At 65.3% G+C, this 55,922-nt stretch carries 57 protein-coding genes, 4 tRNA genes and 2 riboswitches (1 of these 63 only partly in view); of the genes, 25 read left to right on the forward strand and 36 right to left on the reverse strand.

From position 1 onward, the window contains the following. Nucleotides 1–54, reverse strand: partial view of an FABP family protein gene (locus CH285_RS02435; RefSeq protein WP_027495859.1) — the beginning only. The gene continues 612 nt to the left of window position 1, outside the view; 54 of the gene's 666 nt are visible here — the first part of the coding sequence; it begins with the start codon at nt 52–54; its stop codon lies off the left edge, out of view. Nucleotides 55–430: 376 nt separating this feature from the next. On the opposite strand from CH285_RS02435, the gene CH285_RS02440 reads away from it, so the two are divergent. Next, nucleotides 431–1,960, forward strand: coding sequence for a cutinase family protein (locus tag CH285_RS02440; protein ID WP_094644439.1), 1,530 nt, complete (start codon nt 431–433; stop codon nt 1,958–1,960). A gap of 67 nt (nt 1,961–2,027) precedes the next feature. On the opposite strand, the gene CH285_RS02445 is transcribed toward CH285_RS02440, so the two are convergent. The 5 genes from CH285_RS02445 to CH285_RS02465 all read right to left on the reverse strand — a co-directional run bounded on the left by CH285_RS02445 (nt 2,028) and on the right by CH285_RS02465 (nt 5,134). Next, on the reverse strand, nt 2,028–2,333 hold the full coding sequence (locus CH285_RS02445; RefSeq protein WP_008719402.1) for a DUF1416 domain-containing protein: 306 nt from the start codon (nt 2,331–2,333) through the stop codon (nt 2,028–2,030). Between the two features lies 1 nt (nt 2,334). Then, the gene (locus CH285_RS02450) at nt 2,335–3,171 is read right to left on the reverse strand and encodes a sulfurtransferase (RefSeq protein ID WP_027495862.1); all 837 of its coding nucleotides are present in this window, start codon (nt 3,169–3,171) and stop codon (nt 2,335–2,337) included. 42 nt (nt 3,172–3,213) lie between these two features. Next, nucleotides 3,214–3,690 carry a DUF4395 domain-containing protein gene (locus CH285_RS02455; RefSeq protein ID WP_027495863.1) on the reverse strand — a complete coding sequence of 159 codons (477 nt, stop codon included), beginning with the start codon at nt 3,688–3,690 and terminating at the stop codon, nt 3,214–3,216. 254 nt (nt 3,691–3,944) lie between these two features. Then, nucleotides 3,945–4,358, reverse strand: a complete 414-nt coding sequence (locus CH285_RS02460; RefSeq protein WP_094644440.1) for a thioredoxin family protein — start codon at nt 4,356–4,358, stop codon at nt 3,945–3,947. Continuing rightward, complete coding sequence (locus tag CH285_RS02465) at nt 4,355–5,134, reverse strand: LmeA family phospholipid-binding protein (RefSeq protein ID WP_027495865.1); 780 nt, start codon at nt 5,132–5,134, stop codon at nt 4,355–4,357. Before CH285_RS02465 ends, CH285_RS02460 begins: the two co-directional genes overlap by 4 nt. Nucleotides 5,135–5,264: 130 nt before the next feature. Here CH285_RS02465 and CH285_RS02470 point away from each other — a divergent pair, with 130 nt between their 5' ends. The 6 genes from CH285_RS02470 to pstB all read left to right on the forward strand — a co-directional run bounded on the left by CH285_RS02470 (nt 5,265) and on the right by pstB (nt 11,112). After that, nucleotides 5,265–6,023, forward strand: coding sequence for a winged helix-turn-helix transcriptional regulator (locus CH285_RS02470; RefSeq protein WP_027495866.1), 759 nt, complete (start codon nt 5,265–5,267; stop codon nt 6,021–6,023). Beyond that, complete coding sequence (gene mshD / locus CH285_RS02475) at nt 6,024–6,962, forward strand: mycothiol synthase (RefSeq protein WP_094644441.1); 939 nt, start codon at nt 6,024–6,026, stop codon at nt 6,960–6,962. A 199-nt stretch (nt 6,963–7,161) separates the two neighbouring features. Beyond that, nucleotides 7,162–8,262 carry a phosphate ABC transporter substrate-binding protein PstS gene (gene pstS / locus CH285_RS02480; RefSeq protein ID WP_094644442.1) on the forward strand — a complete coding sequence of 367 codons (1,101 nt, stop codon included), beginning with the start codon at nt 7,162–7,164 and terminating at the stop codon, nt 8,260–8,262. An 87-nt stretch (nt 8,263–8,349) separates the two neighbouring features. Beyond that, on the forward strand, nt 8,350–9,387 hold the full coding sequence (gene pstC / locus CH285_RS02485; protein ID WP_027495869.1) for a phosphate ABC transporter permease subunit PstC: 1,038 nt from the start codon (nt 8,350–8,352) through the stop codon (nt 9,385–9,387). Nucleotides 9,388–9,390: 3 nt separating this feature from the next. Further along, nucleotides 9,391–10,299 (forward strand): phosphate ABC transporter permease PstA, encoded by a 909-nt coding sequence (gene pstA / locus CH285_RS02490; protein ID WP_027495870.1) that lies wholly within the window; start codon nt 9,391–9,393, stop codon nt 10,297–10,299. A gap of 36 nt (nt 10,300–10,335) precedes the next feature. Then, the gene (gene pstB / locus CH285_RS02495; protein ID WP_027495871.1) at nt 10,336–11,112 is read left to right on the forward strand and encodes a phosphate ABC transporter ATP-binding protein PstB; all 777 of its coding nucleotides are present in this window, start codon (nt 10,336–10,338) and stop codon (nt 11,110–11,112) included. A 128-nt stretch (nt 11,113–11,240) separates the two neighbouring features. Here the strand turns inward: pstB and phoU are convergent, their stop codons facing one another. The 6 genes from phoU to CH285_RS02525 form a co-directional block, all read right to left on the reverse strand. Beyond that, a complete protein-coding gene (gene phoU, locus CH285_RS02500) occupies nt 11,241–11,915 on the reverse strand; it encodes a phosphate signaling complex protein PhoU (protein WP_027495872.1) in 675 nt (224 codons plus the stop codon). Nucleotides 11,916–11,981: 66 nt separating this feature from the next. Then, complete coding sequence (locus CH285_RS02505) at nt 11,982–13,958, reverse strand: LCP family protein (protein WP_032390728.1); 1,977 nt, start codon at nt 13,956–13,958, stop codon at nt 11,982–11,984. A gap of 119 nt (nt 13,959–14,077) precedes the next feature. Further along, nucleotides 14,078–15,217, reverse strand: coding sequence for a tRNA dihydrouridine synthase DusB (gene dusB, locus CH285_RS02510; RefSeq protein WP_032367515.1), 1,140 nt, complete (start codon nt 15,215–15,217; stop codon nt 14,078–14,080). 94 nt (nt 15,218–15,311) lie between these two features. After that, nucleotides 15,312–16,268: an acyl-ACP desaturase gene (locus CH285_RS02515; protein WP_094660247.1), complete on the reverse strand. Its 957-nt coding sequence runs from the start codon at nt 16,266–16,268 to the stop codon at nt 15,312–15,314. 235 nt (nt 16,269–16,503) lie between these two features. Next, a tRNA-Lys gene (locus CH285_RS02520) sits at nt 16,504–16,579 on the reverse strand. 68 nt (nt 16,580–16,647) lie between these two features. Then, nucleotides 16,648–17,871, reverse strand: coding sequence for a lipase family protein (locus CH285_RS02525; RefSeq protein WP_255032200.1), 1,224 nt, complete (start codon nt 17,869–17,871; stop codon nt 16,648–16,650). Between the two features lie 622 nt (nt 17,872–18,493). Between CH285_RS02525 and CH285_RS02535 the strand changes: the two genes are divergently transcribed. The 6 genes from CH285_RS02535 (at nt 18,494) to CH285_RS02560 (ending at nt 20,733) form a co-directional block, all read left to right on the forward strand. Then, the gene (locus CH285_RS02535) at nt 18,494–19,162 is read left to right on the forward strand and encodes a TetR/AcrR family transcriptional regulator (RefSeq protein ID WP_027495877.1); all 669 of its coding nucleotides are present in this window, start codon (nt 18,494–18,496) and stop codon (nt 19,160–19,162) included. A 79-nt stretch (nt 19,163–19,241) separates the two neighbouring features. After that, a tRNA-Glu gene (locus CH285_RS02540) sits at nt 19,242–19,314 on the forward strand. 123 nt (nt 19,315–19,437) lie between these two features. Then, nucleotides 19,438–19,511: transfer RNA gene (locus CH285_RS02545), tRNA-Asp, on the forward strand. Between the two features lie 56 nt (nt 19,512–19,567). Further along, nucleotides 19,568–19,644, forward strand: a tRNA-Phe gene (locus CH285_RS02550). A gap of 118 nt (nt 19,645–19,762) precedes the next feature. Continuing rightward, nucleotides 19,763–20,335: a DUF6584 family protein gene (locus CH285_RS02555; RefSeq protein ID WP_032371325.1), complete on the forward strand. Its 573-nt coding sequence runs from the start codon at nt 19,763–19,765 to the stop codon at nt 20,333–20,335. Nucleotides 20,336–20,436: 101 nt separating this feature from the next. Further along, on the forward strand, nt 20,437–20,733 hold the full coding sequence (locus CH285_RS02560) for a hypothetical protein (protein ID WP_032365867.1): 297 nt from the start codon (nt 20,437–20,439) through the stop codon (nt 20,731–20,733). Nucleotides 20,734–20,745: 12 nt separating this feature from the next. Here CH285_RS02560 and CH285_RS02565 read toward each other — a convergent pair whose 3' ends face one another. Together CH285_RS02565 and CH285_RS02570 are read right to left on the reverse strand one after the other, a co-directional pair. Continuing rightward, entirely contained in the window at nt 20,746–21,045 is a 300-nt protein-coding gene (locus tag CH285_RS02565; RefSeq protein WP_045842143.1) for an ANTAR domain-containing protein, read from the reverse strand. 88 nt (nt 21,046–21,133) lie between these two features. Beyond that, nucleotides 21,134–21,718 (reverse strand): helix-turn-helix domain-containing protein, encoded by a 585-nt coding sequence (locus CH285_RS02570; protein WP_027495879.1) that lies wholly within the window; start codon nt 21,716–21,718, stop codon nt 21,134–21,136. Nucleotides 21,719–21,830: 112 nt separating this feature from the next. Here CH285_RS02570 and CH285_RS02575 point away from each other — a divergent pair, with 112 nt between their 5' ends. Beyond that, the gene (locus tag CH285_RS02575; RefSeq protein ID WP_230593516.1) at nt 21,831–22,955 is read left to right on the forward strand and encodes a hypothetical protein; all 1,125 of its coding nucleotides are present in this window, start codon (nt 21,831–21,833) and stop codon (nt 22,953–22,955) included. On the opposite strand, the gene CH285_RS02580 is transcribed toward CH285_RS02575, so the two are convergent. The 6 genes from CH285_RS02580 to metE form a co-directional block, all read right to left on the reverse strand. Next, nucleotides 22,885–23,799, reverse strand: a complete 915-nt coding sequence (locus tag CH285_RS02580) for a pseudouridine synthase (RefSeq protein ID WP_032390751.1) — start codon at nt 23,797–23,799, stop codon at nt 22,885–22,887. The two genes, CH285_RS02575 and CH285_RS02580, sit on opposite strands and share 71 nt — an antisense overlap. Nucleotides 23,800–23,891: 92 nt before the next feature. Beyond that, nucleotides 23,892–24,887 carry an NADP-dependent oxidoreductase gene (locus CH285_RS02585; RefSeq protein WP_032371322.1) on the reverse strand — a complete coding sequence of 332 codons (996 nt, stop codon included), beginning with the start codon at nt 24,885–24,887 and terminating at the stop codon, nt 23,892–23,894. 11 nt (nt 24,888–24,898) lie between these two features. Beyond that, nucleotides 24,899–25,324, reverse strand: coding sequence for an organic hydroperoxide resistance protein (locus CH285_RS02590; protein WP_027495882.1), 426 nt, complete (start codon nt 25,322–25,324; stop codon nt 24,899–24,901). Continuing rightward, nucleotides 25,321–25,779, reverse strand: coding sequence for a MarR family winged helix-turn-helix transcriptional regulator (locus CH285_RS02595; protein ID WP_094644446.1), 459 nt, complete (start codon nt 25,777–25,779; stop codon nt 25,321–25,323). The genes CH285_RS02590 and CH285_RS02595 overlap by 4 nt, the downstream gene beginning before the upstream one ends. Before the next feature lie 132 nt (nt 25,780–25,911). After that, nucleotides 25,912–26,964: an ABC transporter substrate-binding protein gene (locus CH285_RS02600; RefSeq protein ID WP_094644447.1), complete on the reverse strand. Its 1,053-nt coding sequence runs from the start codon at nt 26,962–26,964 to the stop codon at nt 25,912–25,914. A 100-nt stretch (nt 26,965–27,064) separates the two neighbouring features. Further along, nucleotides 27,065–29,332, reverse strand: a complete 2,268-nt coding sequence (gene metE / locus CH285_RS02605; RefSeq protein ID WP_094644448.1) for a 5-methyltetrahydropteroyltriglutamate--homocysteine S-methyltransferase — start codon at nt 29,330–29,332, stop codon at nt 27,065–27,067. Nucleotides 29,333–29,462: 130 nt separating this feature from the next. Beyond that, nucleotides 29,463–29,672, reverse strand: a riboswitch (cobalamin riboswitch). 238 nt (nt 29,673–29,910) lie between these two features. Between metE and CH285_RS02610 the strand changes: the two genes are divergently transcribed. Next, complete coding sequence (locus CH285_RS02610; RefSeq protein ID WP_032365876.1) at nt 29,911–31,002, forward strand: 3-deoxy-7-phosphoheptulonate synthase; 1,092 nt, start codon at nt 29,911–29,913, stop codon at nt 31,000–31,002. An 11-nt stretch (nt 31,003–31,013) separates the two neighbouring features. Here CH285_RS02610 and CH285_RS02615 read toward each other — a convergent pair whose 3' ends face one another. Further along, a complete protein-coding gene (locus CH285_RS02615; RefSeq protein ID WP_027495887.1) occupies nt 31,014–31,634 on the reverse strand; it encodes an alpha-ketoglutarate-dependent dioxygenase AlkB in 621 nt (206 codons plus the stop codon). A gap of 58 nt (nt 31,635–31,692) precedes the next feature. On the opposite strand from CH285_RS02615, the gene CH285_RS02620 reads away from it, so the two are divergent. Then, entirely contained in the window at nt 31,693–32,118 is a 426-nt protein-coding gene (locus tag CH285_RS02620; protein ID WP_032371318.1) for a VOC family protein, read from the forward strand. Between the two features lie 16 nt (nt 32,119–32,134). Here the strand turns inward: CH285_RS02620 and CH285_RS02625 are convergent, their stop codons facing one another. Further along, entirely contained in the window at nt 32,135–33,154 is a 1,020-nt protein-coding gene (locus tag CH285_RS02625) for an AraC family transcriptional regulator (protein WP_027495889.1), read from the reverse strand. Further along, nucleotides 33,151–34,323, reverse strand: coding sequence for a pyridoxal phosphate-dependent aminotransferase (locus CH285_RS02630; RefSeq protein ID WP_032407724.1), 1,173 nt, complete (start codon nt 34,321–34,323; stop codon nt 33,151–33,153). The genes CH285_RS02625 and CH285_RS02630 overlap by 4 nt, the downstream gene beginning before the upstream one ends. 62 nt (nt 34,324–34,385) lie before the next feature. Here CH285_RS02630 and CH285_RS02635 point away from each other — a divergent pair, with 62 nt between their 5' ends. Then, entirely contained in the window at nt 34,386–35,372 is a 987-nt protein-coding gene (locus CH285_RS02635) for an LLM class F420-dependent oxidoreductase (protein WP_027495891.1), read from the forward strand. Here the strand turns inward: CH285_RS02635 and CH285_RS02640 are convergent. From CH285_RS02640 to CH285_RS02650, 3 genes are all read right to left on the reverse strand, one after another. Further along, on the reverse strand, nt 35,353–36,078 hold the full coding sequence (locus tag CH285_RS02640; RefSeq protein ID WP_169879424.1) for a DUF3239 domain-containing protein: 726 nt from the start codon (nt 36,076–36,078) through the stop codon (nt 35,353–35,355). The two genes, CH285_RS02635 and CH285_RS02640, sit on opposite strands and share 20 nt — an antisense overlap. A 40-nt stretch (nt 36,079–36,118) precedes the next feature. Continuing rightward, nucleotides 36,119–37,774, reverse strand: coding sequence for a DNA repair helicase XPB (locus CH285_RS02645; protein WP_027495892.1), 1,656 nt, complete (start codon nt 37,772–37,774; stop codon nt 36,119–36,121). An 89-nt stretch (nt 37,775–37,863) separates the two neighbouring features. Then, a complete protein-coding gene (locus CH285_RS02650; protein WP_094698363.1) occupies nt 37,864–40,155 on the reverse strand; it encodes a helicase-associated domain-containing protein in 2,292 nt (763 codons plus the stop codon). A 61-nt stretch (nt 40,156–40,216) separates the two neighbouring features. Here CH285_RS02650 and CH285_RS02655 point away from each other — a divergent pair, with 61 nt between their 5' ends. Continuing rightward, a complete protein-coding gene (locus tag CH285_RS02655; protein WP_008719333.1) occupies nt 40,217–40,405 on the forward strand; it encodes a hypothetical protein in 189 nt (62 codons plus the stop codon). A gap of 79 nt (nt 40,406–40,484) precedes the next feature. Here the strand turns inward: CH285_RS02655 and CH285_RS02660 are convergent, their stop codons facing one another. The 3 genes from CH285_RS02660 to CH285_RS02670 all read right to left on the reverse strand — a co-directional run bounded on the left by CH285_RS02660 (nt 40,485) and on the right by CH285_RS02670 (nt 42,180). Then, nucleotides 40,485–41,096, reverse strand: coding sequence for a transglycosylase family protein (locus CH285_RS02660; RefSeq protein WP_027495894.1), 612 nt, complete (start codon nt 41,094–41,096; stop codon nt 40,485–40,487). Nucleotides 41,097–41,104: 8 nt separating this feature from the next. Beyond that, a riboswitch (cyclic di-AMP (ydaO/yuaA leader) is annotated at nt 41,105–41,313 on the reverse strand. A 270-nt stretch (nt 41,314–41,583) separates the two neighbouring features. Continuing rightward, nucleotides 41,584–41,958, reverse strand: coding sequence for a YccF domain-containing protein (locus CH285_RS02665; protein ID WP_027495895.1), 375 nt, complete (start codon nt 41,956–41,958; stop codon nt 41,584–41,586). Between the two features lie 3 nt (nt 41,959–41,961). Further along, complete coding sequence (locus tag CH285_RS02670; RefSeq protein ID WP_027495896.1) at nt 41,962–42,180, reverse strand: hypothetical protein; 219 nt, start codon at nt 42,178–42,180, stop codon at nt 41,962–41,964. A 190-nt stretch (nt 42,181–42,370) separates the two neighbouring features. Between CH285_RS02670 and CH285_RS02675 the strand changes: the two genes are divergently transcribed. Then, nucleotides 42,371–42,787, forward strand: a complete 417-nt coding sequence (locus tag CH285_RS02675; RefSeq protein WP_167327283.1) for a cold-shock protein — start codon at nt 42,371–42,373, stop codon at nt 42,785–42,787. A 4-nt stretch (nt 42,788–42,791) separates the two neighbouring features. On the opposite strand, the gene CH285_RS02680 is transcribed toward CH285_RS02675, so the two are convergent. The 3 genes from CH285_RS02680 to CH285_RS02690 are packed head-to-tail and all read right to left on the reverse strand — an operon-like array spanning nt 42,792 to nt 45,872. Beyond that, the gene (locus CH285_RS02680; RefSeq protein ID WP_027495898.1) at nt 42,792–43,304 is read right to left on the reverse strand and encodes a DUF2771 domain-containing protein; all 513 of its coding nucleotides are present in this window, start codon (nt 43,302–43,304) and stop codon (nt 42,792–42,794) included. Beyond that, entirely contained in the window at nt 43,301–45,019 is a 1,719-nt protein-coding gene (locus tag CH285_RS02685; RefSeq protein ID WP_176458419.1) for an MFS transporter, read from the reverse strand. Before CH285_RS02685 ends, CH285_RS02680 begins: the two co-directional genes overlap by 4 nt. A gap of 4 nt (nt 45,020–45,023) precedes the next feature. Continuing rightward, nucleotides 45,024–45,872 (reverse strand): glutaminyl-peptide cyclotransferase, encoded by an 849-nt coding sequence (locus tag CH285_RS02690; protein WP_373454714.1) that lies wholly within the window; start codon nt 45,870–45,872, stop codon nt 45,024–45,026. Between the two features lie 41 nt (nt 45,873–45,913). On the opposite strand from CH285_RS02690, the gene CH285_RS02695 reads away from it, so the two are divergent. The 3 genes from CH285_RS02695 to CH285_RS02705 are packed head-to-tail and all read left to right on the forward strand — an operon-like array spanning nt 45,914 to nt 50,344. After that, a complete protein-coding gene (locus CH285_RS02695; protein ID WP_094644450.1) occupies nt 45,914–47,080 on the forward strand; it encodes a DUF3027 domain-containing protein in 1,167 nt (388 codons plus the stop codon). Further along, nucleotides 47,077–49,803, forward strand: a complete 2,727-nt coding sequence (locus CH285_RS02700) for a sacsin N-terminal ATP-binding-like domain-containing protein (RefSeq protein ID WP_094698365.1) — start codon at nt 47,077–47,079, stop codon at nt 49,801–49,803. The genes CH285_RS02695 and CH285_RS02700 overlap by 4 nt, the downstream gene beginning before the upstream one ends. Continuing rightward, nucleotides 49,793–50,344 carry a phosphatase PAP2 family protein gene (locus CH285_RS02705; RefSeq protein WP_027495902.1) on the forward strand — a complete coding sequence of 184 codons (552 nt, stop codon included), beginning with the start codon at nt 49,793–49,795 and terminating at the stop codon, nt 50,342–50,344. Before CH285_RS02700 ends, CH285_RS02705 begins: the two co-directional genes overlap by 11 nt. On the opposite strand, the gene CH285_RS27720 is transcribed toward CH285_RS02705, so the two are convergent. Beyond that, nucleotides 50,313–50,456: a hypothetical protein gene (locus CH285_RS27720; RefSeq protein ID WP_167327272.1), complete on the reverse strand. Its 144-nt coding sequence runs from the start codon at nt 50,454–50,456 to the stop codon at nt 50,313–50,315. The genes CH285_RS02705 and CH285_RS27720 overlap by 32 nt on opposite strands. Before the next feature lie 141 nt (nt 50,457–50,597). Then, nucleotides 50,598–50,837: a DUF2530 domain-containing protein gene (locus CH285_RS02710; RefSeq protein WP_027495903.1), complete on the reverse strand. Its 240-nt coding sequence runs from the start codon at nt 50,835–50,837 to the stop codon at nt 50,598–50,600. A 59-nt stretch (nt 50,838–50,896) separates the two neighbouring features. On the opposite strand from CH285_RS02710, the gene CH285_RS02715 reads away from it, so the two are divergent. Genes CH285_RS02715 through CH285_RS02725 form a run of 3 tightly spaced genes read left to right on the forward strand, consistent with a single transcriptional unit; the run spans nt 50,897 to nt 54,158 of the window. After that, nucleotides 50,897–52,348: an NCS2 family permease gene (locus CH285_RS02715; RefSeq protein ID WP_027495904.1), complete on the forward strand. Its 1,452-nt coding sequence runs from the start codon at nt 50,897–50,899 to the stop codon at nt 52,346–52,348. 52 nt (nt 52,349–52,400) lie between these two features. Next, nucleotides 52,401–52,829: a MarR family winged helix-turn-helix transcriptional regulator gene (locus CH285_RS02720; protein ID WP_027495905.1), complete on the forward strand. Its 429-nt coding sequence runs from the start codon at nt 52,401–52,403 to the stop codon at nt 52,827–52,829. Between the two features lie 57 nt (nt 52,830–52,886). After that, nucleotides 52,887–54,158: an MFS transporter gene (locus CH285_RS02725; RefSeq protein WP_094644452.1), complete on the forward strand. Its 1,272-nt coding sequence runs from the start codon at nt 52,887–52,889 to the stop codon at nt 54,156–54,158. Between the two features lie 6 nt (nt 54,159–54,164). Here CH285_RS02725 and CH285_RS02730 read toward each other — a convergent pair whose 3' ends face one another. Further along, nucleotides 54,165–54,770 (reverse strand): response regulator transcription factor, encoded by a 606-nt coding sequence (locus CH285_RS02730; RefSeq protein WP_027495906.1) that lies wholly within the window; start codon nt 54,768–54,770, stop codon nt 54,165–54,167. Then, a complete protein-coding gene (locus CH285_RS02735; RefSeq protein ID WP_048319339.1) occupies nt 54,767–55,903 on the reverse strand; it encodes a sensor histidine kinase in 1,137 nt (378 codons plus the stop codon). Before CH285_RS02735 ends, CH285_RS02730 begins: the two co-directional genes overlap by 4 nt. Between the last annotated feature and the right edge of the window lie 19 nt (nt 55,904–55,922).

A 55,922-nucleotide genomic window follows, 5' to 3' on the forward strand; every position in this document is an offset into this window, starting at 1 on the left:
AGCCGAAATGGCTTGGTCACCGCTGGTGATAGGGGTGCCCAGTCCGTCGTCGATGCTGTCGGGGTTGCCCGCGCCCGGTTCCGTCACGACTCGTCGTTGACCAGTCGGTAGACGACATAGAGCGAGAACGCGATGATGGCTACTGCCGCAAGCGCCAGCAATACCTCGAAGAAGATGACCACGGAACCGAGTTTAACCCGCGGCGAGACCGGTCGATGACAACGGTCCGTTTCCGCGCTGTGGCATTGGTGACACACCATCATTTTTGCGGCCCACAGTGCCCTGGATCACTCGTAGTGATGGCGAAACCGACGCGAGCAGGTACCTTCTTCCCGGGGGCGTCGGGCTCTCGACTTCGAGAGCGCCGACGAATTCACTATGTGTGTCGTCAAGGCTGTTGTCTTGTAAGGCTGGGGAGGTCTCTGCAGAAATGCTGCGTCGTAAGCGTGTTCTGACATCGTCGTTCGGTTCCGTATTGGTTCGATCGGCGGTTGTCACAGTGGCGTTGGCCCTTGCAGCTCCCGCTGCTGCGCTGGCCGCGCCCGACTCGGGATCGTCCGATTCGGGTTCGGCAGAGTCGGGATCGGCCGACTTCGGTTCGTCTCAGGGCCCGAATATCGATCCGAACAACTACGCGCAGGACTGCCCGGACGTACTGCTGTTGGCGGTGTCCGGAGCCACCGACTCGGACTCCGATCGCAATCCGCTCAACGAAGAAGCGCAGACGATCGCGTCGAACTGGGTCGGCAACGTCACCGTTCCGGTCGGTGAGGCGAACGCGGACAGCCCCGGCACCGTCGGCTGGCTCTACGTCCCGTATTCCTCCACCTACGGTTTCGACGTACTCGACAACGTGCCGACCTACCAGGAGTCGATCGCCGACGGCATCGCGTCGACCAATCGGTTGATGGACGAGTACAAGACCAAGTGCGGTGAGAAGACCAAGTTCGCGCTGCTCGGGTACAGCGTCGGCGGCGAAATTCTCGATCGCGTGACGATGGAACTCGGCCACCGTGATCCCAATGCTCTCGTCACGTCCGACGACGTCGTCGGTGTCGTCATGGTGGGGTCGCCCTACCGCCCGGCCGGCGTGCCGAACTTCGGTGACGAGGTTGGCCAGTCCCTCGGCGGCTTCATGGATCAGTCGCCGCGGGACTACGGGTCGATGACGGACAAGGTCACCTGGTCGTGTCGGCCCTACGATCTCGCCTGCGACTCGCCGGACAAGATCGAACTGCTGCAGCTGGCGCTCGGTGTACTCGGTCAGATGCGGTTGACGCTGCTCAACCCGGTGCAGACCGTCTCCGACTTCGGTCGGACGGTCGCCTCCATTGCCACCCGCGCGATCATCGATATCGCCACGAACAAGTCGTGGCTCGAGTCGGACGAGACGCTCCTGCAGGTTCTCGTCAAAGTCTCCGACCGGCAGTATCAGGTGGACGACGCGAAGGCTGCAGCAGCGCTGTCGCCCGACCAACTACTCGCCGATCTCAACTGGGCTCTCGGTCCGGGTGCCGAAACGGTGAAGGCGAAGCTGCGCGCCGAGGGCGAGGGCCTGGTGGAGAACAACAAGGGCATCGTCGACGTCGTGCTCGGCCCCTACTTGGCGATCGGCTTTCTGCAGCACCTGTCCTACTGGTACAACGACCCCAACGACGGGGTCGAGTGGGAAAGCGAAAAGATGGTCGCGTGGGTGACCGATCTCGCCCGAACCGAACGCGAGAAGAAGAACGCGCCTCCCGCGGTCGACCTGGCCACCCCCGAGACCCAGGCACCCCAGACCCAGGCACCCGAGACGCCCGCGCCCGCCCAGGAATCCCGGGTGCTGCCGGAGCCGGGGACGCAGACTCGCGTCAGCGACCTCGGAGCCTTCCTCGAATCCCAGGGCATCCCGGTACCTCCCGGCATGTTCCCGCCGCAGTACTCCACGGTCCCCGAGCCGGCGCGAGCGGTCGGCTAGAGCAACGAAAAGAACCCCGCCCCTGGTTGCCAGGTGCGGGGTTCTTCTATGTGATCGGTTCGGTGACTCAGACTCCGACGGTGACGTCGGCCGAGTGCACGCCCGCGCCCTCGGGCGTGATGACGGTGTCGCCGTTGCCCGATGCGGACAACGCCCGCAGCGTCCACTGTCCGGGGGCAGCGAAGAAGCGGAAATCGCCGGTTCCCGACGCGACGACCTCGGCGGTGAATTCGCCGGTGCCGTCGAGGAGACGGACGAATGCGCCCGCTACCGGCTCACCGTCGCCGGCGAGGACACGGCCGGTGATCACCGTTTCCTTCTCGACGTCGACGCCTGCGGGGATGGTCTGACCCTGCACGGGTGCTCCACACATATCAGTGAACCTCCAATTCGATGGGTGCTCCGACGAGGGAGCCGTATTCGACCCAGCTGCCGTCGTAGTTCTTGACGTCTTCCTTGCCGAGGAGTTCCTTGAGCACGAACCAGGTGTGGCTCGAGCGCTCACCGATGCGGCAGTAGGCGATGGTGGCCTTGCTGTCGTCGTAGCCCTTCGTCTTGTACAGCTCTTCGAGTGCCTCGTCGGACTTGAACGTGCCGTCCTCGTTGGCGGTGGTGCTCCACGGGATGTTGATCGCGGACGGGACGTGGCCACGCTGCTGAGCCTGCTCCTGCGGGAGGTGTGCCGGCGCAAGGATCTTGCCGGAGAACTCGTCGGGGGAGCGCACGTCGATCAGGTTCTTGTTGCCGATGGCGTCGATGACCTCGTCGCGGAACGCGCGGATCGACAGATCCGGTGCCTCGGCGCGGTACTGCGTGTTCTCCCGGCTGACGACGTCCTTCGACAGCGGGCGGCCGTCGAGCTCCCACTTCTTGCGGCCGCCGTCGATCAGCTTGACGTCCTTGTGGCCGTACAGCTTGAAGTACCAGTAGGCGTAGGCGGCGAACCAGTTGTTGTTTCCGCCGTAGAGCACGACGGTGTCGTCGTTGCTGATGCCCTTGGCCGAGAGCAAGCCGGAGAACTGCTCCTGATCGAGGAAGTCGCGGCGAACCGGGTCCTGCAGGTCCTTGCGCCAGTCGAGCTTGACCGCACCTTCGATGTGTCCGCCGTCGTAGGCGCTGGCGTCTTCGTCGACCTCGACGAAGACGATCTTCGGTGCGTTCAGGTTCTGCTCGGCCCAGTCGGCAGAGACCAGGACGTCGGAGCGAGCCATGGTGTTCCTTTCGGTCTTTCTTGTCGGATCAGGGGGTAGTTGTCACGCTGCGGTGCGCGAGTTGCCGCGCAATCGAGCTGCGAGGGGGTAGATCATGCAGCCCAGGCACACTGCGAACGCTGCGTTGAGAAACGCCGCGAAGAGCGCGAAGCCTGTCGCTACGGTGCCGACGACGGGAGCGCCGAGAGCGAATCCGAGGACTCCGACGGCGGCGAACACGAAGCCCACCAGTTGGGCGAACTTCAACGGGGCCACCGGCTCACGTTCTGTGGTCGGTGAGCGCCGCGGCGCGACGAATGTCGCGTAGATCGTGCCGTACGGACTGTGCTTGGGTCCGCGGACGGCTCCGATTCCGAACACGATCGCCTGGAGCCCCAGCAGGATTGCCGCTGCGGGAACCGAGACCGTGCTCGCGAGGAGGACGACGACCAGAACTGCGGTGGTGATCCACGCGGCGAAGCGCGGACCACGGACGTCGACCTGGTCGATCGTGGTGGTGTGGGTGTCGGATGTCGACATCGAGAGGTACTCCTGTGCGAGGCCGGGGCACGGCTTGTCGCCGGTGCTCGGATGTGGATTTCGATCATCGGGCCGACATCACGCATGGGCGTGGCGGCAGACGGAAATCAGCAGCAGCGACAGCAACAACCGCCCAGTCGGCACAGATCAACCGTGCGTCGACTGGTGAGCATGAGCTCGCGGCGGGAGAACACGAAGTGCATCCTACCCGTTACCAGGGGCGCGTCGTACCGCCCACCTGAGTAGCTCTTGCCCTACAGCGCGTCGAGAGTCTCGCGCAGGGCTGCGGCCGACGGCACGCCGGCAATTCTCGAACGCCGACGCAGTTCTCCGTCGAGGACGAAGGTCGTCGGCAGCGAGAGCACTCCGAGTTCACGGGCGAGAACAGGCTGAGCATCGATGTCGAGTTCGACTTCGCGTGCGTCGGTGCGGTCGGCGAGAACCTGATGCACCACACGACGCACGGCAGCGCACGGACCACACCAGTCCGCCGAGAAGTGCAAAATCGTCGGAGTTCCCGAGGTGACGCCCGCATCGACGAGCAGCGGGAGAAGGTCGTCGGAATCGGTGGACGCGATGGTGCGTACGGCACCGGAACGACGACGCAGAATCAGTCCGACAGCAACGGCAAGGACCGCCACGACAACCAGAACTGTGATCCCTGTCATGGCTTTTCGATCTCGTTGAGGTCGATGTTCACGTTCTCTCCCGACCCTTCGACGACGATCTGTGAACCCTCCGCGTAGACGTCCGTCGGCAGCAGTCCGAACGGCAGGCTCTGGCGTTCGATGGTCTTGGTGAACAGGCCGAGAACGGTGGGCTTGGCGAAATCGGGAATCGTGAAGTCGGCCTGCCCCTCCGGTCCGAAGTAGAAGTCCGATGCCACGATGGCGACACTGTCACCTTCGAGCAGAAGGTCGGCCTGCACGCTGACGGTGGTCTGCAGCGGTCCCACCGGAACCGTTCCCGTCAGTACGACGCCACCGGCGGTGGTCTTGCCCGACCCGCCGGAGCCGCCCGTGCCGTCGGACTTGTCGGCCGGAGGTGCGGAAACCTGCAGGTCGACGATGCCGAGGAACCGTCCGAGATCGGTTGCCTCGATGCGGACGCGGCCGTCGAGCTCGTCCACCGGGATGTCGCGGACGTTGTTGTCGATCAGGTCGGACAGGGCGATGTGGACGCCGCGCAGATTGGCTTCGATGGTCGTCGAGCCGACGTATTCGGTCGGGACGTCCTGGGCCCGGATCTCGATGTTCTGATAGCGGCCGTCGGCGGCCTGGGTGAGGAACGGAAAACCGTGCACGATCACCTGGGGGTCCGAGGTGAGTTCGCCGCCGTCGCGGATGGCGCGCGAGACGCGATATTCGGAGTAGGCCGCGGCCCCGAAATCGACGACGAGCGCGAGGGCCAACAGGCTGACGAGTCCGATGAGAAGTGTGCGCACCGGTCCATTGTGACCGAAGCATCGCGTACTGCCCGCTTCGACCGGTTGTACGGACAAGCTAGTCTGTGTCCTTGACGATCACTCGATTCCAGCGTCGGCTGGACCGGCCAGCGGTAAGAACGGAGACGCAGTGGAGCTCCTGTTACTGACCTCCGATCCCAATCCGGAGGGCGTACTCCCGTCTCTCGCGTTGCTGGCTCACCACATCCGGCCGGTGCCGACCGAGGTGTCTTCTCTTCTCGAAGCCGGTTCCGCCGACATCGCGCTGGTGGATGCACGTACCGATCTGGCTGCTGCTCGCGGTCTGTGTCGGCTGCTCGGTAGTACCGGCTCGGCCATTCCCGTGGTCGCGGTCCTGACCGAAGGCGGCCTGGTCGCAGTCAATTCCGACTGGGGGCTCGACGACATCCTGCTGCCCGGCACAGGTCCCGCGGAACTGGACGCTCGGCTACGTCTGTTGGTCGGCCGGAGCGGCGGGGTTGCGAGTCCCGAGACGTCGGGCAAGATCACGCTCGGTGAGTTGGTCATCGACGAGGGCACGTACACCGCCCGGTTGCGCGGTCGCCCACTCGATCTGACCTACAAGGAATTCGAGTTGCTGAAGTACCTGGCTCAACATGCGGGCCGCGTCTTCACGCGTGCCCAGTTGCTGCAGGAAGTATGGGGCTACGACTTCTTCGGTGGCACTCGCACCGTCGACGTCCATGTTCGACGCCTCCGCGCCAAGCTCGGTACCGAGTACGAGTCGCTGATCGGAACGGTGCGGAACGTGGGCTACAAGGCCGTGCGTCCGTCGCGTAACTCCAAGGGCGGTACGGCTCCGGACGCCATGGCCGGCGATTCCGACGATGCGGATTTCGAGTTCGAGCAAGAGAGTACGCTCTCGTAGATGAATTCGGATACTGCGTTCGACGTCCACCCCCTCGACGGCGACGCACCGTCCTCGCGCGTCAGCGACGAGATTCACCGGATCCTTTCGCGTGCAACCGAAGTCGACGGTACTGCGCCGCTCTCGGAGCAGGCCGTCAAGGCCGTCGACGCGGGTGAGGGCGTCGTTCGATTCGTTGCCACCGACGCAGATCGAGTCGTCGGGTACGTCGGCGCCGCCGACGGTATGGCCGAGGCAGTGGTCGATCCGGAGTATCGCGGTCGCGGCATAGGTCGGCGATTGGTCAGCAGCGCACTCGATCTCGGCTCCGGCACGCGGATCTGGGCGCACGGAAATCTGCCCGCAGCACAGTCCGTGGCGCGTGCGCTCGGGCTGACGGTGGCCCGGGAACTGCTGCAGATGCGACGGGCCGCGGCAGAGCCCGAACTGCCCGATGTGGTTGTACCACAAGGTATTTCGCTGCGAACCTATCGCGGGCACCAGGACGATGCCGAATTGTTGAGGGTGAACAACGCGGCGTTCTCCTGGCATCCCGAGCAGGGCGGCTGGACCGACCGCGACATCGCGTCGCGGCGAGACGAGCCGTGGTTCGATCCGGCGGGTCTCTTCCTGGCCTTCGAAGAAGGCAGCGACCACCTGCTCGGATTCCACTGGACGAAAGTTCACGCCGCTGAGGATCGGGTCGTTCCGCAGGCTCCACTCCCTGGGGGCAACGACCCGGCCATCGGTGAGGTGTACGTGGTCGGTATCGATCCGCAGTCGCAGGGTCGCGGTCTCGGACGGGTACTGACACTGGCCGGGCTGCATTATCTGCGCGGTCGCGAACTGGACCAGATCATGCTGTACGTCGAGGCCGACAACACCGCGGCGGTGCACACGTACACCAAGCTCGGGTTCGCGAATTACCACGTCGACGCCGCGTACGCGCGGACCGCGTAATCGGACATTTCCAGCACGGTGTTCATCTTCCGTTCACCCACGCGGGGGTAAACGTCTACCACCTGCCTTTACCTTTCTCTCTGGGCGGCAACCTACGCTGCCTGGTGCGAGGGTTCTTTTGAGCCGGCACCTTCACAGTCGCAGCGCGAACCTCGAGTTCGCGCCGCGATCACGGCCCAAGATTCCTCGGAGGAAACAGGTGAACCTCAAGCGCAACGGTGCTCTCATGAGTGCAGTGGCAGTCAGTGCCATGTTGCTGGCCGCATGCGGTAGCGACGCGAACGTCGCCACCACGGACGGTGCATCGCAGTCCTCGGCTTCGTGCGAAGGCAAGTCCCCGTTGACCGGTGAAGGCTCGTCCGCACAGCAGAACGCCATGTCCAACTTCACCTCGATCTACTCCGGCGTCTGCGCGGGCAAGGCCGTCGAGTACACCACCAGTGGTTCGGGCAACGGCCGCACGCAGTTCGTCGCGGGCCTCGTCGACTTCGCCGGCTCCGACTCGTCCATCAAGGACGACCAGGCCGCACAGGCCGCCGTGCGCTGCGCCAACAACCCGGCGTGGAACCTGCCGCTGGTCTTCGGCCCGGTCGCAGTGGCCTACAACGTCGACGGTGTCGACAACCTGGTGCTGAACCCCGACGTCATCGCACAGATCTTCACCGGCAAGATCACCACCTGGAACGACCCGGCCATCGCCGCACTCAACGAGGGCGCAACGCTCCCGTCGACCGCGATCACCCCGGTCTACCGCTCCGACTCGTCGGGCACCAGCGACAACTTCCAGCGCTTCCTCGCCGCATCCGCTCCCGAGGCATGGACGCTGAACCACAGCTCCGATTGGGCCGGCGGCGTCGGCGAAGGTGCCAACGGATCCTCGGGCGTCGCCCAGGCCGTCGCCGCCACCCCCGGTGCCATCACCTACGTCGAGAAGGGCTTCGCCGACCAGGAGTCGCTGGGCAAGGCCGCCGTCGATTTCGGTAACGGACCGGTCGAGCTGAGCAGCGAGACCGCAGGCAAGGCAATCGACGCCGCGAAGTTCAAGGGCGAGGGCAACGACCTCGTCATCGACATCGACGGCCTCTACGCCAGCGACGAAGCGGACACCTACCCGCTGGTCCTCGCGACCTACGAGATCGTCTGCTCGAAGGGCTACGACGCCGACACCACGGCAGCAGTCAAGTCCTTCCTGCTCAGTGCAGCCAACGAGGGCCAGCAGGGCCTCGAAGAAGCCGGCTACGTGCCGCTGCCCGACGCATTCAAGGAACGCCTGGTCACCGCCATCGAAGCGATCGCCTGATCCTCGATAAACCCGGTTTCGCCTTCGGCTCGCGGTGACGCGGGCCGAAGGCGGACCACCCTGCATCGACACGAGACAGTGAGCGGTATGAGCGACACCCACTCGATCACCGGCATCCCCTCAGCGGCTACCGTGCCTACCACAGGTGCCGCCCACGAACCGGAAGAACCACAATTGTCAGACTCGAAAACATCGGGGACGGTCACCCGTCCCGGTGACAGGATCTTCTCCGGCCTGGCCAAGGGCTCGGGCATCTTCATCATCGCCCTGATCGCTGCGGTCGGCATCTTCCTGCTCTGGCGAGCGATTCCCTCACTGTCCAACAACACGGTCAACTTCCTGACCTACAACGGCGCGTGGGACACCTCGAACACCTCGGCAATGGTGTTCGGTGTACTCGACCTGTTTCTGGTCACCGTCACCGTGTCGTTGTTCGCTCTGATCCTGGCGATGCCCGTCGCGCTCGGTATCGCGATCTACCTGACGAACTACGCACCCAAGCGTGTTGCCGGACCGCTCGGCTACGTCATCGACCTCCTCGCGGCCGTCCCGTCGATCGTCTTCGGCCTCTGGGGCCTGTACGTCCTGGCCCCGGCGATCAGCCCGTTCGCCGAATGGCTGAACTCGTCGCTGAGCTGGTTCCCGCTGTTCAGCACCGGCTCGGTATCGATCGCAGGCGGCGGCACCATCTTCACCGGCGGCATCGTGCTCGCCGTGATGATCCTGCCGATCATTGCCGCCGTGACCCGAGAGGTGTTCGTTCAGACGCCCAAGGGCCAGGTCGAGGCGGCCCTCGCGCTCGGAGCCACTCGCTGGGAAGTTGTCCGCACCACGGTCATTCCGTTCGGGAAGTCCGGCTTCGTCAGCGGTTCGATGCTCGGCCTCGGACGCGCACTCGGTGAGACCATCGCGCTCTACATCATCATTCGCAGCACCCAGGCGACCTTCGGCGGAACGTTGTTCGACGGCGGTTCCACATTCGCGACCAAGATCGCGCTGGCAGCAGGCGAGTTCAACAACCCGCTGCAGGCCGGTGCCTACATCGCCGCCGGTCTGGTGCTGTTCGTCCTGACCTTCGTCGTCAACGCCGGTGCCCGCGCCGCCATCGCCGGAAAGAAGGACTGACCCATGACCGCAACCATGGACAAGCCCGTCAAGGAGCCCACGTTCCAGGGCGTCAGCGCCCGGCGCAAGGCGTCGAACCTCGCGGCGACGATTCTCGTCAGCCTGTCGGTGCTCGTCGCCCTCGTACCCCTGATCTGGGTGCTCTACACCGTGATCTCACGTGGACTGTCCGCTGTGGTCGCACCGGCCTGGTGGCAGAACTCGCAGGCCGGAATCACCCAGTTCATCGCCGGCGGTGGTGCGTACCACGCGATCGTGGGAACCCTCCTGCAAGGACTGTTCTGCGCCGTCATCTCCATCCCGATCGGCATCTTCGTCGCCATCTACCTCGTCGAGTACGGCGCAGGTACCAAACTGGCCAAGGTCACGACGTTCATGGTCGACATCCTCACCGGTGTTCCGTCGATCGTCGCGGCCCTGTTCATCTACGCGCTGTGGATCGCCACCTTCGGGTTCCAGCGCTCCGGTGTCGCCGTTGCCTTCGCCCTCGTGCTGCTGATGATTCCGGTCATCGTGCGGTCGGCCGAGGAGATGCTGCGCATCGTTCCGCAGGACCTGCGCGAGGCGTCCTACGCACTGGGCGTGCCGAAGTGGAAGACCATCGCCAAGATCGTCATCCCCACCGCGCTTTCCGGCATCGTCACCGGCATCATGCTGGCGCTGGCCCGAGTCATGGGTGAGACGGCTCCGGTGCTGATCCTGGTCGGCTCGGCCACCGCTATCAACTTCAACATTTTCGAGGGGCCGCAGACGTCACTGCCGCTCATGATGGTCGACCTGCAGAAAGCAGGAACCGGCGTGCTCACCGCGGAGCGCATGTGGGGAGCAGCCCTGACGCTGATCCTGATCGTCGCAATACTCAACATCGGCGCGAAGTTGGTCTCGAAGTTCTTCTCGCCCAAGAACTTCTGACCCACCCGACTCCAGAGAATCCTAAGGAATCAGAACATGGCAAAGCGTCTCGATCTCAAGGACGTCAACATCTACTACGGCAAATTCCATGCCGTCTCCGACGTCACTCTGGCAGTCCCGCCGCGCAGCGTCACCGCGTTCATCGGACCGTCCGGCTGCGGTAAGTCGACCGTCCTGCGTTCGCTCAACCGTATGCACGAGGTCACGCCCGGCGCTCGCGTCGAAGGTTCGGTGCTGCTCGACGGCGAGGACATCTACGGCAGTGGCGTCGACCCCGTCGGTGTGCGACGCACCATCGGCATGGTCTTCCAGCGACCCAACCCGTTCCCGACCATGTCGATCAAGGACAACGTCGTCGCCGGGCTGAAGCTGCAGGGTGGCCGCGGCAAGAAGGAACTCGACGAGATCGCTGAGCGCTCGCTCAAGGGTGCCAACCTGTGGACCGAGGTCAAGGATCGCCTCGACAAGCCCGGTGGCGGACTCTCCGGTGGTCAGCAGCAGCGTCTGTGCATCGCCCGCGCCATTGCCGTCTCTCCCGACGTGTTGCTGATGGACGAGCCGTGCTCGGCCCTGGACCCCATCTCGACACTGGCGATCGAGGACCTGATTCAGGAACTCAAGCAGGACTTCACAATCGTCATCGTCACGCACAACATGCAGCAGGCCGCGCGCGTGAGCGATCAGACCGGCTTCTTCAACCTCGAGGCAACGGGCAAGCCCGGCAAGCTGATCGAGATCGACGACACCGAGAAGATCTTCTCCAATCCGACGCAGAAGGCCACGGAGGACTACATCTCCGGCCGCTTCGGATAACCGCACACCGCACAGAGAACCCCCGCCGAGCGAAAGCTCGACGGGGGTTCTTCTTTGTGCGCCTGCCCTGGGGTCGAGATCGAGTAGCGTTGTCGCGCAGCGCTACTCGACCTCGAACGAAGTGGGTGCTACGAGCTGGGAATGTTCTGCTGGTGGAGGTCGGCGGGAAGCTGGCCGGTGACGAGGAAGATGACTCGGCGGCCGACCTCGACGGCGTGATCGGCGAAGCGTTCGTAGAAGCGGCCCAGCAGGGTCACGTCCACTGCGGCGGCGACGCCGTGGCTCCACTCACGGTCCATCAGCACCGTGAAGAGGTGACGGTGCAGGTCGTCCATCGCCTCGTCCTCTTCCTGCAGCTTCGCAGCGCGCTCGGGATCGCGGGTCTCGAGCACCTCGCGGGCCGACGCACCGATCTGCACGGCGAGGCGTCCCATCTCGGCGAAGTATCCGTTGACGACCTCGGGGAGGGCGTGGTTCGGGTGCCGGCGACGGGTGATCTTGGCGACGTGGAGTGCGAGTGCGCCCATCCGGTCGATATCGGCGACGATCTGGATGCCGGCCACCACCGAACGGAGATCGCCCGCGACCGGAGCCTGCAGCGCAAGAAGTGTGAATGCCTTCTCCTCGCAGATCGCGCTGAGCTCGGTGATCTTGTCGTGCTCGGAAATGACCTGCTCGGCGAGAACAAGGTCTGCTTGGAGGAGAGACTGCGTGGCCTTTTCCATGGCCGCACCAGCCAGGCTCGCCATTTCTCCGAGGAGATCGGCGAGCTCGTTCATCTGTTCGTTGTAGGCGACGCGCATGAGCGCAGTTTAGTAGGTCACACCGACCAGTTCTCTGTCCCGAGGGTTAACGGGGAATGAATGGAGTCAGGCGCACGTGTCGTCGGCCGCGTTGGTGAACGACAGATCCTCGGGCAACTGTGCACTTTCGGTCGTTCCCTCCACCTGCGTGGGGTCGATCTGCGCACCGACGTCGGCCGGGTACTGGGTGTAGCCCGGGTAGTTGGAACCGAGGACCACCTCCACGACGTTGTTCAGGCTCGGAGCCAGTTCGATCGCAGCGCCGGGTATCGCCGACGCCACCGTCGCCGCAGCGGCTTCCTGATCCTGGGAGTACCGCACGACGGTCTGAGCGGCGGAGCCGGAGAAGTTGCCGACCGTGAGGATCTGGAACCCGTACGTCGCCAGCTGATCGGATGCGGTCTGCGCCATTCCCGCGATGTCCGATGCGTTCGACACCTGCAGCGACACGGTGCCAGGATCGACGGCCAGCAGCGGGGCGTCGGGGGCGGCGGGCGGCGGGGTCGGTTCCGGCGTCACCGGTTCCGCCCGTTCTTCGCCGGGCAGGGGCAGGTCGTCGATGATCGCCTGGAAGATGGCACCGATCGCGTCCTCGTTGGGGATCTCGTTGCCGTAGTCGTTGGTTCCGGTGGTGGGTATGGTCAGGAAGGTCACCGCGCCGGCGTCGACGTTCTGCAACGAACGGCCGAGCGTCACCAGGTCCTGGGTCTTGACGTTCTCGACGAAGGTGTCGGAGGTGAACGCGTTGACGAATCCGTTCAGCTTGCCCGGGTCGAGAAGAACCTTGTTCGACAACGCCGATCGCAACAGTGACGACAGGAAACGCTGCTGGCGCTTGATGCGGCCGTAGTCGCCGTTGCCCTCCGATTCGATGTTGCGTGCCCGGACGTAGTTCAGTGCGGTGCGGCCGTCGATGCGTTGGGTGCCGGCGTTGGGGAGCACGTCTCCGAGTTCGTAGTCGACGAGAGGCTGCGCGGTACACACCTCGACACCGCCGACCTCGTCGACCATGGACTCGAACCCGGCGAAGTCCATGCCGACGAAGTGTCCGATCCGCAGTCCTGAGATCTTCTGAATGGTCTTGACCAGGCATTTCGGGCCGCCGAGGGCGTAGGTGGCGTTCAGCTTGTCGCCGTACGCCTCCGGGAACATCTCACCGGTGTAGGTATTGGTGACGTTGTCGAACTGCTCGCACTCGGGTCGGGTCACGTCCAGGTCGCGTGGGAACGACACGGCGACGACGCGGCTGCGGTCGGCCGGAATGTTGACGAGCATGACGGTGTCCGAGCGCGACCCCTCGGCATCGGCGACGGTTCCTGCGCCCACCTGCCCGCTGGCACCGGCGCGCGTATCGGTGCCGACTATCAGATAGGTCTCGTCTCCGTACTGGCCTGCGGCGTCGACGACGTCCGTCGAATCGGGGTCGAGCGCGGCGACTTGGAGGAATCCCTGATCGGTGTTGCGTAGATAGCCCCACACCACTCCGGTGAGTGCCACGGCGAGGATGGCGACGATCGAGACCAGGCTTCGGCCGATCATCCGTATTCGTCGTCGTCGCCGTACCCGGCTCATCGCCAGACGCGTCAGCGCCGGCCGGTCGGCGGCGGGTGCGCCGACGGGTTCGGGGGCAGCGTGCGGTGGCGGGGTGGGCATCGGACGGTTCGCCCGAGCCGGCGGGGGAGTGGAGTCGGTGATCGGTGAGATGACCTCGGTGGGCTCTTCGACGTCCGGCCGTTCGGGGGGATCACGTCGGGTCGCTCCCGACCGAGACATCTTGTCGACCAGCTCGGCGACCGACACCGTGTCCGCATTGCGTGGGGAGCGTTTACCGAGTCGGCCGCTGTCACCCGGCTTCGGCGGAGAATCGGATTCTGTCGAGTCGGGTTCCGAAGCAGCGGGGTCGGGTGTGGCGGGGTCGTCGGACCGAGGGGGACGTTGTCCGGAACGTCCGCCTGCGCCGGTTCGTCCGATTGAGGACAGCGGGCGCTCCCATGGGGCGCGACCCTCGGGCACAGACGGGCCCGACTCTCGATCGTCTCCCACGAATTCGAACCTGGCCTTCCATCACACGCATGTGCCGTCTACTCGGCAATCCAAGCCATAGTACTGACTCGAGCGGCGCGGTCCACTTCGTGCGAGACGGGCCCTGGTGAGGGGGTCGATCAGCCGCCGGAATGCATCAGATCTGCACCGGTGGGGACACACAGGTCCTCCGGATCGTCGAGCCATCCGTCGGGCAGCGACACTGCACCGGGCGAGCCCTGCCGGCCGCGGGGACCCTCGGCGTCCTTGGGAAACGGAACGGTCGGATCCAGTTGCGCCAGAAGGTCGTCCAGTTCGGCGAGGGTCGACACCAATGCCATCGACACCCGAAGATCCGAGCCGGCGGGAAAGCCGCGCAGGTACCAGGACACGTGCTTACGCAACTCTCGCAGGCCTTTGCCCTCACCGTGGTGCTGCGCGAGCAACTCGGCATGGCGCGCGATGATGGTGGCGACCTCACCCAGGGTCGGCGGCGTCGGCTCTGGCCGCCCGTTCAGGCGGGCACTGAGCTCGGCGAACAGCCACGGACGACCGAGGCAGCCACGTCCGACGACGACGCCGTCGCATCCGGTTTCCGCCATCATGCGGACGGCGTCGGACGCCGAGAAAATATCGCCGTTACCCAGGACGGGAATCCCGGTGACGTGCTCCTTGAGTCGAGCGATCTCGTTCCAGTCGGCGGTGCCGGAGTAACGCTGGGAGGCGGTGCGGGCGTGCAACGCCACGGCCGCTGCACCCTCGTCGGCGGCGATCCGGCCGGCATCGAGATGGGTGTGATGGTTCTCGTCGATTCCGACACGGAACTTGACCGTGACGGGGATGTCGGTGCCCTCGGTGGCCTTGACCGCCGCAGCGACGATGCGGCCGAACAGGTTTCGCTTGTACGGCAATGCGGCACCGCCGCCCTTGCGGGTGACTTTCGGGACCGGGCAGCCGAAGTTCATGTCGATGTGATCGGCCAAGTTGTCGTCGACGATCATTTTCGCCGCGGCGTACGTGGTGTCGGGATCGACCGTGTAGAGCTGCAAGGACCGGGGAGTTTCGGTGGGCCCGAACGTCGTCATGTGCATCGTGGCGGGTTGCCGTTCGACGAGAGCACGTGCGGTGACCATCTCGCAGACGTACAGACCGGACGTGCTGCCCGCGCGCTCGAGTTCCTGTTCGCGGCACAACGTGCGGAACGCCACATTGGTGACGCCTGCCATCGGTGCGAGGACGACGGGGCTGCGCAACTCCAGGGAGCCGATCTGCAATGTCATGGAAAACAAGCCTTTGGAACGAAGGGAGAACTTTCAGGAGAAAAGGCGGTGCCCGGCACCGAAGTCGGTACCGGGCACACCAGTCGATCGAAACTCAGGACGCGCGTGCTTCGGCCTTGGCGCGTTCGCGGGCCAGCGAGCGGTCTCGCATCTCCTCGAACTTGGTGGCCTGACGTTCGAGGTCTTCGAGGAACGCGGCGAGTTCTTCGCGCTTGTTCTCACCGCGTGCGGTGAAGTCGTTGCGCTCGAAGACGCTCCACTTGCGCAGGACGGGCCAGACGACGTCTTCGAGGTGTTGGCGCAGGTCGTAGATGCCGTGCTTGGCCATCAGCACACCGTTGCGGCGGAAGTTCGGCATGCCGGCACCGGGCATGACGAAGTTCGTCACGATGTCGGAGACCGCGTCGAGGGTCTGGTCGGGTGCGATGTCCATCGCTGCGCCGGTGATGTTGCGGTAGAAGATCATGTGCAGGTTCTCGTCGGCGGCGATGCGCTGGAGCATGCGGTCGGCGATCGGGTCGTCACAGACCTTGCCGGTGTTGCGGTGCGAGACGCGGGTCGCGAGTTCCTGGAATGTCACGTACGCCACCGAGTGGAGCAATCCGGTCTGCGAACCTGCGGGCGAGGCGAAGCCGTTGGTCATGTGGATCATGCGGGCTTCTTCGAGGGCGACGGGATCGACGCCGCGGGTGACGACGAGGTAGTCGCGCATGACGATGCCGTGGCGGTTCTCTTCGGCGGTCCAGCGGCCGACCCACGTTCCCCAGGCACCGTCCTGGGAGAAGTTCTCGGCGATCTCACGGTGGTAGGACGGCAGGTTGTCCTCGGTGAGCAGGTTGGTGATCATCGCGGCCTGCGCGACGTCGGAGAGCTTGGACTGCTCCGGGTCGTAGTCCTTGCCGCCGAGCGTGGCGAAGTTGCGGCCTTCGTCCCACGGCACGTAGTCGTGGGGATGCCATTCGCGCGCCATCGAAATGTGACGGTTCACGTTGTCCTCGGCAGTGGGCACCAGCTCTTGCAGAAGCTCGAGCTGTGTCAGATCCCTCGCCATTAGATCGCCTCCATAGATTGCGTACGACCGGTCCAGCTTACGGCACCGTAGGTTCGGTGTGAACCGTGTCGCGGCTGTTCACTTGCTGTTCGAGCAGTCGTGACGACCGACATCGGCCGATGTGGGGATCTTCGCGACTGCTGCAGTTCTCCCTGCACGTCGCTGCGGACGGGCCGATCGTTACCCCGAGTGTACGGACCGGGTGCCGCCGAATGCAGTTCGGCGGAAGGGTGTGTGGTGCCCCCAGTAGGACTCGAACCTACGACCTGCGGATTAAAAGTCCGTAGCTCTACCAACTGAGCTATAGGGGCGCGGATCGAAAGTGTAATGGGCAGTGCAGCCGTGTCGGTCATGCACCCCCGGTGCCGCGTTTCGGGGGTCAGCGCCCGAAACTGCTGCAGCCTTGCGGCACGGGGATACCGGCCAGGCGGTCGTCGATCCAGGAGTACGCACCGGGAATGCCACTGATCGCGACGACGAGGTGTTCACCGAAGTACTCCTCGAGGCGTACGTCGGCACCGTGTGCGCACCACTCGTCGTACAGCGTCTCCGCACCTTCCCGGGGAATCCAGAATTCCTGACGGCCCTGGTAGATCATCGTGGGCACGGTGGGGGCGAGATCACCGCCCATCCGGGTCGCGGCGATGATGCGTTCGGCGATCTCGGTCCGGTCGACGTTCGGCACGTCCGAGAGGGCCTGGGCCGGTATCGGTGCCACCAGTCCGCCGGGAGCGAGCAGTGTGATGCAGAGATCTTTGGCCACGGTCGCCAGACGCAGTCCGTTGGCGTTCATCAGGGAGAACATCTCGGGATACTCGCGGGCAACTCCGAGCGCTGCGGACAGGAACAGCGTCGACGCGACGTTGCCGTTCATCGACGTCAGCAGAATCCGGTAGTCGGTCGGTGGACCGCCGAAGGCCGCGCCCACCAGATTGACCTCCGGCGCGTACGACGGGGCGAGTTGAGCGGCCCATCCGGTGGCGATCGCGCCGCCCGAATAGCCTGTGACGGCAATCGGGGAGGACGCGGGCAACCCGAGTTCGGGGAGGCGCACCATCGCGCGCAACGCGTCGAGCACCGCATGGCCGGCCATGCGCCCGGCCGCGTACGCCTGCCGCGGACCCTCGTGATCGGTGACGACCACTGCATAGTTCTTGGCGAGGAACGCCTGCACCGCTGGAATCTCGCGGGCAATACCTCGGGGCAGGGTCCACGACGGTGCACAGGTGTTACCCAGTGAGTTGATGGCCATGTTGTACGCGACGACGGGACGCGTGCCGGGACCGGCCCAGGGCGCGTCGGGCACGATGACGGTCGTTGCCGCTGCGACGGGTCGGTCTTTGGAATCGCTTGTGCGGTAGAGGATCTGGGTCGATGTGACCGGGGTGAACAGCGGCCCCACGCTCACGCGTCGGGTGCCGAGAACCGATCCGGGCGGGAGCTCCTCGAATCCTGCCGGCGGGTCGAAGAACGGCTCGCCGAGTGGGGTCGGCAGGTAGAGGGCGGGATCGGCGACGGGATCGAGGAAGTTCGTCAGTGGGTCGGCGGCGACGGTGTGCGCCGTCGACAACGTCAAGGCCGACGACACGAGTAGTACTGTCATCGAACGACATACGCGGATCGATAGATTCATGGCGTGCACCCGTCCCCGATCGGCCGAAGCAACATGTGTGATGCGCATCACGCTATGCCCGAGGTGGTGTACGCCTTCGGCTATTCCGAGAATGTGTCGAAACCGTTACCGTTTCGCCGCTGATATCGATTATGAGACAGTGCTTTTGGTGACCCCACGGAGCGGGTTTGCCGTATTCGATTGATCAGCAACAGTTTTCATGCGCTAAGGAGCGGTGCAAACGACGGTGCCTCGAGAGATGCTCGTGCAGAATGTAATTCGATATTCAACTGCTTTCCGGATCTGGGAGACCGGCGGCCATTCGGCGGAGTTCGTACGCATGCTCGGTATCGGCGTTGTGGCTCGAACGGCGGTGCCGACCTGGCCCGAGCGGACGTACGTGAGCGGCTCGAGTGCGCACCCCCTGCAGCGCACTCGAGCCGGGTGAACAATACCATTCGGCTTGTTTCAGTTACCCAACCGAATTTTCTGTCGGCTGCACGCGTCGTAGCGGACCGCAGGTGAGTCGAGTCGCGTGTCGTTCGGGTGAAGTACTCTCTACTTGTACTACCTGTGGATATGCAGGGCGCTTGGGCTCGGAGGCACGGAGTAAATGGCACAACAGGAGCGCGCACGGCGGACCCGGGCGGCAATCGTCGAGGCAGCGGCGGCGGAATTCGCCAAGCGCGGATATGCGGCTGCGTCCGTCAACACCATCTTGGAAGGATCGAACGCCACCAAGGGGGCGATGTACTTCCATTTCCAGTCCAAGGAAGACCTGGCCCGAGCGGTGCTCGCGGCCGGACTCGACCGTTATGTCGCAATCTCCGAGAAATGGGCGGATTCGACCGCGCATCCCTTTTACGTCATCAAGGGAATCGTCGACGACATCGCGCAGAACTTTCAGAACGATGTGATCGTGCGTGCAGAATTCCGGCTGATCGTCGAGCCCGAGTTCTACGCGGAGGTGCACTCCGGTGGTGGCCGGGTGTGGGGCGCTCAGGGGTACGCGCAGGCCGAGCGGGCGCTGGCGATGGGAGACCTCAAGCCGCAGTTCGACGCGGCCAAGTTCGTGCGGGTACTCGCCGCGTCGATGGCGGGTCAGCGTTACATGTCGGATCTGGTGGCCGACAACGCAGATCTACGCGAGCGGTTCGAGGAGTCCGTCGAGATCGTGCTCCTTGCCATGGCGTCGGATAGTTGGTTGGCCGAGTTCGAACTCCACGGGTGGGAGCAGTTCGGCGAAAACGAGGCAAAAACTGCCTCTGACCTGCCGGTTTGAGATTTACAGCGAAAGTGTCCTAAGCTATCCCAGCTCCCAACGGAACGCCGTTGAGGGTAGCGTCGAAGCAATTCGGCGGGCCCCCTTCGTCTAGCGGCCTAGGACGCCGCCCTTTCAAGGCGGTAGCGCGGGTTCGAATCCCGTAGGGGGTACGCAGGAAAACATCGGATTGACAATCCGATGTGCAGTACAGCATTCTTCATCTCGCTCCGGCGAGAGGCAGATTTGCAGTTCGGAGAGTTGGTGCGCTAGAAATAGCGCGGCAACAACAGCAAGGCCCTGTGGCGCAGTTGGTTAGCGCGCCGCCCTGTCACGGCGGAGGTCGCGGGTTCGAGTCCCGTCAGGGTCGCAGAATCGGTGTGAAAGCACCGGCATTGCGATGGCATTGTTTCACCGGTGCCGCCCGGCCAGGTAGCTCAGTTGGTACGAGCGTCCGCCTGAAAAGCGGAAGGTCGCCGGTTCGATCCCGGCCCTGGCCACCACGGTTGTGATCGACAAGCACTGCAAAGCCCCTTTCGACTTCGGTCGGGAGGGGCTTTGTCGTATGCGGAGTACCCACTGTCCCGTGACGGCGCTCGATTGCAACGTTAGGCTCGACAGGTGGATGTGATCGCTCGCGCGCAAGCCGATCTCGCACGTGGAGACACCAACGCCGCACGAGACGGGCTCCTCGACGCCTTGCCCCGCAACCCGTCGTCGCCTGCGGTTCTGGAATTGCTCGCGTACACGTATCTCCTTCTCGGTGATCGTGCGGCGGCCGGTGCCGTGTGGTTTCTGACCGACAAGGCCGACGACGATCCGACGGCGTCGGCTGCGTTCGCGGCACTGCAGAAGCAGTACCGGTCGCCGCTGATGCTCGCCCGAGCCCTCCCCATCCATGCGCCCTCGGATTGGTATCCGGTGCGGGCTCAGATGCGCCTGGAGCGACTGGGAGCCGCAATCGCAGCCAATGGGCAGAGCTGGATCCCACCGCGCGATGTCGTGTATTTCGACGAGGACGGAGTCGACTCCGACGACTTCTATGCCGCGCGTACCGCCGACGAGGACGATGCCGACGACGGGTTGAAGACGTCTGGTTACCGCACCGTCCGGCAACGTGCGATCGCAGCAACCATTGTCCTTGCCATCGTTGCCACCTCTGCGTCGGTGGTGTTGGCACTCGTCTTCGGGTGATGGCGATTCTCGGAGGGGCGGTTCTCGAACGGGTCGCTCGAATCCGAGCGTAGAGTTCGTCGGAGGATATCGAGGCCGACGACCGAGGGCGACTTCATTTCATGGGCACAGCGAACGGCGCACCGTCACCGCGCGACGACAATTACGACGTCAATCTTGCCCAGGCGAGAGTGTTCGCGCGAGGACTGGCCGAACACATTCGGACGTGTTCGGCGGCCATCGAAATTGCGCAATCCAAAGCATTTCGGGCTCGCGCCGATCGTGCCGAATCTCGCGCGAGGCAATTCGAGTCCGAGGCATCCACTCTCCGCACCGAGCTCTACGAGATGTATCGGCACATCGACGCGATGACGGCTCGATTCCCGGAACTGCGGACCGACCCGGCAGTCCGCGGATAGCGACCGCCCGAATCAGACTGCGGCGGAACCGGTGACCAAGCCGAACGTGGTCTCGGCTCCACGCCGGCCCAGCGCCGAACCCCACACCGAGTACACCGCGTCCGTTGTCGTGGACTGCTCCACGTCGCGCCCCTCGGCGACAGTGATCAGCGTGCGGGAGAGCTCGAACAGACTTACCCGGTGATTCTTCGCCGTGGTGAACAACTCGTCGATGGCGTCGGCCACCGAGCCGCCGTGGATCCCGATGAGCACTCCGGTCGCGATGTCGACGTCGGTACGAGAGGCGGGTGAATCGGGCAGTCTGTCGGTCATCTTTTTCCTCGAGATGGTGTTGTCGGTGCGGATGACCGAGTGGATTCTGGGTCGAGCGGGCTTCACTGTCTCACACCGACATGACTTTTCATACAGTCGGTTTCGCGCGGACGTGCATGCGCTCGCCCTGAGGTCCGAACAGGCTCAGCAGCTCGACCGGTCGGTTGCCGACAGCGCCGAACCAGTGCGGTACCCGGGTGTCGAATTCGGCGGCCTCACCGGCCTTCATCGTCAGATCGTGTTCGCCGAGAATAAGTCTCAGGGTGCCGTCGAGAACGTAGAACCACTCGTATCCTTCGTGCACTCGTGGGCGCGGCTCCTTGTCGTCCGGACGAATCAGCAGTTTGAAGGCCTGCAGTCCGCCGGGGCGGAGCGTCAGCGGAAGGATGGTGACGTTCTCGCGCACCGTGGCTGTGGTGCGTACTCGGGGATCGGCGACGGGGGGAGTCGTCACCAGATCGTCGAGTGCCATCTGATGCGCTCGCGCGATCGGCCACAGTAATTCGAGACTGGGTTTGCGGTCACCGGATTCGAGCCGCGAGAGCGTGCTGATCGAGATGCCGGTGGTCTCGGACAGTGCGGCGAGGGTGGTGTTCTTCTCCATTCGGATGCGCTTGAGGCGGGGGCCGAGGCCGGCAATGAGCTCGTCGAGGGTGGTTTCTGCGTCCGTCATCGATCCATTGCAGTTTCGGCAAACGAATTTGTCAAGTTGTCCCCATGCGGCGCGCGGGAATGCAGAGGCGAAAACAGCCCGGCGGCGACGGCGGGAAGCTCATACTCGGTTCATGATCGCTCGTCCGGGGCACCCGCAACGTACCGGCGTGGTCCGCGATGCCTACGGCAGCTCCGCGTCCGAGGCCTTCATGGTGGTGGCCATTGCCACGATTCTGGTCACCAGGGCGTATTTGGAGCTCACGCACTACCCGCAGGTCGGTGGCAAGTCGCTGCACATCGCGCACGCTCTGTACGGCGGGGCGGCGATGATGCTGGCTCTGCTGATCGGGTGGATGTTCATCGGGTTCGGCGTTCGGGTCTTCACCGTGGTGCTCGGCGGAATCGGGTTCGGGTTGTTTCTCGACGAGGTCGGCAAGTTCGTCACCAAGGACAACGATTACTTCTACGGCCCGTCGTCGGAGATCATGTACGTCCTGGTGGTGCTGCTGTTGGTGTTCAGCAGGATCGTGCGGGAGTTCCGCAGGCCGTCGCGGGACGAGTCGCTGGCGAATGCGGCCGCGATCGCCGCGGATGGCGTCGCGCACGGTCTTCCCGAGCATCGGCGCGACTGGGCGCTGCGGATGGTTGCGCGAGCGGAGTCGGACGGAGCCGACCCGGACACCGTAGCCGGAATCAGATTGTTGCTCGGCACCTGCCGCCGGTCGACATCGCGTACCCACTCGATGCGCCAGTTCGTTCCACGGCTGATTCCCGCGTTCTTCACCAGTCCCCGTTGGGTTCCCGTCGTCGGCTGGGGACTGGTCCTGATCTCCGGGGCGGGAGTCGTGTTCGGGATCGTCGAGCTCGTCCTGGGTGACCTGCTCATCGATCGCCGAGACCTGACGATCGACGTCGACAGGATGGGCATCGCCAGCGGCATCCTGTTCGTCAGTGCCTGCATCACTTTCGCCACGGCGCTGCCGGCGATGCTGCGGTTGCGAACGGACGGTCCCGTGTGGCCGTTGCGCACTCTCCGCGTGTCCGCACTGGTGTTCACGTTGCTCAACGCGCTCGTGGATTTCGCCCAGGAGGGGTTCGCTGCGCTGGGAAATGTAGCGGTCGGTCTGTTCGCGCTCGCGGTCATCTCGCACCGCATCACCGTCCGAGCCGACGAAATAGCCGGTACTACGGAATCGGTTGCGCTGCAGGAGGATCGAGACTCCGATTGCTCTCGAACCGTCGAACCACGCCGCTGAGCGGATCGACGAACTCGATGGAGCGAGCCAGTAGGCGGAGCGGATCGGAGTAGTCGTCGTCGGCGACCTCGCGGAACGACGGATAGAAGCTGTCGCCCATGATCGGGATTCCCAACGAGCACAGATGAACCCGAAGTTGATGCGTCTTCCCCGTGCGCGGGTGCAGCCGATATCGACCGTACGACCCGAGAGTGTCGACCAGTTCGATGCGTGTCTCGGCATTGGGCTCGCCCGGTACCTCCCGTGCCTGAAGAACGCCGCGTTCCTTGACGATTCGACTGTGCACTGTCAGTGGGAAGTCGACATTCTGGGACAGTGGGGCAATTGCCTCGTACTGCTTGGTGACCGTGCGCTGAGCGAACATCTCCTGATACGGCCGGCGCGCCTGCCGCTGCACGGTGAACACCAGGACACCCGCGGTGAGTCGATCCAGTCGGTGAGCAGGGCTCAACTCGGGGAGATCGAATTGTCGTCGCAGCAGAACCAACGCCGAGCGTGCGATGTACGCGCCTCGCGGCGTCGTGGCGAGGAAGTGCGGCTTGTCCACCACGAGCAGGTTCTCGTCGCGGTGCAGCACATCGAGGGAGAACGGCACGGCCGATTCCACCGGTGGGTCGCGGTAGAGGTAGATGTCCGCACGCGGGCCGGCGATCGTCGACGGGTCGATCGGTACGCCCGCTGCATCGACGACCTCCCCGCCGGACACCTTCTCGGTCAGCCTGGCCGCATCCTGCGGGAAGCGGGCACACAGATATTCGAGCACCGTTGCGCCGGTCGCGACGTCGGGCATCCGCACCCTGGTGGGGTCGAGGCCGTCGCGCAACGGAAGTGGGGCGGCAGGCATGCAACGACTGTAATCGGTACACGCATGGAAACACCCCGGTCGGAATTCCCGACCGGGGTGTGGACTGCGGTGACGCGCCGTGCCGGCCCGACCTAGATGGTGACGACCATCTTGCCGGTGTTCTCGCCCTTCATCAGTCCGATGAAGGCGGCCGGAGCATTGTCGAGGCCTTCGACGATCGTTTCGTCGAATTCGATTGCGCCGCTGGCGAGCCAATCCGTCATCTTCGCGCGGAATTCCTCGGTGAGGTGCGCGTACGAACCGACGATGAATCCCTTCAACGTCAGCTCCTTGCCGATGGCGAGGGCGAGGTTGCGCGGGGCCGGGGTCGGTTCGGTCGAGTTGTACTGAGCGATGGCTCCGCACATGGCAATTCGGCCGTGCTTGTTCATCGACCCGATAGCAGCTTCGAGATGGTCACCGCCGACGTTGTCGAAGTACACGTCGATGCCGTCGGGAGCTGCCTGTCGGAGCTGTTCGGCGACAGGGCCGTCGTGGTAGTCGAATGCCGCGTCGAATCCGAGCTCGAGCAAGCGCGCAACCTTGGCGGGGGATCCGGCGCTACCGATGACGCGAGATGCGCCGAGCGCCTTGGCGATCTGTCCGACGAGCGAGCCGACGGCTCCGGCGGCGCCGGAGACGAACACGACGTCGCCCTTCTGGAACGACGCCACGGCCGTCAGGCCCGCATACGCTGTGGTGCCGGTCATTCCGAGTGCGCTCAGGTATGCCGATGCCTTTGCTGCGCCGAGGTCGACCTTGCTGGCTCCCTGTGCCGGGACGATGGCGAGATCGCGCCATCCCTTGCCGTGCACAACAGCGTCGCCGACTGCGAAACCGTCGGCCTTGGATTCGACGACCTCGCCGACGGCACCGCCGTCGAGCGGCGCATCGAGCTGGAACGGCGGGACGTACGACTTCACGTCGTTCATCCGGCCACGCATGTACGGATCGACCGACATCACGATGTTGCGAACGAGGATCTGCCCGTCCTGCAGTTCGGGAAGGTCGACGACCTCCGCGCGAAAGTTGTCTTCGGTCGGCCAGCCTTCTGGGCGGGACGCGAGGTGAATTTCGTGTGCCTTCATGGTGTTTCCTCTTACTCGTCTTCGGTGACGGTGACGGTGACGTCGATGTTGCCGCGGGTGGCGTTGGAGTACGGGCAGACCTGATGTGCCTTGTCGGCCAGTGCCTGTGCGTTCTCGCGGCTCAGGTTCGGCAGAGTCACCTCGAGGGTGACTGCGAGCTGGAAGCCGCCTGCGTCGTTGGGGCCGATGTCGACACGAGCGCCGACGGCCGAGTCGGTGACGTCGGCCTTGTCCTGACGCGCCACCATCTGCAGTGCGGAGTGGAAGCACGCGGCGTAGCCGGCTGCGAACAGCTGCTCGGGGTTGGTGCCGTTTCCGCTGCCGCCCATGGCCTCCGGGATGGCGAGATCGAGGTCGAGACGTCCGTCGGAGGTGCGGGCGTGGCCGTTACGGCCTTCGCCGGTGGCGAGTGCCTCTGCGGTGTAGATGGTCTTCATGATTCTCCTTCTGTCGTGCGCGAATCGGTGTGATGGAGAGCGCTCGTCAATGCGTCGAGCGATTCCTTGAGCCTGACGAGATCGTCGACTCCCATGCCGGTCTTCTCGGCCAGCTTGCGGGGGAGGTCGAGTGCCTCAGCGCGTAAGGCGCTTCCGGTGTCGGTGAGATGGATCTCGACGCGGCGCTCGTCGCTGCTCAGGCGTCGACGCTCGATGAAGCCGAGCCCTTCGAGTCGCTTGAGCATCGGCGAGAGCGTGCCGGTGTCGAGATCGAGTTCGGCACAGATGTCCTTGACGCCGCGCCCGTCCTTCTCCCACAGCACCAACAGAACCAGGTACTGCGGGTATGTGACTCCGAGCTCGTCGAGCATCGGGCGGTACACCGCGGTGGTAGCCCGCGAAGCGGAGTACAGCGCGAAGCACACCTGACGATCGAGTGCGAGTTCGTTGGTCACGAGAAGAACGGTAGCGCACGGTTAAGTTGTGCGCAACCTATCCGCCCTATGTGAGTGGAACTTCGTAGCCTGCTACGAGTCGGGAGTGGAGCCTGCGGAACGACCAATCAGGCTCCGTCACTCACATGGGGGTCAGCTCTGCAGAGCGTTTTTCAGGCCGTCGAGCACGATGGTCGCCGCCGTGGGGCCGGCGTTGAGGTACCACGGGTCGTCGTCGACGCGCACGATGTGGTTCTGTGTTGCCGCGCTCATCCCGGTCCACAATGGATTGGTGGTGTACGACGCAGCGCTCGAATCGGCTCCCGCGTCCTGGCTGGAGACGAATACCCAATCGGCGTTCGCCAACTGGATCTCTTCCTCGCTGAAGTCCTGCGAGGTCTTGTCGAATTGCTGGCTGGGCGGGCGCGCCAGACCGGCGTCCGAGGCGATGAATCCAGCGAACGACGCGACGCCGAACGCGCGTGCCCGGTCTGCGGTGAAGCGGACGAACGACACCGTCGGAGCGCCCCCGGATCCGCCGCCGTTGGAGACCGAATCACCCAGTGCGCGAGCGTCGGACGCGAATGTGTCCAGGAACCCTTGCGCCTGCTCGGTGCGTCCCAGTGCATCCGCGAGAAGAAGGAAGTCCTGCTTCCAGTTCACGCCGGTGCCCTCGGTCAATACGGTCGGCGCGATGGCCGACAGCGTCGCGTAGATGTCTTCCGAGCCGGTCTTGTTGGCCAGGATGAGGTCGGGTTCGGCGGCGGCGACGGCCTCGATGTCGACGCTCTGGCGGTTGCCCAGATCTGCCATCTGCGTCAGTTGGTCCGCGTACTGGGGGAACGAGAAGCTGATGTAGTCGGGCACCAGATCGGCTCCGTCGCCGTAGGCGGCACCGGTGGGGATCACGCCCAGGGTCAATGCGGCGTCGAGCTGGCCGGTGGCGATCACCACGATCTTCTTCGGCTCGGCGGGGATGTCGGTGGATCCGCCGAAATGCCCGACGGTGCGCGGGAACTCGCCGTCGGCGGCACCCGAACCCATGCCGTCGGGAATGCCGGTGGGGCCCGGTGCGTCCGATGCCGCGTCGGTGCTGGAGGTGGGAGGGGTGGCGGTGCTCGGTGTCTGCCCGCCGCTGTCGCCGCACGCGACGGTGGTCAGAGCTGCGACTGCGACGAGGGCAGTAACGACGAGCAGACGTTTCACTTCGATCTCTTTCACCGAGCGGGCATGGATAGGTAACCCTAGCCTGGCGACCACGTGAGCGGAACTTCGTAGCAGGGGTCGAAGTTCCGCTCACATGGGGTCAGCGCAGCGCTGCCGCGGCCAGCACCATGTTTCTCAACGACTGCTCGACCTCGGCCGGGCCCCGTGTCTTCAGTCCGCAGTCCGGATTGACCCAGAGCCGTTCGAGGGGAACTGCCTCGGCCGCTGCGCGGAGCGACTCGGTGATCTCGGCGACCGTCGGAACTCGCGGCGAATGGATGTCGTAGACACCGGGTCCCACGTCGAGTGCGAAGCCGACCGCAGTGAGGTCGTCGAGCACCTCCATGCGCGAGCGTGCGGCCTCGATGGACGTCACGTCGGCGTCGAGGGCGACGATGGCGTCGATGACCTCACCGAACTCGGAGTAGCACAGGTGCGTGTGGATCTGTGTCGCGTCGTCGACGCCGGACGTCGCGATCCGGAACGAGCGGACGGCCCAATCCAGATACGCTGCAGTGTCTTCCGAGCGCAGCGGTAGCAGTTCGCGGAGCGCGGGCTCGTCCACCTGGACGATGCGGATCCCCGCCGACTCCAGGTCGATCGTCTCGTCTCGAATCGCCGAGGCGATCTGAGCTGCCGACTCGGCCGCCGGGATGTCGTCTCGGACGAACGACCACGCGAGAATGGTCACCGGACCGGTCAGCATGCCCTTGACCGGTTTGTCGGTCAGTGACTGCGCGTACGTCGCCCACTCCACCGTCATCGGTGCCGGGCGCGAGACGTCGCCGTACAGGATCGGTGGTCGCACGCACCGTGACCCGTACGACTGCACCCAGCCGTTGGCGGTCACGACGAATCCGTCGAGTTGCTCGGCGAAGTACTGCACCATGTCGTTTCGTTCGGGCTCGCCGTGGACGAGCACGTCCAACCCCAGACGCTCCTGCAGTGCAACGACATCGGCGATCTCCGCGCGCATCTGCCGCACGTACTCCGCCTCGTCGACGATTCCGCTGCGCAGCGCCGCCCGCGCGCGGCGGATCGTGCTCGTCTGTGGGAAGGAGCCGATGGTCGTCGTCGGCAGAACAGGGAGCGAGAGATGCTCGGACTGCACGACGCGGCGGACGTCTCCTGGGCTGCGGTCACGGCCGGCAGCGCTGGTCACGCGCGTACGGATTGCCGGATCGTGCAGCCGTGCATCGTGTCTCCGCGAATCCAGAGCCGCGCGGGCCGACTCGAATCGGTCCGACACGAATCGATCGGTTTCCCCGGCTGTTCCGCCCTGGAGTGCGCGCGCGAGCACCGAGACCTCGGTGATCTTCTCGTTCCCGAACGCCAGCCACGACCGCAGTGTCGGTTCGAGCTGAGGTTCGGCGTCCAACGAATAGGGAACGTGGAGCAGCGAGCACGACGACGACACCGCCACTGCGCGCGCATGTCTGCCGACCTCGTACAGTGTCTCGAGCGCGGCGTCGAGATCGGTGCGCCAGACATTGCGTCCGTCGACGACGCCGGCCACGACGAGCATCGTCGAGGTAGCGCGAGTAGCTGCAAGTTGCTCGGCCACACCAGGAACGGTCAGATCGACGGCCAGGCCCTCGATCCCGGTGGACGCCACTGCGGGCAGCGCGTCGCCCAGGTCGCCGAAGTAGGACGCCAGCAGAATGGCCGGGCGGGTCTGCGAGGCTGCGAGTTGCTCGAAGCATCGGGTCGCCGCTGCGACGGTCTCGTCGTCGAGATCGCGCACCAGCGCCGGTTCGTCGATCTGGACCCACTCGGCTCCGGCTGCGGCGAGGAGTTCGAGCAGACGGTCGTAAAGCGGTATCAGTTCGTCCACCCGTCCCAGCAGCGAATCGGAGGAGCCGACGGACTTGGACAGCAACAGGAAGGTGACCGGTCCGATGATCACCGGACGTGCCGGGATCCCGAGTGCACGAGCCTCGTTCACCTCGCCGAGCACCTTGTCCGGGTGCAGGGAGAACGTGGTCTCCGGCGAGATCTCGGGCACGAGGTAGTGGTAATTGGTGTCGAACCATTTGGTCATTTCGAGCGGGACGATGGTCTCGGTGCCGCGGGCGGCGGCGAAGTACCGATCGAGTTTACCTTCGACCGCCTCGACTCGCGGTGGCAACGCTCCGAGGAGGGCCGCAGTGTCGAGCATCTGGTCGTAGTACGAAAAGGTGTTCACGGGAACGGAATCGAGCCCGGCTGCGAGTGTGCGCCAGTCGTTCTCGCGAAGATTCTTCGCGACCGATTCGAGGGTCTCGGCGTCGAGCTTTCCGGCCCAATAGGATTCGACGGCTTTCTTCAGTTCTCGGTTGGGTCCGATGCGAGCCGAACCGAGCACGGTGGCAGTGAAATCGTTGTTCACAGTTGATCTCCAGGGTGACTACACGTGGGTGGTGCACCGTCTTCACGGGCGCGCAGATCCCGGTGAGCCCTGACCACAGCCGTACCAGGCTTACGCGCCCATTCCACGAGGCGGTGAACCGCTGCACACGGCGTGCACAGCACAGAGGGCAGGTATTCGGACTTGCAGGCGCGCGGACGAAGAGCCCACTCCTACTGGCCGTCGCTTCCCGAAGAGGCTTCTTCAGTGCGTGATGACGGCGGTCGTTCCTGCATACCGCTGCGGGACAGTCCCGGATTCTCACCGGGTTCCCTCTCGCGATGCGCCGTGACTGCACGCACCGCTCGACGCCGAGGTGAACTTCGGGGCTCCTCATGACCACCTGGCGAACCGACTGCAGGGACGAGCATAGATGCATCACGGGAGAGTCTGTTACGGTGCTCTTCATGCAGCGCACGTATTTCTGGTTTAGCAGGCCGGCCCCGGGTGGGTCAGCCAGCGACGCCATGCGCTGACCCTCCACCCCACGAGCCGGATACAGACCGGCTCGAAGTGCGCGTGGAGCATGCGGAGCCGGCCTGGGAACAGGAAACCCTCTCATGACGCTCTCCCTCGACACCCCGTCACTCGACGATCAGCGCACGATCAGCATCAGTCCGCTGGTCGCGCCGTCGGTCGTACGCCGCGAGCACGCGGTGGACGACGCGATCTCGGCGAGTGTTCGTACCGGACGCTCCGGTGTCGTCGACATTCTCGACGGCCGTGACGACCGACTGATCGTCGTGGTCGGCCCGTGTTCGGTGCACGACACCGACGCTGCCCTCGACTACGCCCGACGCCTCGCCGCCACGGCAGCCGAGTTGGGCGATCGACTGCACATCGTCATGCGGGTCTACTTCGAGAAGCCGCGGACGACGCTCGGCTGGAAGGGTCTGATCAACGATCCGCACCTCGACGGCAGCTTCGACATCAACGAAGGTCTTCGAGTGGGACGCCAGCTGCTGCTGGACATCTCGGCGCTCGGCCTGCCCGTCGGCTGCGAATTCCTCGACCCGATCACCCCGCAGTACATTGCGGACCTGGTCAGCTACGGTGCCATCGGAGCACGGACCGCAGCCAGTCAGGTGCACCGGCAGCTGTGCAGCGCCTTGTCGATGCCGGTGGGCATCAAGAACTCGACCGAAGGTGACATTCAGGTCGCCGTGGACGGAACCCGCGCCGCCGCGGCGAGCCACGTCTTCCCCGGAACCGATCTCGACGGCAAGGCGGCTTTGATCAGGACCGTCGGAAACCCCGATTGCCACGTCATTCTGCGCGGCGGCGTCGACGGACCGAACTACGACGCCGAGTCCGTGGCCGATACCGTTGCCCGCCTGCGTAAGTCGGGGTTGCCGGAGCGAGTTGTCATCGATGCCAGCCACGGCAACAGCCGTAAGGATCACAACAAGCAGGTGGACGTCGTCACCGACGTGGCCACCAGGGTCGCGGCCGGCGAGCACGGAATTGTCGGGCTGATGCTCGAGAGCTTCCTCGTCGCGGGGCGTCAGGACCTCGAGCTCGGCCACCGCGACGAGCTCGTGTACGGCCAGTCCATCACCGATGCATGCCTCGACTGGGACACGACGGCAACGCAATTGGCCACTCTCGCGGCGGCCGTCGAGACGCGTCGGGCCTCGAACGCCGCGCGCTGACGCGTCGTGCGTTACCGAACCCCGCGCGGTCGAAATTGCACGCTGATGCGTGGGCCGACCGCGCGGGTCGATTTGGGAATTGCATGCTCCCAGGTCCGTTGACAGGACCCGCCCATCACCACCAGGTCGCCGTGACCGAGGGTGAATTTCAGAGAGGTCCCGCCGCCGCGGGGACGGAGCATGAGTTGTCTTGTCGCACCGAGCGATACGATCGCCACCATCGTGTCCTCGGTGGCGCTGCGGCCGATGTTGTCGCCGTGCCAGGCGACGCTGTCGGACCCGTCGCGGTAGTAACACAGTCCCGCGGTGGCGAACGACTCTCCGAGCTCGCTTCGGTAGTGGTCGTCCAGTGCATCGCGGGCCTCGTACAGTGCCGCATGCGGCCAGTGCTCCCGCTCGGCGTAGTACCGAACCAGGCGCGGCACATCGACCACGCGGTCGTACATCTGCCTGCGTTCGGCGCGCCAGTCGACGTCGGTGACCAGCGAATCGAAAAGGTCGCTGTCGGACAACCAGCCCGGCCGCACATCGACCCAGGCACCGAGCGTCAGCTCGCGGCGGGTGACGGACTGCAGCGACCCGACGCCACCGTCGTCGTCACCGAACAGCGAACCTTGCATCGCGAGCGACATGACTCGACTGTATCGAACAGGTGTTCCCATTACCAGCTCCCGGCGGTATCGTTCTCGCATGGGTTACCGAATTCAGGTCGTCGTGGACAGCGTCGACCCGCATGCGCTCGCGGCATGGTGGGCACAGACTCTCGGCTGGCAGGTCGAACCCAGCAACGAGGAGTTCATTCGCGAGATGGTTGCGGCAGGCCACGCCCGAGAGGAGGACACAACCGTGTTCGACGGCGTTCTGGTGTGGCGAGCAGGCCAGGGCATCACCGATCCGGAATCTCCGGGCACCCCGCGGGTGCTGTTTCAGGCGGTACCCGAATCGAAGTCCGTGAAGAACCGACTCCATCTCGACGTTCGCGTCGGTGACGGACGCGAGGCGGTGGTGACCGAACTCGAAGGTCGAGGCGCGTCGGTACTGCATCGCGGGCAGCAAGGGCCCAGCACCTGGATCACCATGACCGATCCCGAGGGCAACGAGTTCTGCGTCAGCTGATCGCCCCCCGGGATGTCTATCGATACGCGCCCGGAGTTTGCCCGGTCCAGCGCTTGAAGGCCCGGCGGAATGCGCTCGGTTCGGAGAAGCCCAGGCGGGCCGAGATGTCGTCCACGCTGTCGCCGCGGCTCAACCCCGAGATGGCAGCGTCGCGCAGAACCTCCTCGCGGAGCTGATTGATGGAAGTGCCTTCCTGGCGAAGGACGCGGCGCAGATGCGGCGGGCTGATGTTGAGCATGGCCGCAATCTCTTCGGTAGCCGGCGTACCGCCTCTGAATCCGGTCTCCAGGGCCCTTCGGACCTGACTCGACGCGGTACTGTCGTAGTCCCTCGACGAGAACAGCAGGTTGGGTGACTCCGCGAGGTACTCGGCCAGTGTGGCCTCGGTCTGCACTATCGGGGCGCGCATGAGCGCGGTGTCGAATTCCAGTGCGGCGCGGTCGGATCCGAACTGTACATGAGTTCCGAATATGGTGTCGTACATCTTCCCGGCCTCGGGCCCGGGCAGTGCATAGGGCAACTGAACCGACAGGAGTTTGACCCGGTTACCGATCAGCCACGCCGCGAACCGATGCAGCAGAATCAACAGGAAGTCGGTCAGCAATCGCTCGGCGAGCTCGTTCGCTTCGGGGCTGAGGTCGGTCGTGGCTTCGACGTGCACCGTCAGAACCGTCGATTGCTCGGTTCGATCCAGCGTCATCGGTTTCACCGGAATGAGCACGCGCATGGTCTCGGACATTCGAATCAGCGCTGCCCACAGATTCTCCGTGTGTATCAACGTCTGACACACCACCCGAAAACTGCCGCGCCGCACGGGAACTGCGGCGAGTCCGAAGAGTTCGTCGCCGGTCATCGCCCAGACGGCCTGGGTGAACGCGGTGACCTGTCGGGTGGTGAGCCGCTCCGCCGGGTCGTCCAGAATGGTGGTTCCGATCCCGGCCATCGACAACGGGTACGTCAGGTCCACTCCGCCGTTGGCCGCGAGGTCGACGGCTTGCCTGACGAAGTACGCCGGAATCGTCGGTTGCGCAGTCACAATCGCCGTAACCTCTCGGCGGCATCGGCGAGCACGTGGTCCTGCTTGCAGAAAGCGAAGCGCACCAAGGACTTCCACGGCGCGGGCTCGTCGACGAAGGCAGTCACCGGTACCGCGGCGACGCCCACGAGATCGGGCAGGGAGCGACAGAACTCGTACGCATCACCGCGGCCGATCGGTGCGATATCGGCGCACACGAAATACGTTCCGGCGCTGTGCTTGACGTCCGCACCCGCCTCGGTCAACGCCGCGGACAGCGTGTCTCGCTTGTGCTGCAGACCGTCGCGCATGGCGGCGATCCACGCCTGCTCGTGACCGAGTGCGTACGCGACGGCGGGCTGGAACGGGGTACCGCCGACGAAGCTCATGAACTGCTTGGCGGCGCGCACCGCATCGATCAGCTCTTTCGGTCCGAGCGCCCACCCGGTTTTCCAGCCGGTGGCGTTGAACGTCTTCGCGGCACTGGACACGGTGACGGTTCGCTCGAACATGCCCGGCAGCGTCGCGATCGGGGTGTGCACACCGTCGTCGAAGATCAGATGCTCGTACACCTCGTCGGTGAGCACGAGCAGGTCGTGGGCGATCGCGATCTCGGAGATACGGATCATCGTCTCGCGATCGAACACGGTGCCGGTGGGATTGTGCGGCGAGTTGACGATCAGCATGCGCGTTCGTGGGCTCACGGCCCGTTCGAGGGCGTCGGTGTCGACGGTCCATCCGTTGCCATCGGTGACCAGGGGAACGGCCGTGCGAGTGGCTCCGGCCAACGCCACAGCGGCCGCATAGGAGTCGTAGAACGGCTCGATCAACAGCACGTCGTCGCCCGCCTCGATCAAGCCGAGCAGCGTCGCCGAGATGGCCTCGGTGGCACCCACGGTGACGAGAACCTGCGAATCGGGGTCGTACCGAAGTCCGAACCGGGCGAGCCGGTCGTCGGAGATGGCGGCGCGCAGGACCGGCATCCCCGGGCCGGGGGAGTACTGGTTGAGGCCGTTCGCGATGGCGTCACGCGCGGCCTCGAGCATGGCCGACGGTCCGTCCGTGTCCGGGAATCCCTGCCCCAGATTGACGGCGTTCTTCGCCACCGCGAGCGCGGTCATCTCGGCGAAAATGGTCGATGCGAACGGGCGCAACCGGGTCACTGTGCGCGACGGCAACATCTCGGACATTCCTGCAGCGTAGTTCACACAGCCGGCGCGAGCGTCGGACCTGCGTCTGTACTGTGCCTGTCATGCGATTCGGAATGTTCGTGCCTCAGGGTTGGCGGCTGGATCTGGTCGGGATCGATCCGGCCCAGCAGTGGAGTGTGCTGCGCGAGCATGCCGTTGCCGCCGAAGCCGGACCGTGGGAATCACTGTGGGTCTACGACCACTTCCACACCGTTCCCGTCGCGACGGACGAGGCGACGCACGAGGCCTGGTCGCTGATGTCCGCACTCGCCGCGTCGACCTCGCGTATCCGACTGGGTCAGATGTGCACGGCGATGTCCTACCGCAACCCCGCCTACCTGGCCAAAGTTGCTGCGACAGTGGACATCATCTCCGGCGGTCGGGTCGAGATGGGCATCGGCGGCGGTTGGCACGAGCACGAGTTCCGCGCCTACGGCTACGGATTTCCCTCTGCCGGTGAACGATTGGGCCGCCTCGACGAGGGCGTACAGATCTTCAAACAAGCGTGGACCACCGGCGAGGTGTATCTCGACGGCAAGCACTACGAGATCGACGGTGCAGTGGTGCGCCCACTGCCCCTGCAGGAGGGCGGCATCCCACTGTGGATCGCCGGTGGCGGTGAAAAAGTGACACTGAAGATCGCAGCGAAATACGCGAACTACACCAACTTCGATGGAACCCCTACCGGTTTCGCCGCCAAATCGGCTCTGCTGCGCGATCATTGCGCAACCGTCGGCACGGACTTCGACGCCATCGTCCGCTCGGCCAACTACAACGTGGCCATCGGCTCCACGGAGGCCGAGGTGCAGGAGCGGCTACGCGCTCTCGAGGCTCGACTGACCGAACACGTCGGAGCCGAGAAGGCACACGAGGCATTGGGCGCATACCGGGGAATGCCCGCCGTCGGAACACCCGAGCAGATCGTCGAGAACCTCACCGAACTGCAGCAGCAGGGCATGACGTACGGAATCTTCTACTTCCCGGAAGCCGCCTACGACCGCTCCGGCATCGAACTCTTCGAGCGCGAGGTCATCCCGGCTCTTCGGTAGGTCGTTCCGCAGGCTCCACTCCCGGCTCTTCGGTAGGCCGCGTCAGGTCCTCGGGCAGATCGGCGGGGTCCACGAGCAGCTGCTGGTTCTTGGCCTTGCGTACCTTCTCCGACAGTCCGATGTTGGCGTGCAGCAGTGCCCATTCGCCCTCGGTGATCTCGGCGGCGGCGCGCGCCAGGACGGCCGCGTCGGTGGTGCCCCAGGCGATCGGCATCGCCGACACCAGCTGCCAGGTGCGTCCACCGGTGTTACGGCCGCGATCGGCGAGCACCGACACCGCAGGCACCTCGGCACCGCGTTCGACGGCGTGGCCGGGCAGCGCACGGACGACGCGCGTGATCAGGACGTAGTGCGGCTCGTCGACTCCTGGTTTCGCGACATCGACCAGCGACAGCAACGTCGCGCCGCTCGGCATCGTCTCGGCCACCACCGCCGGAACCAGATCGCCCCGGGTGTAGAGCGATTCGATGGACCCCATCTTCTTCGGTGCCCACACCATGACCCACAGGGACGTCGCCGCCCCGATGCAGAACACGCCGCCGAGGATGTACGACCACGGCGTCGCGATCCAGAAGAACCAGATCCCCAGTGCCAGCAGGACCGCTGCCGTGAGCGCCGCGGACATCCGCAGCCGGCGAAGTTCGGTGAACGTCTCGTTGACCGACTTCGCGTGGGCTACGTCTACGGGGAACTCGAATCGGCGCACACTGCTATTCCTAGCATGCCGCCGATCCCGACACGAAGCGTCAGATTGCCGGGCCGAGCAGGTCGTCGGCGTCGGTGATGCGGTACGCGTACCCCTGTTCGGCGAGGAACCGCTGCCGGTGCGCGGCGTATTCGGCGTCCAGGGTGTCGCGCGAGACCACCGAGTAGAAGTGCGCCTGACCACCGTCGTGTTTCGGCCGAAGCAATCGGCCCAGTCGCTGGGCTTCTTCCTGCCGGGAGCCGAACGTTCCCGAAACCTGGACTGCCACCGACGCTTCGGGAAGGTCGATCGAGAAGTTCGCCACCTTGCTCACCACCAGAGTCTGGATCTCACCCTTGCGGAAGGCGTCGAACAGCACCTCGCGTTCCTTGTTCTTGGTCGAGCCCTGGATCACCGGCGCGTTCAGGGCTTCACCGAGTTCGTTCAGCTGATCGAGGTATGCGCCTATCACCAACGTCGGAGCGTCTTGGTGTTTCGCCAGAATGGACTTCACGACGGCGATCTTGGTGTGCGCGGTCGAGCAGAGCTTGTAGCGCTCCTCGGGTTCGGCGACCGCGTACGACATGCGCTCGGCGTCGGTGAGGGTGACGCGCACCTCGATGCACTCGGCCGGTGCGATCCACCCCTGCGCCTCGATGTCCTTCCAGGGCGCGTCGTAGCGCTTGGGCCCGATCAGCGAGAAGACGTCGCCCTCGCGTCCGTCCTCGCGGACGAGCGTGGCCGTCAAGCCGAGTCGACGCCGTGACTGCAGGTCGGCTGTCATGCGGAACACCGGTGCGGGGAGCAGGTGCACCTCGTCGTAGATCACCAATCCCCAGTCGCGGGAGTCGAACAGCTCCAGGTGCTTGTACTCACCCTTGGTTCGACGGGTGATGACCTGGTACGTGGCGATTGTCACAGGGCGGATCTCTTTGCGCTCACCCGAATACTCGCCGATTTCCTCCTCGGTGAGCGACGTGCGAGCGATGAGCTCGCGCTTCCACTGCCTGCCGGCGACGGTGTTGGTGACCAGGATCAGCGTGGTGGCCTTGGCCCTGGCCATCGCCGCCGCACCGACCATGGTCTTACCCGCACCACACGGCAGCACGACGACGCCGGAGCCGCCGGCCCAGAACGAATCCGCGGCCATCTCCTGGTAGTCGCGCAGCGTCCACTTGCCGCCCTCGGTATCGAGCTCGATCGGATGCGCTTCGCCGTCGACGTAGCCGGCGAGGTCCTCGGCGGGCCAGCCGATCTTGAGCAACATCTGCTTCACGTGGCCGCGTTCGCTCGGATGCACGATGACCGTGTCCTCGTCCACCATCGCGCCGAGCATGGGCGCAATCTTCTTGTGCCGCATCACTTCGGTGAGCACGGCGCGGTCCAGGCTGATCAGCACCAGACCGTGGACCGGGCTCTTGACCAACTGCAACCGGCCGTATCGGGCCATCGTGTCGACGATGTCGACCAGCAACGGCTGGGGTACCGCGTAGCGCGAGAAGTTGACCAGTGCGTCGACCACCTGCTCGGCATCGTGACCGGCAGCGCGCGCGTTCCACAGCGCCAGCGGGGTGATGCGGTAGGTGTGCACGTGCTCGGGCGCACGTTCGAGCTCGGCGAACGGTGCGATCGCCGCCCGCGCTGCGCCCGCGAGTTCGTGATCGACCTCGAGCAACAGCGTTTTGTCGGACTGGACGATCAGCGGGCCGTCGGTCACGGTTCCTCCTAGAGACTTCTGCTGCGCCCGAAAGAGCGCAACTTCTCCATTGTCCACAGGTAGGGGCCCGCGTGCACGTGAGCAGTGACTCAGTCCACCAAGGCGACGGAGGTGATGCGGTGCAGAGTGAACCGCCGCACGCCCCCGGTGGCGGGGTCGAATGCGTCGAGTTGACCGCCGCCGATGCTGATCGGATCGACGATGCGGTGGGTCGCGACGCCCTGCGCGTCGACGTACCCGATGCTGACGCTGCGCTTGACCTTCGCTGCTGTCTGCAGCAGCGTCATCGTCGCGGTGCTGCTCGCGCGAGATCCGTCGGCGCGCACCACCGCACCGCCGTTGCCCGCAGCGCGGTCGGCGGCTCGCATGCCACGTACCAACGACCCGAGCTGCTCGTCGGTGGGAACGGCCGGGGTACGGAAGGTCTGGCGCGGCCGCCGCGCCGACACCCGGGAGCCGCGGGCTCGAAGATCGACGATGGTGCCGGACGAGTCCTCACCCGCGGGCGCGAATCCGGCTCCGGCGAGTACCGACAGCACCTCGGCCAGCGGTGCCTGGGAGATCGCGACGGTCGGGGCGAGGGCGCGCAGGGCGAGCGACTCGGCGGCCGGAGAGGCCATCACCTCGGCGAGCAACGCCGGATCCTCGCACCGGACGAACGACGCCGCCACACCGGCGCGTAGCCGGCCGTGACGCCTGGCCACGTCGTCGATCAGATACGTCAGGGCCTGCGGAACCGGAGTGCGGGAATGCGTCGCGAACAACGAATGCAACTCCGAGGCCGTCAGGCCCACGTCGAGGGCCCGGCGCAGGCTCGTGTCGCTGATGCGATACATCGTCGCGGCACCCGCCGACTCGACGTCGGCGACGAGCGCGATCCGATCCTGCAGATCCGGTTCGAGCGGTCCCGGTGCCACCAGCGTCAGGTCGGCCTGCACCAACACGTAGTCGATCGGCTCGGGGAGTGCCGCGCGCATGTCGGCCTCGGCATTACCGTCGTGCAGCAGGGAGCGTCCCGGCGTCGACATCGCGCCGCGCGCGACCACTCCCAGCGCGGTCGCCTCGGCGATCACGTGCCCGACGGGTGTCACGCCGAACCGTCCGGACCACCGGGGTCGACGCCACGTCAGTGTGCGGGTGAGGTCGGTGGGTGTCGCGGCGTGTCCACTGCCGAGCTCGGCGAGCAGCTCCAGGATCATGCGACGGTCGCGGGGCGCGGCAGGCGAGCGGACTTCGTCGGACAACGCAGCGATGGGCTTGTCGTTGGGGTCACGCATGCCGATCACCCACGGGGCTCGCGGCGTCTCGAGCCAGGCGGAGGCGAGAGTGTGCCAGCGGGCGGCCGGGGCGGCAGCGAGCCACGCGTCGACGGCGGGCGTCGGTGCCCAGTAGTCGTCGCCGGTGTCGGCGGAGGGGACAGGGTCCGGGGTTCCGCTGGAGATCAGATGGGCGGCGGCGAGCAGTTCGACGAGGATGCTCACGCGGTCGTCGTCGAGTCCGGTGGCCTTGGTGATCTTGCGCAGCTCGCGCTCTCCGAGCCCGCCGGCCTTGAGGGCGGGAGCCGGTGACGCGGACAGCGCCTCGATGATGGCCACACAGTGCCGCCCGAGCTCCAGTGCCTCGCCCGCCGCGGCAGCGTCGACGTCGGCGAGCGCATGTGCAGTGGTCGTCAGCTTCGGTTCGGCGAGTGAGCGGGGATCCGTCATGGGCTCGCCGCGCAATATCTGTCCGACCTGGACGGGGAGTTCGACGGTTTGCTCGTCCAACCAGATCAGCAGGCCTGCGGCGAGCAGTTTCTGCACGGGCCGATCGGGTGGGGTGCCCGGTGCGGCGTCTCGGGTACGGCCGGTGGGCGAAGACCTGGCCAGGGTGTCGAGAAGATTGCGCTCGCCGTCTTCGAGTGCGGCCAGCGCTGTGGTGATGTGGGTTTCGGTGAGGGTGTCCACCGGGTCGAGTGCGCGGCCGATGCGCCACGGCACGGCGTCCGCAGCGGTTGCGCTGATCCGGAACCCGGCGGCGTCGCCCCAGACGAGAAAGCGTTCGCGCAGTTGGGACAGCGCTTTGTCCACGGCTTTGGCCGGGGCGCGCTTGGCGATGACGGACAGCAGCGTGGCCCTGGTGACCGGACGCTCGTAGGCCTCTTCGATGGCCAGGATCTCGAGCACGGTCAGGGCCAGGGTGTCGAGGGTGTCCGCAGTGTGCAGGATCGACCGGCGTTGCTCTGCCCGGCCGGCCAGCACTGCCAGCGAGGCGGGCGGCGGCGCAGTCAGATCCGGACGCAACGACATGGCCTTGATCAGCTCCGCGTCTGTGCGAGCTGCGATCCACTGAGGCAGATCGGGAGGCATGTCTGTGTGTCGGGGCGCAGTCGTGTCGGTCATCGTCTATCAGATTAGAGACCTGGGCTGGTGCTCGCCGCAGGGCAGGTGTCAAAATGGGCCCATGGTGAACAAGTCGAAGAAGCCCTATGTCGATCCAGGCTGGCCGGAAACCGCTCGCGGTGACCACGCGGTGACCGAACTCTCGTCCGCTCGATCGGGTGGCTTGTCGCCCTTCGGTGAGGACACCGAGTTCCCGCTGCCCGTCGAAGACCTGCCCTACGCCCATCCGGTGACCGTCGTCAATCGCTGACAACGGCGCCCGAACACGAGAAAGCCCCCGACATCTTCGCGCGATGTCGGGGGCTTTTCTCGTATAGCGGCGGTTCTTGCTACTGGGGCAGGAACGCCTTGTTCGCCTGGTAGAAGCTGACGACCTGCGGATCGAGCTGGATGCCCTGAGCGGCGTTCTGGACGAACGACGCGATCTGGGGATCGTTGGTGATGTTCTGGACGGCGGTGACGATGCCGTTGACGACCTCGGCCGACGCATCGATCGACGGGATCGACGTCAGATCGGGGAGGGCGGGAACTTCCGGTGCCTTGGGAGTGGCCGGAACGCTGCGCTCGGTGGGTGCGCTGCTCAGACCGAGGCTCGAGGAGCAGGAGGGCCATGCGCCCCAGCCCTGCGAGTCGAGGACCTTCTCGGCGACTGCGATCTGCTCTTCACGGCTGGCCTGGTTGGCCGTTGCCGCGTACTGCTGCCCACCGTGTGCGTTCCAGGTGCTGGGGGAGAACTGCAATCCGCCCTGGAAGCCGTTGCCGGTGTTGATGCCCCAGTTGCCGCCTGCTTCACACTGTGCAAGGCGATCCCAGTCGGAATCCGGTGCCGCGTTGGCGGTACCGGTGAAGGCGATGCCCGCGGTGCCCATGATGGCACCGGTGACGGCGACCTTTGCGACGGTCTTGCCAGTGGTGCTCGGCTTGCGATGACGTCCGCTCATACGAGTTGAAATCCTCTCCACACGCGCCTGCGAGGTCAGCTGTCGGGTTCGGGCTGAGAGGTAGCCCGGCCTTCTTGCTTTTCCATATCGGATGAGCAATTGGGCTTCACCCCAAGGGGACTCGGTGCGGCTTCGTGAGTCGCTACAAGTTCCCGGTTGTCCGTGGAGGACGTGGGTCCCCCGTCCTCGTCCCCTGGGTGATCGTCGAGGGTTGTTCCGGTTCCCGCGGGACGAGGTTTGGCGCTGCGGGCCGGAATTCGGCCGAACTTTCCGGCCGCTGCTGACCGTACTGAAATTCCCGGGTTACGTCACTATTTGGTAACTGTCGATTTTTTCGTGTGTCAGCGACCGTCCCGACGGTCTGATTCCGGTCGCTCGAATAGGCCCAGCTAGTGGCTGTTCTCGGTGATCGACCCCGTGCTGTTGCCGGTCTGTTACCGAAGCGTGATGTGACGGAAGTCACATCACGCGAGGGGGCCTCGAAAGGTCACCGAACCGCAACGATGTCTTTTCCCAGCGGCATCAGCGAGACCGGAATCAACTTGAGGTTCGCGATCGCGAGCGGAATACCGATGATCGTGATGGCCATCGCGATCGCCGTGACGACGTGTGTCAGCGCCAGCCACCACCCGGCGAGGACGAGCCACAGCACGTTGCCCACGAGGGCACCCGAACCCGCGCCGGGCTTGTCGACGATCGTCGACCCGAACGGCCACAGGGCGTAGACGCCGATGCGGAACGACGCGATCCCGAACGGAATGGTCACGATCAGGATGCACAGCAGGAGTCCCGCGAAGAAGTAGCCGAGTGCGAGCCACAGTCCACCGAACACGAGCCAGATGACGTTCAGGAGCAGTCGCATGATCTATCGCGCCCGTCGGCCGGAGAGCAGCGCGTACACCAGAGCAAGCACGAATCCGGCGGGTGCCGAGAACATCGCCGTCAGGTACAGGCCCAGTGGCGGCTTGGCGTCGGAGAAGACCGGGAAGAACAGGATCGCGACGATGGCAACGAGGCCGATCGCGAACAGCACCAGCGCGATGCGCAGCAGTGCAGTACTTCGCTTGCGAGTAGATGAGTCCACACCACCACGGTAGTGCGCGGCGGTGCGTCGTGCGAAAAACCGGAATGCCCTATTCGGGGCCTGCGCGCTAGACTGGCGTATTCGCGTCCTGCGTTTTCGTGGGGCGCGAAACTTGTGCACACCGCAGGGTCCCGACATCGGGCGTGCGGATACGAAACCAACGACAGCAACAGATGAACGGGTGAGCTCAGTGCCGACCGGCAAGGTGAAGTGGTACGACGTCGACAAGGGATTCGGATTCCTCTCGCAGGAGGAAGGCGAGGACGTGTATGTGCGTTCGTCAGCGCTGCCCGAAGGCGTCGACGGCCTCAAAGCCGGCCAGCGCGTCGAATTCGGCATGGCCGCGGGCCGTCGTGGCCCGCAGGCACTGAGCCTGAAGGTTCTCGAGCCTGCCCCGTCGATTCGCCAGAACAGCGGCAGCACCCGCCGCGAGCCCGTCGAGCGCAAGCACACACCCGACGAACTGCACGGCATGGTCGAGGACATGATCACGCTGCTCGAAGCGACGGTGCAGCCGGAACTCCGCAAGGGCAAGTACCCGGACCGCAAGATCGCTCAGCGCATCTCCGAGGTGGTCCGCGCCGTCGCTCGCGAGCTCGACAGCTGATCGTTTACGGACGCGCGCCGATGGACCAGATCGCGTGGCTGACGAAGCTCTCGGTATTGGTGTCGGTGTCGATGATTCCCGTGGGTAGCCGAACCTCGATGCCGAGCAACGTTCGGCCGCCGTCGTCCGTCGTCGGGACGGTGACGCTCAGCCGGGTTCCGGGCTGGTTGAACTGGCTGCTCTCGACGACCGCCCCGGTGTCGTCGCCGTAGACCAGTGCCAGTTCCCACGGCGCGGAGTAGACGGCCTCGGGCATCGACAACTGCACCGTCGGGGCAGATCCCACCTGTATCTCGGCGGTCTCGCCGACGTTGGTGCACAGCGGGTCGCTCACGGCGCAGTAAAGGTACGGCTCGACTTGTACGGCTCGACCGTTGGAGTACGCCGTGACGACCGGTTCCTTGTCGGGAGCATTGCCGATCAGGACGGCGAGTACACCGACGAACGCGACGGCGATGACGAACAGGCCGGCGGCGATCAGCGACGCGATCTTCTTGGTGCGGGGAGCCAGGTTCACTTGGTCACGTTTTCGCCGTAGGAGCTGTCGGATACTTCTTGTTCGACATGGTCGGGCCGGTTGCCACCGAACCCGGGTAGCAATGATCGACCGCGGTACGTCAGGAAGGTCTGCACGAGGCCGATCGTAAGCAACACCGACACGACCGTGAAACCGAGCCAGTACTCGGTGGGAAGCAACACCCCGAGCGTTCCGCCGAGAACCCAGCACAGCTGCATGACGGTTTCCGAGCGGCCGAACCCGGATGCAATGGACTCCGGAGGCAGGTCGGACTGCAGAGACGCGTCGAGCGAGACCTTGGCCAGTGCGCTCGCGCTCGACGCGACCAGGGCGGCCACGGCGGCAGTGAGCAAACTGTCCGTGACGGCTGCGACGACGGCGACGACCGTCACCGCGACCGTGCACCGCAGGACGACCACCGATGGTCGGCCGAGCTTGATCCTGGCACCGAGTGCGTTGCCGGCGAAGTTGCCGAGACCGGCGGCGGCTCCGACCAGTCCGAGCATCGCGGCCTGTTGGAGCGGCTCGTGTTCGGTGCGGGATTTTGCGACGAACGCGATGTACAGCGTGAGGAAGCCGGTGAGAATTCTGATCGTGCCGTTGCCCCAGAGTCCGACGATCACCGCACGGCCCAGTGGCTGCCTGCGGTTCTTGGCGGCGGTGGCAGGCGGCGGGGTGCGCCTCAGATTCTCGGTCGGGGCACCGCTGCCGGGGTAATCGCTGCCGTGATGCTGGTCGGCGTGGTAGCCGAGGGTGGCCGGAACCTCGCCCTCGGTCACTTCCACCCAGGACGGGATGCGCATGCTCAGGTATGCGCCGAGCACGGTGATCGCGGCGACGAACCACAGTGCGCCGGGCGAATCGGCGACGAAGGCGATACCGCCGGCGACAGCGCCTGCGGCGATGGTGCCCCCGAGCAGTCCGAAGACGGTGAGCCTCGAGTTGACGCGGACGAGGTCGATCTCCGGTGGCAGTACCCGCGGCGTCACCGCACTCTTGAGTACCGCAAACGATTTGCTCAGGACGAGCATGCCCAGCGCCGCTGGGTAGAGCACCCAACTGTCGAAGTTGAACACCAACACCACCGCCAGCACGGTACGCAGGCCGAACGAGGTGGCCAGCGCGATGCGTCGGCCGTGCTGCAACCGGTCGAGCAACGGGCCGATCAGCGGCGCGATCAGCGCGAACGGAGCGATGGTGATCACCAGGTACAGCGCAACCTTCGTCTTGTCCTCACCGGTCGCCGCGGAGAAGAACAGCGTGTTGGCCAGTGCAATCGCCAGGGCAGCGTCGGATGCGAAGTTCGCCATCGTCGCGTAGGTCAGCGCGGTCAGCCCGGACTTGTCGGCCCCATCGGCTTTCGCAGCCCGCTGGAACGACGCGATTCCTTTGCCGGTCAGCTCACGCCCACGCATCGCCGCGACGCGGGTGACGGTGAGCTTCTTGGGCATCGGTGGTGGCTTACGCCCGCCGGTGCGGCCGCGCGCGGCAGTGATCTGCTGCGTGCGCGCCGGGTGCAGCGGCGGCAACGGTTGGCGGCGGCTCGGAACGTGGCCGCCGGCGCTGGATTGGACAGCACGGGGGTCGGCCGGTGGATAGTTGACGAAACCGGGATGCTCCGAGCTCTGTTCGTCAGCAGTGGAGTGACCGGTTTCGTTGCCAGCGCCCGAGTTTTCCGCACCTGGCGTGGGGCGGGGGAGTCGCGGATCGGTCACGTGATCAATTCTGTCCTACGGCCGCGGGATCGGTGAATCGCACCTCGAAGATCTTGGGCCAGAATTTGCCGGTCACGAGGAATCTGTCGGTCCCGGGGATCTGGGCGATGCCGTTGAAGACGTCGGCTCCGTTTCGCTCGGTGGCCGACATCGAATCCCACATCGGCTTGCCGTCGACGACGGCGGTGACGCGGCCGGTGGTGGGGTCGATGCGCATGATGTCGAAGGTCTGCCAGACGTTGGCGTAGATCGAGCCGTCCTCGGCGCATTCGAGTTCGTTGAGCCGTTCCACCGGATTGCCGTCGAGTGTGACGTCGACGGTGTTCACGGCGTCGAAGGTTGTGGGGTCACGGAAGGTCAGGGTGGACGTGCCGTCGCTCATGACCAGTCGGTCGTCCGGGGTTCCTTCATCCTGCGTGCACAGCCCCCATCCTTCGCCGTCGTAGTTCACTCGGCGCTGTTCGGCCAGGGTGTCTCGGTCGCGGGCGATGGCGACTCCGTCTTGCCAGGTGATCTGCCACAGGGTGTCGCCGTCGACGGTGATGCCCTCGCCGAACAGGTCGGACGGCAGATCGACCCGCCCCAGCTCGGTCATGTTCTCGAGCGACGTGCGGCGGACGAAGGAGGAGCCCTCCAGCCCGGTGCCCTCGTAGAGCACATCACCGTCGATCTCGAACCCCTGAGTGAAGGCGTCGTCGGCGCGGTCGTAGGAACGTAGAACCTCGGTGCCCAGCGTGGGTACCGAGTCCGACGTGATGGGGGCCGAGTCGCCTGGACCCGACGTCGACGAGCAGGCGGTGACGGTCAACAGGGACGTCACGAGTGCAGCGAAGGTGCGAGCGCGGACGGTCATTGCATCCATGATGGCAGCCCGAACTGGGCGTCACCGAGTTGATGCGGCAAACTGAATGTGTGAGTGTCGTATCTTCTCCAGAGCTCGGATCCATCCGCCCCGTCTTGGCCGATGCCGTGGACCTCGCGCGGCAGGCTCTGCTCGAGCTGGGAGAGGGCGGTGTCGGCGAGTACCTCGGCGTGACCGTGGAGGACGACAGTGCTGCCACCCACCGCTTCGCCAGCGATCTGGACGGCTATCGCGGATGGCAGTGGGCCGTTGTCGTCGCTGCTCCCGACGACGCCGATCACGCCACCGTCAGCGAACTCGTACTGCTACCCGGTCCCGATGCTCTCGTGGCACCGTCCTGGGTGCCCTGGGACGAGCGCATTCGACCCGGTGATCTCGGGCCGGGCGATCTGCTCTCTCCACGTCGAGACGACCCGCGACTGGTGCCGGGATACGTCGCGTCCGGTGACCCCGCCATCGACGAGGTGGCCGGTGAGATCGGCCTAGGCCGCACCCAGGTCACCAGCCTCGAAGGACGGCTCGATGCCGCCGAACGATGGCACGACGGCGACTTCGGCCCGGACAGCGAGATGGCCAAGGCAGCGCCGTCCACGTGCGGACTCTGCGGTTTCTACCTACCCCTCGCGGGATCGCTCTCCGCAGCATTCGGAGTGTGTGGCAACGAGTTCGCCGCCGACGGTCATGTGGTGCACGTCGAATACGGTTGCGGCGCGCACTCCGATACCGAGCTGCCCACCGGAGCGGGCTCGCCGCAATTCGAGCCGTACGACGACGCAGCACTCGACGTCACCCCGTCGCCGACCGGTGCCGCACAGTCGAACAAGCCTACCGCGAACGACGCTGTTGCAGAAGATGATTCGGAAGCGATCGTCTCGTCGGCCGAGACGGTAGCGGTGGCGGAGTCCGAGGCACCCCAGCCCGACGCGGCAGCACCTGAATCGGCAGCACCCGAATCGGCAGCACCCGAGTCGGCAGACTCCGCACCGGCAGAGCCCGAGGTGGTCGAGACCGGGAACGATGCCGCTGACGCAGCGCCTTCCATTGATGCAGTCCCTTCCACTGGCATCGCCTCTTCGACTGACGACGCGTCTCCCGCAGTCGATGCCGATACGCCCCATGTCGGTTCCGATGTCGATCTCGTCGCCGATTCCAGTGTCGACGATGGTGTGCAGCACGAGGATTCGGCATCGCCGAGCTGATCGATCCTTTCGGTACCGGGTCGCTTCGCGAGTCGATTCTCGCGTCCTGGGGTTCCTCGCCCACGCGGCTGCGGGAAGATTCGGCATCCGAGGCAGATCTGGTGCGCGGGGGATACCGCGATCGTTTGTTGACCGAGTTGGCACAGAACGCGGCTGATGCTGCGCAGCGAGCCGGCGTCCCGGGTCGGCTCTCGGTGTGGACCGACGAGGCGGGTGCACTGCATGTCGCCAACACCGGTGCCGCGCTGGATGTGTCGGGTGTGCACGCTCTCACCGCGCTGCGGGCGTCGGCGAAGGCTGCGGCCGATCCGGGTGTCGGACAGTTCGGGGTCGGGTTCACCGCGGTGCGATCGGTGTCCGACGAGATCGAGGTCCGCTCGCACGGTGGCGGGGTGACGTTCAGCGCCGAGCGCACTCTGAGCGCGTTGCGCGAGCGGGACATGACTGTGCCGGAGTCGGGTGTGCCGGTGCTGCGGTTGGCGTGGCCTACTTCCACACCGCCCGCTGCCGGGTTCGATACCGAGATCGTGTTGACGCCGCGACCCGATGTGGAACCGGAATCCTTTGCCGGGGGGTTCCTCGACGAGGCCGTCGACTTGTTGCTCGAGCTCCACGCGTTGGGTTCCATCGAGATCGATGGTGTCGACATCGACTGTGTGAGAACGGAACTCGACGATGCACGCGTCGAGATCGCCATCGGTTCGCGAACGTGGCTGCAGTACACCACCTCGGCTGCGCGGTGGATCGTTCCGATGGTCGACGGTCTACCCGTTCCCGCAGCGCCGGATGTGTTGCGGGCCCCGACGCGGTCGGACGAGCTGTTGTCGTTGCCTGCGTTGGTCGTTGCCGATGTGCCCATGCAGCCGGATCGTCGACGGGTGTTGCCCGGCGTCTCTGTCGCCGAGGTGGCCCACGGTTATCCCGATTTCGTGGCGTCGTTGCCTGCGTCCGCGCGAGTGTCGTTCGTACCCGAGGTCGGGTTCGCGCGCAGTGCGATCGACGGTGCGCTACGTGAGCTGATCTTTCGCCGATTGTCCACCGCACCATGGCTTCCCGCTGCCGACGGACCCGATCTCGTACCCGAACGTGCCCATGTTCTGGCCGATGCCACCGAGGAACTCGCCGCGGTGTTGCTCGATGTGGTCCCGAATCTGGTGGACGCCGCTCTGTCGGGCGCGCGGCACGCGTCGGCGTTGTCGGCGGTGGGAGTGCACCGCATCGGGTTGGCGCGGTTGGCCGAGATGCTCGGCGGGCAGGCCCGTGAGCCGGCCTGGTGGCGGCGACTCTACGACGCGTTGACTCCGCTCGTCGTCGACGGGGTCGCAGCGGAAGAACTTGCTGCGCTGCCGGTTCCGCTTGCCGACGGTCGTACGGTCACCGGTCCGCGGACTACCGTCGTTGGGTCGGACGCGTCGGCCGAGGTCACGTGGGTACGCCTGGTGCATCCGGATGCGGTGAGCCCGTTGTTGATTCGGCTGGGTGCGCGGGAGTCCACTGCGGCCGAGCTGTTGTCGGATCCCGCCCTCGAAGCGGCCCTCGACGATCTCGATTGGGACGGCGACGAGGTGGATGGCCTGGTGACGGCAGTGCTGGCGCTGGCGGGGGAGGCGGGAGAGCTTCCGGGGTGGCTCGGGAGTCTGCCACTCGAAGACGACGAGGGCGAATTGCGCAGTGCGGACGAACTGTTGCTGCCCGGTGCACCGTTGGCGAGGCTGTTGGTTCGGGATTCGCCGTTCGGTGTTCTGTCGGCGGCCTCGGTGGCCAGGATCGGTGAGCGGGCCCTGCGCGCGGTGGGCGTCGGCTGGGGGTTCTCGGTGGTGCGCGACGAGTGTCCGACGGGGCCGGATCACGACCTGGACGACGAGCCCGCCTGGTGGTCGAGTCTGGCCACGGAGCCGGAAACCCTTGTTGCGGTTCGTGATCTCGACCTGGTCCGGTCGGATGCCTGGGCCGAAGCTCTGACGATTCTGCTCGACGAACCGAGTACCCGTGCAGCCATGACCGACCGGGACGGCTACACGGCATGGTGGCTGCGACGTCATGCGCTGATCGACAACCGCTCGCCGACCACGTTCCGGGCGCCGTCGGACGAGACGTTCGCCGGTCTGCTCGATCCGTTCGATCATCCGCGCGCCGACGAACTGCACGCGGTGCTCGCCGCGTCGACGTGTGAGAGCGTCGAGAGCGCGCGGGTGTTGTTGCGTGCACTCGAGGACCCGCAGCGACATCCGACGGCGGCGGTGATCGCGCGCACGCACACGCTGATCGCCAGTGCCGTCCTGGATCGACGCATCGACGTGGCGGATCTCGATCCACCGGATCGCGTGCGCACTCTCGGCGGCACCGTGGCCGATGCGTCGGACGGGTTGGTCGTCGATGCGCCATGGCTGGCACCGGTCGTGCCACCGGAGGTGGCGGTGCTCTCGGACATGACCACGGCAGCCGCGTTGGCCGATGTCCTCGACATCAGGCGGGCGTCGGAGGCCATCACCGGCGAGGTTCGCGGAGTCGGACGCGTCAGCTCGTGGGATCGAGAGCCCGGGGCCGTGCTGGCCTGTGCGGTGCTGGGTCTACCGCTGCCGACAGGTTCGGTGGTGGTGCACCGCGAACTCGTGGTGCGGTTGTCGGGGGCTGTCAGCGGTGACCGTGCTGTGCCGTGGTGGGTGACCGCGGACGGAACAGTGCATTGTGTGGAAAGTTGGGAGCGACCTCGTGGGGCCTGACCATGCCGTGTTGGAGTGGATGGTCGAGCATCGAGTCGGCTGGGTCACGACGATGTTCTGGATCATCACCACGGTGGGGAACACCTTCATGATGTTCGTGTTGTCCGCGGGGGTGTGGGGCGCGTTGCTGACGTCCAAGAGGACTGTCGACGCGTGGATGGTCGCGGGTTCGATGCTCACCGGGTGGGGGCTGATGAATGCGCTGAAGTTCGCGTTCGCGCGGGAACGTCCACCGATTCCTGAACGCCTGGTGGAGATTTCGAGCCATTCGTTTCCGTCCGGCCACGCGACGATGTCGATGTTGCTTGCCACGGTGGCGATCGCGGTGATGCTGCGATCGTCCACTCCGTGGCTGCATCGGCCGGTGCTACTGACGTTGCCCGTGGTCGCGGCCCTGCTGATCGGATTCTCTCGGATCTATCTGGGTGCGCACTGGACGACGGACGTGCTGGCCGGCTGGGTGTTCGGTGCCCTGTGGGGGCTGGGTTGGATCTACGCCGAAAAAGCGATCAGCGCGAGAAATCCGAGCGCTGCGCGATAACGAGGAGCTCGTCACGCATGGCCGGGCTGGAGACAGCGTTGGCGCGTGCGTAGAGGGCGCGGAGCGAGCGGACGTGGTTGCGGCGGTTGCGGTACTGAGCGACGAACTTCATGGCCTGTGCTTTCGTGGATCAAAGGTTATCGAAACTGACATAACCTATGCTCCACGTTAACTCTGTGTTACTCAACCGGCTGAGGGGTTAGTTTGCCCACGTCAGAACGGTTTTCGTGATCGGGCTAACGTGATCCTGATCTCAATCGAGGCCGCGTTGGGCGGTTCTGCTGCCGCGTCGTGACGCGGCTCTCTGCGCCAGGAAGAGAGCGAACCCGACAGCGCCGACCGCGATGCCGGACCAACACGTCGCCACCGCGTCGTCGCTGCGGTCGCCGGTGGCGGTGAACACGACCAGCGCAACGATCCAACCGAGGATGCCGATCGTCAACACCGGCACCGGATCGGTGAGGCGGGGCGGGATCTGCGGGACGTCGGCCACGAATTCACGCTACGCCACCATATTTCGCCAACCCTCGCGGTGTGCTTTATCTTTCACTCATGCCTATGTCGTCGCGATTACTCGACAACTACTTCAAGATCACCGAGCGCGGCTCGACTGTGGGTTCCGAGGTTCGCGGCGGTGTCGTCACTTTCGTGGCGATGGCCTACATCGTCGTGCTCAACCCGCTGATCCTCGGTAGTTTCTCCGCCGACGACGCAGCTGCCAAGACCGACGTGCTCGGCAACATCCTGCCCGTCGCCCAGGTTGCCGCCGTGACGGCACTGGTCGCCGGCTTCATGAGCATCGCGTTCGGCATCATCGCCAACTACCCCTTCGGTATCGCGGCCGGCCTCGGCATCAACACTCTCCTGGCCGTCACCATCGCTCCTCAGGTCAGTTGGCCCGAGGCCATGGGCCTGGTCGTCATCGACGGCATCATCATCGTTCTGTTGGCCGTCACCGGCTTCCGGACGGCGGTGTTCAACGCGATTCCGCCCGAACTGAAGGCTGCGATCGCCGCAGGCATCGGTGCCTTCATCGCGTTCATCGGCTTGGTCGATTCCGGCTTCGTACGCCGGATCCCCGACGCCGCAGGCACGACGGTTCCCGTCGGCCTCGGCATCGACGGGTCCATCGCGTCGTGGCCGACGGTAATCTTCGTGTTCGGGTTGTTGCTGATGGGTGTGCTCGTGGTGCGCAAGGTCCGCGGCGGTCTGCTGATCGGCATCGTGGTCACGACGGTGTTGGCGGCCATCATCGAGGCGGTCACCGACGTGGGGCCGTCGAACGGCGTCGACCCCAAGGGCTGGAACCTGTCCGTGCCGCAGCTGCCCAGCGTTCTCGTACAGTCGCCGGACCTGTCGCTGGTGGGCAACGTCGACCTGTTCGGTGCGTTCACCCGCATCGGTGTGCTGGCCGCGAGTCTGTTGGTGTTCACGCTCGTCCTCGCGAACTTCTTCGACGCGATGGGAACGATGACGGGTCTGGGTAAAGAAGCGAATCTCGACAAGGACGGCACGCTGCCCAACATCGGCAAGGCGTTGGTCGTCGAAGGTGCCGGAGCCATTGCGGGCGGCGGCGCGTCCGCATCGTCGAACACGGTGTTCGTCGAGTCGGCCTCGGGAATCGCGGAAGGCGCACGCACCGGACTGGCCAACGTCGTCACCGGCCTGCTGTTCCTGCTGGCGATGTTCTTCACCCCGCTCACGGCTGTCGTGCCCATCGAGGCGGCTGCTCCGGCGCTGGTGGTGGTGGGTGCCCTGATGATCGGTCAGGTTCTCCACATCGACTTCAAGCGCTTCGATTACGCGCTGCCGGCCTTCCTCACCATCCTGGTGATGCCGTTCACTTACTCCATCGCGAACGGTATCGGCGTCGGTTTCATCACGTGGGTCGTGCTCGCCGTTGGTTCGGGCCGAGCGAAGACGGTACATCCCCTGTTATGGGTCGTCGCGTTGCTGTTCGTGGCGTTTTTCGCAGTCGGTCCCATCACGGATGCGGTTACCTGATGCTGGGTCGGTACCAGGGCGTATTCTCTGCGCTGTGACGTCGGGAAACAGTGTGAAAGACAATCGGGAATTGGCAAGCGACCTGTCGCTTGCGGTGGTGAGGTTGACTCGTCACCTTCGAGGTAGGCGAGTGGACTCGCAAGTGTCGCTCACTCAGCTGTCGGCTCTGGCCACGCTGAGTAGGGAGGGCGACATGACGCCTGGCGCGTTGGCGGCTCGGGAGCGGGTCCAACCCCCGTCGATGACGCGGGTGATCGCGTCGTTGGCCGAGCTGGGTCTGGTGGAGCGCACGCCGCATCCCACCGATGGCCGTCAGGTGATCGTGTCGTTGTCGGCGGCCGGCAAGGAACTGATCGCGGACGAGGCGAGTGCTCGCGAGGCGTGGATGACCGCACAGCTGGCAGGCCTCGGACCCGAGCAGCTCGCGACGCTGCGAGATGCGGTGAGCATCATCAGCGCATTGGTCAGCGACTCCGAGTAGTTACCTAGGTTTATTATTTGACCTGTGGCTCCAGTTTCACGTACGTCCGGCGCGACGATGTTCGCTGCTCTGAAGACTCGCAACTACCGATTGTGGGCGTCGGGGCAGATCGTCTCGCTGGTCGGAACGTGGATGCAGCGGGTGGCCCAGGACTGGCTCGTGCTGACGCTCTCCGGCGGCAACGGCTTCGCCGTCGGCATCGTCATGGCCCTGCAATTCGGGCCGACGCTGTTTCTGTCGGTGTGGGGCGGAGTACTCGCAGACCGGTACGACAAGCGCAAACTCCTCATGATCACCCAGGTGTTCGCCGCAGTCTGCGGTCTGGTGCTGGGTGTGCTCGATGTCGGCAACATGGTCGAGCTCTGGCACGTCTATGTCATCGCCTTCATCCTCGGCTGCTCGTCCGCCATCGACGCGCCGGTGCGGCAATCGTTCACCATCGAGATGGTAGGCAAGGAAACTCTGTCCAACGCGATCGCGTTGAACTCGATGACGTTCAACATGGCGCGGATCGTCGGGCCTGCGGTGTCGGGAGTGCTCATCACCCTCGTCGGTACCGGCTGGGTGTTCCTGATCAACGCGTTGTCGTTCGCCGCGGTGTTCGGTGCCCTCCTGGCGATGAACGTCGGTCAACTCTTCCGTGTCGAACCGGCACCGCGCGCCAAAGGGCAGGTACGGGAGGGCTTTCGCTACGTCTGGGGGCGGGGAGACCTACGAGTGTTGCTGGCGACGGTGTTCATGGTCTCGACGTTCGGTCTCAATTTTCCGCTGAGTCTGTCGGTGCTGGCGCGCAACACGTTCGGCAGCGGAGCCGACGCATACGGGTTGCTGTCGACCACCCTCGCGGTCGGCACGCTCGCGGGAGCGACCCTGGCGGCCCGGCGCGCCACCGCCCCTCGATTGCGGCTCTTCATCGGTGCGGTCATCGCGTTCGGTCTGTTCGAGTTACTCGTGGGATTGATGCCCAATTACGTTCTCGTGGCAGTGCTGTTGGTGCCCACCGGCGCATTGACGCTGACGTTCACGACGTCGGCGATGAACATTCTGCAGATGTCGGTGCCGTCCGACATGCGCGGCCGCGTGATGGGCATCTACATGCTGTGCTTCCTGGGCGGAACTCCGCTGGGCAGCCCGGTGCTCGGCTGGCTCGCCGACGCCCTCGACCCACGCGCACCGCTCCTGTTCGGCGGTGTCATCTCATTGGCGACGGGACTTTTCGCTGCCGTGTATCTGCTGCGGCACAACAACTTGCGGATCACCGTGGTGCCGCCCGCCGACGGTCACCGGCTGCCCACCCTCGACACGGTGGCCGCAGCCGCCAAGGTCTGACGCTCCTCAGATCCACCCGTGGCGTCGGGCGAGTGCGCAGGCCTCGTGCCGGTTCGCCGCCCCGAGTTTCGCGGCCGCCGCAGAGAGATAGTTGCGGGTGGTCCCGGGTGACAGATGCGCGCGCTGCGCGATCTCCGCGATCGATGCGCCGTCGGCGGCGAACTCGAGCACATCGGCTTCCCGCGGTGTGAGCGGTGAGTCCCCGGCCCCGATGGCTTCCGCGGCGAGCGTCGGGTCGACGTACCGCCCGCCGCCGTGCACGGTGCGCACCACCTCGGCCAGGGTGGCGGCCGAGGTGGTCTTGGGGAGGAACCCGCGCACGCCGGCTTCGAGCGCCTTCTTCAGGTAGCCCGGCCGACCGTGGCTGGTGACGATGATCGACGCGCAGGTGGGCAGTGTCTCGGCAATTTTCTGCGCCGTCTCGATGCCGTCGATCCCGCCCATCTGCAGGTCCAGCACTGCCACATCGGGTGCCAGGGCCGCGGCAACCGTCAGGGCCTTCTCGCCCGAATCGGCCTGTCCGACGATCTCGATGTCGTCCTCCAGATCCAGCATTGTCGCCAGCGCCGATCGAATCAGGTTCTCGTCGTCGGCCAGTAGAACTCGAATCATGGTGTGGTCCTCGGGTTCTGGGGCGATGTGGGCAACACTGCGATGAGGGTGAATTTCTCGGTTGTCTGTTCCGTGCGCAGTTCCCCTCCGACCGCGACCAAGCGTTCCCGTAGGCCGCTCAGACCCGTGCCGTCGTTGCGGCCGTTCGGCGCACCGGGGTGGTCGTTGGTCAGTCGAATACTGCTGTCGGTCAGTTCGATTCGGCAATAGGTGGCCGCGGAGTGACGCAGTATGTTCGTCACGCCTTCACGAACCACCCAGGCGGCCGCCTCGGCCGCGCGCTCGGACAGTGCCGAGGTCTCGCCGGTGAGCTCGGTGGATATCCCGGCCGCCGACAGGAGCGAGCGGGCACCGTCGAGTTCGCCTGCGACATCCACCGATCGATAGCCGCGCACCAGCTTTCGGGCGTCGGTCATCGATTCCTGCGCCAACGCGCGCACCTCGTCCATCTGCGTCGCGGCGCGGTCGTCACCCCGACGGGCCAGCGTTGCGGCAAGTTCGCTCTTGACCGCGATGGCCGAGAGCGCGCGTCCGACGACGTCGTGCAGATCGCGCGAGAACCTCAGGCGCTCCTCTGCGACGGAGAGAGCTGCGGCTGCGTCGCGGGTGGCGTCGAGTTCGGTCACGATGCGCAGCAGCCACGCCGACAGTTGCACGGTGAAGGCCATGAAAGCGATGAAGACGCCGAGTATTACCGTTTCCAGCGCCGGGGTTCCCACGGCCGCGGCAATCGCGGCCGCGGCCACGGCTGCCGCGAGAGACCAGCGCAATCGAATCAGGGTCGCGACCGCTGTGGTGACGAGTACCGCGGCCCAGAGTGCATTGCTCGTCGTCCCTCCGGCAACCAGCACCACAGCGGCGACGGCCATGATCGCCAACGGGATTCGAGGGTTGGCCGTCGACTCGCCGCCGAGTGCCGGGGTGCGCTGAACGACCACGAAAGCGGCGGCGGCACACACCGCTGCCGCCACCGTCGATCGATAGTCGTCGTACTGAAGCGTCGTCAGCATCGCGCCGACGGCGACACCGACGGTGATCAGCAGGAACGATTGGCGGGTGTAGACGCGTACCTTCTCCACTGCACTGCTGTCGTTCCAGCCGTGCAGTGGATTGAGGTACTCATACAGCTTCATGATCTCCAGCCTTGCAGGC

This window comes from Rhodococcus sp. 05-2256-B1 (genome assembly GCF_002258465.1).
GTDB lineage: Bacteria > Actinomycetota > Actinomycetes > Mycobacteriales > Mycobacteriaceae > Rhodococcoides > Rhodococcoides fascians.

Excerpts from the sequence above, each read along its gene's own strand:
- CH285_RS02440 (WP_094644439.1), top strand. The coding sequence starts at position 431 with ATGCTGCGTCGTAAGCGTGTTCTGACATCGTCGTTCGGTTCCGTATTG.
- CH285_RS02445 (WP_008719402.1), bottom strand. The coding sequence starts at position 2,333 with ATGTGTGGAGCACCCGTGCAGGGTCAGACCATCCCCGCAGGCGTCGAC.
- CH285_RS02450 (WP_027495862.1), bottom strand. The coding sequence starts at position 3,171 with ATGGCTCGCTCCGACGTCCTGGTCTCTGCCGACTGGGCCGAGCAGAAC.
- CH285_RS02455 (WP_027495863.1), bottom strand. The coding sequence starts at position 3,690 with ATGTCGACATCCGACACCCACACCACCACGATCGACCAGGTCGACGTC.
- CH285_RS02460 (WP_094644440.1), bottom strand. The coding sequence starts at position 4,358 with ATGACAGGGATCACAGTTCTGGTTGTCGTGGCGGTCCTTGCCGTTGCT.
- mshD (WP_094644441.1), top strand. The coding sequence starts at position 6,024 with ATGAATTCGGATACTGCGTTCGACGTCCACCCCCTCGACGGCGACGCA.
- pstC (WP_027495869.1), top strand. The coding sequence starts at position 8,350 with ATGAGCGACACCCACTCGATCACCGGCATCCCCTCAGCGGCTACCGTG.
- pstA (WP_027495870.1), top strand. The coding sequence starts at position 9,391 with ATGACCGCAACCATGGACAAGCCCGTCAAGGAGCCCACGTTCCAGGGC.
- pstB (WP_027495871.1), top strand. The coding sequence starts at position 10,336 with ATGGCAAAGCGTCTCGATCTCAAGGACGTCAACATCTACTACGGCAAA.
- phoU (WP_027495872.1), bottom strand. The coding sequence starts at position 11,915 with ATGCGCGTCGCCTACAACGAACAGATGAACGAGCTCGCCGATCTCCTC.
- dusB (WP_032367515.1), bottom strand. The coding sequence starts at position 15,217 with ATGACATTGCAGATCGGCTCCCTGGAGTTGCGCAGCCCCGTCGTCCTC.
- CH285_RS02515 (WP_094660247.1), bottom strand. The coding sequence starts at position 16,268 with ATGGCGAGGGATCTGACACAGCTCGAGCTTCTGCAAGAGCTGGTGCCC.
- CH285_RS02525 (WP_255032200.1), bottom strand. The coding sequence starts at position 17,871 with ATGACAGTACTACTCGTGTCGTCGGCCTTGACGTTGTCGACGGCGCAC.
- CH285_RS02535 (WP_027495877.1), top strand. The coding sequence starts at position 18,494 with ATGGCACAACAGGAGCGCGCACGGCGGACCCGGGCGGCAATCGTCGAG.
- CH285_RS02560 (WP_032365867.1), top strand. The coding sequence starts at position 20,437 with ATGGGCACAGCGAACGGCGCACCGTCACCGCGCGACGACAATTACGAC.
- CH285_RS02565 (WP_045842143.1), bottom strand. The coding sequence starts at position 21,045 with ATGACCGACAGACTGCCCGATTCACCCGCCTCTCGTACCGACGTCGAC.
- CH285_RS02570 (WP_027495879.1), bottom strand. The coding sequence starts at position 21,718 with ATGACGGACGCAGAAACCACCCTCGACGAGCTCATTGCCGGCCTCGGC.
- CH285_RS02575 (WP_230593516.1), top strand. The coding sequence starts at position 21,831 with ATGATCGCTCGTCCGGGGCACCCGCAACGTACCGGCGTGGTCCGCGAT.
- CH285_RS02580 (WP_032390751.1), bottom strand. The coding sequence starts at position 23,799 with ATGCCTGCCGCCCCACTTCCGTTGCGCGACGGCCTCGACCCCACCAGG.
- CH285_RS02585 (WP_032371322.1), bottom strand. The coding sequence starts at position 24,887 with ATGAAGGCACACGAAATTCACCTCGCGTCCCGCCCAGAAGGCTGGCCG.
- CH285_RS02590 (WP_027495882.1), bottom strand. The coding sequence starts at position 25,324 with ATGAAGACCATCTACACCGCAGAGGCACTCGCCACCGGCGAAGGCCGT.
- CH285_RS02610 (WP_032365876.1), top strand. The coding sequence starts at position 29,911 with ATGACGCTCTCCCTCGACACCCCGTCACTCGACGATCAGCGCACGATC.
- CH285_RS02615 (WP_027495887.1), bottom strand. The coding sequence starts at position 31,634 with ATGTCGCTCGCGATGCAAGGTTCGCTGTTCGGTGACGACGACGGTGGC.
- CH285_RS02620 (WP_032371318.1), top strand. The coding sequence starts at position 31,693 with ATGGGTTACCGAATTCAGGTCGTCGTGGACAGCGTCGACCCGCATGCG.
- CH285_RS02630 (WP_032407724.1), bottom strand. The coding sequence starts at position 34,323 with ATGTCCGAGATGTTGCCGTCGCGCACAGTGACCCGGTTGCGCCCGTTC.
- CH285_RS02635 (WP_027495891.1), top strand. The coding sequence starts at position 34,386 with ATGCGATTCGGAATGTTCGTGCCTCAGGGTTGGCGGCTGGATCTGGTC.
- CH285_RS02650 (WP_094698363.1), bottom strand. The coding sequence starts at position 40,155 with ATGACCGACACGACTGCGCCCCGACACACAGACATGCCTCCCGATCTG.
- CH285_RS02655 (WP_008719333.1), top strand. The coding sequence starts at position 40,217 with ATGGTGAACAAGTCGAAGAAGCCCTATGTCGATCCAGGCTGGCCGGAA.
- CH285_RS02660 (WP_027495894.1), bottom strand. The coding sequence starts at position 41,096 with ATGAGCGGACGTCATCGCAAGCCGAGCACCACTGGCAAGACCGTCGCA.
- CH285_RS02665 (WP_027495895.1), bottom strand. The coding sequence starts at position 41,958 with ATGCGACTGCTCCTGAACGTCATCTGGCTCGTGTTCGGTGGACTGTGG.
- CH285_RS02690 (WP_373454714.1), bottom strand. The coding sequence starts at position 45,872 with ATGACCGTCCGCGCTCGCACCTTCGCTGCACTCGTGACGTCCCTGTTG.
- CH285_RS02695 (WP_094644450.1), top strand. The coding sequence starts at position 45,914 with ATGCGGCAAACTGAATGTGTGAGTGTCGTATCTTCTCCAGAGCTCGGA.
- CH285_RS27720 (WP_167327272.1), bottom strand. The coding sequence starts at position 50,456 with ATGAAGTTCGTCGCTCAGTACCGCAACCGCCGCAACCACGTCCGCTCG.
- CH285_RS02715 (WP_027495904.1), top strand. The coding sequence starts at position 50,897 with ATGCCTATGTCGTCGCGATTACTCGACAACTACTTCAAGATCACCGAG.
- CH285_RS02725 (WP_094644452.1), top strand. The coding sequence starts at position 52,887 with ATGTTCGCTGCTCTGAAGACTCGCAACTACCGATTGTGGGCGTCGGGG.
- CH285_RS02730 (WP_027495906.1), bottom strand. The coding sequence starts at position 54,770 with ATGATTCGAGTTCTACTGGCCGACGACGAGAACCTGATTCGATCGGCG.
- CH285_RS02735 (WP_048319339.1), bottom strand. The coding sequence starts at position 55,903 with ATGAAGCTGTATGAGTACCTCAATCCACTGCACGGCTGGAACGACAGC.